General features: G+C 39.0%; 54 protein-coding genes and 1 tRNA gene (1 of these 55 only partly in view). 8 read left to right on the forward strand and 47 right to left on the reverse strand.

Translation table 11 applies throughout. The features are described from left to right. The 6 genes in view from gcvT to lpdA are tightly spaced (at most 33 nt apart) and all read left to right on the forward strand, a layout consistent with a single transcriptional unit that may run on beyond the window. A protein-coding gene (gcvT, locus tag H8Z82_RS04365; protein ID WP_186994383.1) for a glycine cleavage system aminomethyltransferase GcvT crosses the window boundary here: on the forward strand, positions 1–918 show its 3' portion. It extends 177 nt beyond the left edge of the window; 918 of the gene's 1,095 nt are visible here — the last part of the coding sequence; its start codon lies off the left edge, out of view; its stop codon occupies positions 916–918. Positions 919–946: 28 nt separating this feature from the next. Beyond that, entirely contained in the window at positions 947–1,330 is a 384-nt protein-coding gene (gene gcvH / locus H8Z82_RS04370; RefSeq protein WP_019163291.1) for a glycine cleavage system protein GcvH, read from the forward strand. Between the two features lie 33 nt (positions 1,331–1,363). Further along, positions 1,364–2,680, forward strand: a complete 1,317-nt coding sequence (gcvPA, locus tag H8Z82_RS04375; RefSeq protein ID WP_186994384.1) for an aminomethyl-transferring glycine dehydrogenase subunit GcvPA — start codon at positions 1,364–1,366, stop codon at positions 2,678–2,680. Continuing rightward, positions 2,677–4,116 carry an aminomethyl-transferring glycine dehydrogenase subunit GcvPB gene (gene gcvPB / locus H8Z82_RS04380; protein WP_186994385.1) on the forward strand — a complete coding sequence of 480 codons (1,440 nt, stop codon included), beginning with the start codon at positions 2,677–2,679 and terminating at the stop codon, positions 4,114–4,116. The genes gcvPA and gcvPB overlap by 4 nt, the downstream gene beginning before the upstream one ends. Positions 4,117–4,139: 23 nt before the next feature. Further along, positions 4,140–5,135 (forward strand): lipoate--protein ligase, encoded by a 996-nt coding sequence (locus H8Z82_RS04385; protein WP_186994386.1) that lies wholly within the window; start codon positions 4,140–4,142, stop codon positions 5,133–5,135. 21 nt (positions 5,136–5,156) lie between these two features. Continuing rightward, positions 5,157–6,605, forward strand: a complete 1,449-nt coding sequence (lpdA, locus tag H8Z82_RS04390) for a dihydrolipoyl dehydrogenase (RefSeq protein ID WP_186994387.1) — start codon at positions 5,157–5,159, stop codon at positions 6,603–6,605. 178 nt (positions 6,606–6,783) lie between these two features. On the opposite strand, the gene H8Z82_RS04395 is transcribed toward lpdA, so the two are convergent. From H8Z82_RS04395 to H8Z82_RS04500, 22 genes are all read right to left on the reverse strand, one after another. Then, positions 6,784–7,491, reverse strand: coding sequence for a gamma-glutamyl-gamma-aminobutyrate hydrolase family protein (locus H8Z82_RS04395; RefSeq protein ID WP_186994388.1), 708 nt, complete (start codon positions 7,489–7,491; stop codon positions 6,784–6,786). Between the two features lie 32 nt (positions 7,492–7,523). Continuing rightward, positions 7,524–7,706: a hypothetical protein gene (locus tag H8Z82_RS04400; protein ID WP_243176390.1), complete on the reverse strand. Its 183-nt coding sequence runs from the start codon at positions 7,704–7,706 to the stop codon at positions 7,524–7,526. 5 nt (positions 7,707–7,711) lie between these two features. Beyond that, positions 7,712–8,170: a DUF4869 domain-containing protein gene (locus tag H8Z82_RS04405; RefSeq protein ID WP_186994389.1), complete on the reverse strand. Its 459-nt coding sequence runs from the start codon at positions 8,168–8,170 to the stop codon at positions 7,712–7,714. Between the two features lie 90 nt (positions 8,171–8,260). Further along, positions 8,261–8,674 (reverse strand): hypothetical protein, encoded by a 414-nt coding sequence (locus tag H8Z82_RS04410; protein ID WP_186994390.1) that lies wholly within the window; start codon positions 8,672–8,674, stop codon positions 8,261–8,263. A gap of 15 nt (positions 8,675–8,689) precedes the next feature. Next, on the reverse strand, positions 8,690–10,216 hold the full coding sequence (locus H8Z82_RS04415) for a Y-family DNA polymerase (RefSeq protein WP_186994417.1): 1,527 nt from the start codon (positions 10,214–10,216) through the stop codon (positions 8,690–8,692). Positions 10,217–10,258: 42 nt separating this feature from the next. Then, on the reverse strand, positions 10,259–11,272 hold the full coding sequence (locus H8Z82_RS04420; protein WP_186994391.1) for a DHH family phosphoesterase: 1,014 nt from the start codon (positions 11,270–11,272) through the stop codon (positions 10,259–10,261). 62 nt (positions 11,273–11,334) lie between these two features. Further along, positions 11,335–11,676, reverse strand: a complete 342-nt coding sequence (locus H8Z82_RS04425) for an arsenate reductase family protein (RefSeq protein WP_186994392.1) — start codon at positions 11,674–11,676, stop codon at positions 11,335–11,337. A 12-nt stretch (positions 11,677–11,688) separates the two neighbouring features. Beyond that, the gene (locus H8Z82_RS04430) at positions 11,689–12,057 is read right to left on the reverse strand and encodes a VOC family protein (RefSeq protein ID WP_186994393.1); all 369 of its coding nucleotides are present in this window, start codon (positions 12,055–12,057) and stop codon (positions 11,689–11,691) included. A gap of 27 nt (positions 12,058–12,084) precedes the next feature. Beyond that, positions 12,085–12,495: a peptide deformylase gene (locus H8Z82_RS04435; RefSeq protein ID WP_186994394.1), complete on the reverse strand. Its 411-nt coding sequence runs from the start codon at positions 12,493–12,495 to the stop codon at positions 12,085–12,087. A gap of 56 nt (positions 12,496–12,551) precedes the next feature. Then, complete coding sequence (locus tag H8Z82_RS04440) at positions 12,552–12,866, reverse strand: multidrug transporter (protein WP_186994418.1); 315 nt, start codon at positions 12,864–12,866, stop codon at positions 12,552–12,554. 1,174 nt (positions 12,867–14,040) lie between these two features. Then, positions 14,041–14,580, reverse strand: coding sequence for a hypothetical protein (locus H8Z82_RS04445; RefSeq protein WP_186994395.1), 540 nt, complete (start codon positions 14,578–14,580; stop codon positions 14,041–14,043). A gap of 107 nt (positions 14,581–14,687) precedes the next feature. After that, complete coding sequence (locus tag H8Z82_RS04450) at positions 14,688–14,885, reverse strand: helix-turn-helix domain-containing protein (RefSeq protein WP_173683690.1); 198 nt, start codon at positions 14,883–14,885, stop codon at positions 14,688–14,690. 37 nt (positions 14,886–14,922) lie between these two features. Continuing rightward, a complete protein-coding gene (locus H8Z82_RS04455) occupies positions 14,923–15,198 on the reverse strand; it encodes a DUF1016 N-terminal domain-containing protein (RefSeq protein ID WP_243176391.1) in 276 nt (91 codons plus the stop codon). A 15-nt stretch (positions 15,199–15,213) separates the two neighbouring features. Further along, positions 15,214–15,438 carry a hypothetical protein gene (locus H8Z82_RS04460; RefSeq protein WP_019163306.1) on the reverse strand — a complete coding sequence of 75 codons (225 nt, stop codon included), beginning with the start codon at positions 15,436–15,438 and terminating at the stop codon, positions 15,214–15,216. Positions 15,439–15,467: 29 nt separating this feature from the next. Continuing rightward, positions 15,468–15,872, reverse strand: coding sequence for a (deoxy)nucleoside triphosphate pyrophosphohydrolase (locus H8Z82_RS04465; protein ID WP_019163307.1), 405 nt, complete (start codon positions 15,870–15,872; stop codon positions 15,468–15,470). 21 nt (positions 15,873–15,893) lie between these two features. Then, entirely contained in the window at positions 15,894–16,196 is a 303-nt protein-coding gene (locus tag H8Z82_RS17700) for a DEAD/DEAH box helicase family protein (protein WP_330607852.1), read from the reverse strand. A gap of 26 nt (positions 16,197–16,222) precedes the next feature. Then, a complete protein-coding gene (locus H8Z82_RS04475; RefSeq protein WP_334298249.1) occupies positions 16,223–19,357 on the reverse strand; it encodes a DEAD/DEAH box helicase in 3,135 nt (1,044 codons plus the stop codon). A gap of 491 nt (positions 19,358–19,848) precedes the next feature. Then, complete coding sequence (locus tag H8Z82_RS04480) at positions 19,849–20,211, reverse strand: YccF domain-containing protein (RefSeq protein ID WP_008704887.1); 363 nt, start codon at positions 20,209–20,211, stop codon at positions 19,849–19,851. A gap of 69 nt (positions 20,212–20,280) precedes the next feature. Then, positions 20,281–20,637, reverse strand: coding sequence for a VOC family protein (locus tag H8Z82_RS04485; RefSeq protein WP_019163310.1), 357 nt, complete (start codon positions 20,635–20,637; stop codon positions 20,281–20,283). Next, positions 20,634–21,320 carry an MBL fold metallo-hydrolase gene (locus H8Z82_RS04490; RefSeq protein WP_186994396.1) on the reverse strand — a complete coding sequence of 229 codons (687 nt, stop codon included), beginning with the start codon at positions 21,318–21,320 and terminating at the stop codon, positions 20,634–20,636. Before H8Z82_RS04490 ends, H8Z82_RS04485 begins: the two co-directional genes overlap by 4 nt. Positions 21,321–21,490: 170 nt before the next feature. Further along, positions 21,491–22,198: an SDR family oxidoreductase gene (locus H8Z82_RS04495; RefSeq protein ID WP_186994397.1), complete on the reverse strand. Its 708-nt coding sequence runs from the start codon at positions 22,196–22,198 to the stop codon at positions 21,491–21,493. A gap of 28 nt (positions 22,199–22,226) precedes the next feature. Beyond that, entirely contained in the window at positions 22,227–22,652 is a 426-nt protein-coding gene (locus H8Z82_RS04500) for a GNAT family N-acetyltransferase (protein WP_186994398.1), read from the reverse strand. Positions 22,653–22,905: 253 nt separating this feature from the next. On the opposite strand from H8Z82_RS04500, the gene H8Z82_RS04505 reads away from it, so the two are divergent. Next, positions 22,906–23,421, forward strand: coding sequence for a helix-turn-helix domain-containing protein (locus H8Z82_RS04505; RefSeq protein ID WP_186994399.1), 516 nt, complete (start codon positions 22,906–22,908; stop codon positions 23,419–23,421). Positions 23,422–23,575: 154 nt separating this feature from the next. Here the strand turns inward: H8Z82_RS04505 and H8Z82_RS04510 are convergent, their stop codons facing one another. The 13 genes from H8Z82_RS04510 to H8Z82_RS04565 form a co-directional block, all read right to left on the reverse strand. Further along, the gene (locus H8Z82_RS04510) at positions 23,576–23,791 is read right to left on the reverse strand and encodes a hypothetical protein (protein ID WP_019163315.1); all 216 of its coding nucleotides are present in this window, start codon (positions 23,789–23,791) and stop codon (positions 23,576–23,578) included. A gap of 81 nt (positions 23,792–23,872) precedes the next feature. Beyond that, positions 23,873–24,343: an LURP-one-related/scramblase family protein gene (locus H8Z82_RS04515; protein ID WP_186994400.1), complete on the reverse strand. Its 471-nt coding sequence runs from the start codon at positions 24,341–24,343 to the stop codon at positions 23,873–23,875. Positions 24,344–24,708: 365 nt separating this feature from the next. Continuing rightward, on the reverse strand, positions 24,709–25,788 hold the full coding sequence (locus tag H8Z82_RS04520; RefSeq protein WP_186994401.1) for a HigA family addiction module antitoxin: 1,080 nt from the start codon (positions 25,786–25,788) through the stop codon (positions 24,709–24,711). Further along, positions 25,781–25,927 carry a hypothetical protein gene (locus tag H8Z82_RS04525; protein WP_186994402.1) on the reverse strand — a complete coding sequence of 49 codons (147 nt, stop codon included), beginning with the start codon at positions 25,925–25,927 and terminating at the stop codon, positions 25,781–25,783. The genes H8Z82_RS04520 and H8Z82_RS04525 overlap by 8 nt, the downstream gene beginning before the upstream one ends. 158 nt (positions 25,928–26,085) lie before the next feature. Then, positions 26,086–26,712 (reverse strand): sugar O-acetyltransferase, encoded by a 627-nt coding sequence (locus H8Z82_RS04530; RefSeq protein WP_186994403.1) that lies wholly within the window; start codon positions 26,710–26,712, stop codon positions 26,086–26,088. A gap of 20 nt (positions 26,713–26,732) precedes the next feature. Continuing rightward, positions 26,733–26,900 (reverse strand): DUF6040 family protein, encoded by a 168-nt coding sequence (locus H8Z82_RS17075; protein WP_207724622.1) that lies wholly within the window; start codon positions 26,898–26,900, stop codon positions 26,733–26,735. Positions 26,901–26,922: 22 nt separating this feature from the next. Continuing rightward, positions 26,923–27,108 (reverse strand): DUF6440 family protein, encoded by a 186-nt coding sequence (locus H8Z82_RS04535; protein WP_019161960.1) that lies wholly within the window; start codon positions 27,106–27,108, stop codon positions 26,923–26,925. Between the two features lie 269 nt (positions 27,109–27,377). Further along, a tRNA-Arg gene (locus H8Z82_RS04540) sits at positions 27,378–27,451 on the reverse strand. A gap of 170 nt (positions 27,452–27,621) precedes the next feature. Further along, entirely contained in the window at positions 27,622–28,497 is an 876-nt protein-coding gene (locus tag H8Z82_RS04545) for a DUF3881 family protein (protein WP_019163326.1), read from the reverse strand. A gap of 30 nt (positions 28,498–28,527) precedes the next feature. Next, entirely contained in the window at positions 28,528–29,823 is a 1,296-nt protein-coding gene (gene serS / locus H8Z82_RS04550) for a serine--tRNA ligase (RefSeq protein ID WP_019163327.1), read from the reverse strand. Positions 29,824–29,893: 70 nt separating this feature from the next. Continuing rightward, on the reverse strand, positions 29,894–30,415 hold the full coding sequence (locus H8Z82_RS04555) for a DUF4446 family protein (RefSeq protein ID WP_186994404.1): 522 nt from the start codon (positions 30,413–30,415) through the stop codon (positions 29,894–29,896). 14 nt (positions 30,416–30,429) lie between these two features. Further along, positions 30,430–31,380, reverse strand: coding sequence for a ParB/RepB/Spo0J family partition protein (locus H8Z82_RS04560; protein ID WP_186994405.1), 951 nt, complete (start codon positions 31,378–31,380; stop codon positions 30,430–30,432). Further along, positions 31,380–32,147 carry a ParA family protein gene (locus H8Z82_RS04565; protein WP_186994406.1) on the reverse strand — a complete coding sequence of 256 codons (768 nt, stop codon included), beginning with the start codon at positions 32,145–32,147 and terminating at the stop codon, positions 31,380–31,382. The genes H8Z82_RS04560 and H8Z82_RS04565 overlap by 1 nt, the downstream gene beginning before the upstream one ends. A gap of 260 nt (positions 32,148–32,407) precedes the next feature. Here H8Z82_RS04565 and H8Z82_RS04570 point away from each other — a divergent pair, with 260 nt between their 5' ends. Beyond that, a complete protein-coding gene (locus H8Z82_RS04570) occupies positions 32,408–33,361 on the forward strand; it encodes an alpha/beta fold hydrolase (RefSeq protein WP_019163331.1) in 954 nt (317 codons plus the stop codon). Between the two features lie 40 nt (positions 33,362–33,401). Here H8Z82_RS04570 and H8Z82_RS04575 read toward each other — a convergent pair whose 3' ends face one another. The 12 genes from H8Z82_RS04575 to rpmH form a co-directional block, all read right to left on the reverse strand. Further along, positions 33,402–34,964 (reverse strand): DUF4340 domain-containing protein, encoded by a 1,563-nt coding sequence (locus H8Z82_RS04575; protein WP_186994407.1) that lies wholly within the window; start codon positions 34,962–34,964, stop codon positions 33,402–33,404. Further along, positions 34,965–36,449: a GldG family protein gene (locus H8Z82_RS04580; RefSeq protein WP_186994408.1), complete on the reverse strand. Its 1,485-nt coding sequence runs from the start codon at positions 36,447–36,449 to the stop codon at positions 34,965–34,967. Between the two features lie 12 nt (positions 36,450–36,461). Continuing rightward, on the reverse strand, positions 36,462–37,325 hold the full coding sequence (locus H8Z82_RS04585; protein ID WP_186994409.1) for an ABC transporter permease subunit: 864 nt from the start codon (positions 37,323–37,325) through the stop codon (positions 36,462–36,464). Beyond that, positions 37,322–38,383 (reverse strand): ABC transporter ATP-binding protein, encoded by a 1,062-nt coding sequence (locus H8Z82_RS04590; protein WP_173743887.1) that lies wholly within the window; start codon positions 38,381–38,383, stop codon positions 37,322–37,324. The genes H8Z82_RS04585 and H8Z82_RS04590 overlap by 4 nt, the downstream gene beginning before the upstream one ends. A 201-nt stretch (positions 38,384–38,584) precedes the next feature. Then, on the reverse strand, positions 38,585–39,307 hold the full coding sequence (gene rsmG / locus H8Z82_RS04595; RefSeq protein WP_186994410.1) for a 16S rRNA (guanine(527)-N(7))-methyltransferase RsmG: 723 nt from the start codon (positions 39,305–39,307) through the stop codon (positions 38,585–38,587). 50 nt (positions 39,308–39,357) lie between these two features. Then, positions 39,358–41,229, reverse strand: a complete 1,872-nt coding sequence (gene mnmG / locus H8Z82_RS04600; protein WP_186994411.1) for a tRNA uridine-5-carboxymethylaminomethyl(34) synthesis enzyme MnmG — start codon at positions 41,227–41,229, stop codon at positions 39,358–39,360. A 30-nt stretch (positions 41,230–41,259) separates the two neighbouring features. After that, positions 41,260–42,633, reverse strand: coding sequence for a tRNA uridine-5-carboxymethylaminomethyl(34) synthesis GTPase MnmE (mnmE, locus tag H8Z82_RS04605; protein WP_186994412.1), 1,374 nt, complete (start codon positions 42,631–42,633; stop codon positions 41,260–41,262). Positions 42,634–42,795: 162 nt separating this feature from the next. Further along, a complete protein-coding gene (gene jag, locus H8Z82_RS04610) occupies positions 42,796–43,761 on the reverse strand; it encodes an RNA-binding cell elongation regulator Jag/EloR (RefSeq protein WP_186994413.1) in 966 nt (321 codons plus the stop codon). Between the two features lie 20 nt (positions 43,762–43,781). Beyond that, the gene (gene yidC, locus H8Z82_RS04615; RefSeq protein WP_044997353.1) at positions 43,782–45,074 is read right to left on the reverse strand and encodes a membrane protein insertase YidC; all 1,293 of its coding nucleotides are present in this window, start codon (positions 45,072–45,074) and stop codon (positions 43,782–43,784) included. 50 nt (positions 45,075–45,124) lie between these two features. Then, positions 45,125–45,334, reverse strand: a complete 210-nt coding sequence (yidD, locus tag H8Z82_RS04620; protein WP_081584418.1) for a membrane protein insertion efficiency factor YidD — start codon at positions 45,332–45,334, stop codon at positions 45,125–45,127. Then, positions 45,306–45,677 carry a ribonuclease P protein component gene (gene rnpA, locus H8Z82_RS04625; RefSeq protein ID WP_186994414.1) on the reverse strand — a complete coding sequence of 124 codons (372 nt, stop codon included), beginning with the start codon at positions 45,675–45,677 and terminating at the stop codon, positions 45,306–45,308. Before rnpA ends, yidD begins: the two co-directional genes overlap by 29 nt. Before the next feature lie 53 nt (positions 45,678–45,730). Further along, positions 45,731–45,865 carry a 50S ribosomal protein L34 gene (gene rpmH / locus H8Z82_RS04630; RefSeq protein WP_008708004.1) on the reverse strand — a complete coding sequence of 45 codons (135 nt, stop codon included), beginning with the start codon at positions 45,863–45,865 and terminating at the stop codon, positions 45,731–45,733. Positions 45,866–46,048: the final 183 nt, after the last annotated feature.

Raw genomic sequence — 46,048 nt, forward strand, 5'->3', positions numbered from 1 at the left:
GGCCCCGGAGCATTGAAGCTGCTCAACCATCTGCTGACCAATGATTTCACAAATATGTATGACGGTCAGGCAAGATACAGCCTCATGTGCTATGAAAACGGCTGCTGCGTAGATGACCTGATCGTTTATAAGGTCCGGGATGAGCATTATTTTATCGTAGTGAACGCAGCCAACAGGGATAAAGATTTTGCATGGATGAAAACCCATGAGCAGGATGTGGAAGGAGCCACACTCACAGACATTTCCGATTCTGTTGCCCAGATTGCCGTACAAGGACCAAAAGCCCATGAGATCCTGGCAAAACTTCTTCCGGAAGACGAATTCCCGGTAAAATACTACAGCGCCTGTTTTGATCGCACTATCGGTGGTATGCACTGCATAGTCTCCAAAACCGGCTATACCGGATCTGCAGGATATGAACTTTATCTTGATGCCAAAGATGCAGCCAACATGTGGGAGCTTCTGCTGGAAACAGGAAAAGACGAAGGTCTGATCTGCTGTGGACTGGGAGCCAGAGACACACTTCGACTGGAAGCCGGCATGCCTCTGTATGGACATGAAATGGATGAGACAGTCACACCTCTGGAAAGCGGACTTGGCTTCTGCGTGAAATTTTCCAAAGAAGAGTTTATTGGAAAAGAAGCTCTGGAATCAAGCGAACCCACACGTATACGCGTAGGGCTGAAAATCACCGGACGCGGCATTGTAAGAGAACACATGCCAGTCTTCTCCGGCGATACCCAGGTGGGCATGACTACTTCCGGCACCCACGCACCTTACCTTGGATATCCTATTGCCATGGCACTGGTAGACAAAACATATGCCGCAGTCGGCACCAGACTTACCGCGGACGTACGCGGCCGGAAAGTAGAGATGGAAGTTGTCTCTCTTCCCTTCTATTCAAAAACCAAAAAATAATTTCAAATAAAATTACGGAGGATCTATTATGAATTATCCAGAAACATTACGTTATTCCAAATCACATGAATGGGTTAAAAACGAAGGAGAAATCACTGTGATCGGTCTTACCGACTTCGCGCAGAGTGAGCTTGGCGACCTGGTATTTGTTAATCTGCCGGAAGTTGATGATACGGTTACTGCCGGAGAAGCACTTGGCGATGTAGAATCTGTCAAAGCTGTATCAGACATTTTCTCCCCTGTATCCGGAACTGTCTGCGAGATCAATGAAGAGCTTCTGGACCACCCGGAACTGATCAACGAAGCACCTTATGACGCATGGCTCATCAAAGTAAAAGATGTCACTGATGAAGAAGAGCTGATCGGAGCTGCTGAATATGAAGCTCACTGTCAGGCTGAAAGCAACGGCTGATCTGTCAGATTTTAACTACAGGAGGTAACTGCCATGGGTTCTTACATACCAAGTACCAGAGAAGAACGTCTCTCTATGCTGGAATCCATCGGAATGCATTCTTTTGATGAATTGTATGCCGATATTCCCGAGGACCTTCGCTTAAAAGACGGACTGTCTTTACCATCCGGACTTTCCGAACTGGAAGTAGCCCGCAAGATTGAGGAAATCTCCGGGAAAAACACCCGTTTTCCTCATATTTTCAGAGGTGCCGGATCCTATCACCACTATATTCCGGCTATTGTAAAGCAAGTCACTTCAAAAGAAGAATTTGTCACTGCATACACTCCTTATCAGGCAGAGATCAGCCAGGGACTTCTACAGTCGATCTTTGAATATCAGACCATGATCTGTGAGCTGACAGGAATGGACGTTTCCAATGCATCTGTTTATGACGGTGCAACTGCTGCCGCAGAGGCTGCTGCCATGTGTCGTGACCGGAAACGGGGAACCATCTGTGTCAGTGCTTCTGTGGACCCCAGAACACTCTCTGTGATCCGTACCTACTGCTTTGGTTCCGGAGCACCACTTGTGATTCTTCCTGAAAAAGATGGTCTCACAGATATAGATAGTTGGAATGCTATGGATACTTCCTCCATCGCCTGTCTGATCATTCAGACCCCAAACTACCACGGATTGATCGAAGATGGCGCTTCTATTGCAAATGCTGTACACAATTCCGGTGCCAGGCTGATCGCCAGCTGCAATCCCATTGCTCTTAGTCTTCTGGAAACTCCGGGAGAATTTGGTGCTGATGTAGCTGTTGGTGAAGGCCAGCCTCTGGGACTTCCTATGGGATTTGGCGGACCTTATCTTGGATTCATGGCTTCTACCAAAGACATGATGAGAAAGCTTCCCGGCCGAATCGTAGGCCAGACTACCGATGTGGACGGAAAACGTGCCTATGTCCTTACTCTCCAGGCTCGTGAACAGCATATCCGCCGGGAGAAAGCAAGCTCCAACATCTGTTCCAACGAGGCACTTTGCGCTATGACTGCCGCAGTCTATCTGTCAGCTATGGGCAGTGCCGGACTTGAAAAAGTGGCTGCTTCCTGTATGGCAAATGCCCGCTATCTGCTGGAACAGTTGACTGCTCTGGGATTTACCAGGAAATATACAGGAGAATTTTTCCATGAATTTGTAACCATCTGTCCCTGTGATGCAGCTGTCCTCTCTGAAAAACTGGCTGCACACGGATATTTGTCAGGCCTTGTGACCGGACAGTCAGAAATGCTCTGGTGCACAACTGAAATGAATACAAAATCTGAGATTGATGGTCTTATTGCTGTGATAAAGGAGGTGCTTGCATGAAACTTATATTTGAAATGGGGGCACCAGGAAGAGGCTGCGACCTGATTCCGCCCTGCACTACCCCTGAAGTAACTGTCAATGTACCGATGCGTAAAAAAGCACTGCATCTCCCAGAGGTATCCGAAACAGAGCTTAGCCGTCACTATACTGATCTGGCAAAGCAGACCCATGGAGTCAACGATGGTTTCTATCCTTTAGGCTCCTGTACCATGAAATACAATCCGAAGATCAACGATGCTGCTTCTCTTCTCCCCGGATTTACCAACATTCATCCTCTGCAGGATACCAGGGATGTTCAGGGATGTCTGGAAGTACTCTCTTCCATTGAAAAAGCATTGTGCGAGATCACCGGAATGCAGGCATGTACTCTTCAGCCGGCAGCCGGTGCTCACGGTGAATTTACCGGTCTTCTTCTGATCAAGGCATGGCACGAAAGCCGCGGTGACAGCAAACGTACAAAGATCATTGTTCCGGATTCTGCCCACGGTACCAATCCCGCCAGTGCAGCTATGGCCAACTTCGATGTGGTTAATATCGCTTCTGATGAGCATGGCTGTGTCGATCTGGAGGCATTAAAAGCCGCTGTAGGCGATGACACTGCCGGACTGATGCTCACAAACCCCAACACAGTTGGTCTGTTTGATCCAAATATTGCAGAGATCACACGGATCGTTCATGAAGCCGGCGGCTTATGCTATTACGATGGAGCAAACTTAAACGCAGTTATGGGAGTTACACGCCCGGGCGACATGGGCTTTGATGTGATGCATCTGAATCTGCATAAGACATTCTCCACTCCTCACGGTGGAGGCGGACCGGGAAGCGGACCTGTTGCCTGCAAAGATTTCCTGGCACAATTCCTTCCGGGACTTCGTATTAACGAACAGGCAGACGGCTCTTTTACGGAAGAAACCGCTGCTTATACCATTGGAAATGTCCGCAGCTTCTCTTCCAATTTCCTGGTTGTTGTCCGTGCCTTCTGTTACATTCTGACTCTTGGCAGAGAGGGAATTCCGGAAGCAGCCACCACAGCAGTGCTGAATGCCAACTATATGATGCACAAGCTGGCCGGACATTATAAAATGGCCTATGATCACACCTGTATGCATGAATTTGTCATGACACTGGAACAGGAAAAGCATCAGCGAAATGTCTCTGCTCTTGATATTGCCAAGGAATTACTGGATCACGGTATCCATCCGCCTACCATGTACTTCCCGCTGATCGTCCATGAAGCATTGATGATCGAGCCTACCGAAACAGAGAGCCGGGAAACACTGGATGAAGCGGTACAGATCTTCCTGGATGTACTTGCAGAATCTGAAGCTCATCCGGAAAAGATGCACGAATATCCATTTAAAACACCGGTCCGCAGATTAGACGAAGTAGGTGCTGCACGAAAACCAGTAGTGCGTTATCTTTATAGTAACGAATAAATCAATAACAGGAGGAATCCACAATGATACAGACTCTGACCACATACGAAAGCACAACTACCGATCCTTATACAAATCTTGCTGTAGAAGAATATCTTACTCTTCACGCAGAACCAGGAGAATGTATTTTATACTTATGGCAAAATGCACATACGGTTGTGATCGGGCGAAATCAGAATTGTTGGAAAGAGTGCCGTGTATCAGAACTGGAAGCAGACGGCGGACATCTGGTCCGCCGCCTCTCCGGCGGGGGAGCTGTCTACCACGACCTTGGAAATCTGAACTTTACCTTCTGTATGAGAAAAGAAGACGCGGATGTAGACCGCCAGCTTCAGGTGATTATAGAAGCTGTAGCTTCCTTTGGACTGACTGCTGAGAAAACCGGTCGAAATGATGTGACAATCAACGGACAGAAATTTTCCGGAAATGCATTTTTTGATTCCAAGGGATATTATTACCATCATGGAACACTATTGCTGAATGTAGATACTGCTTCCATGTCCCGTTTTTTGAATCCTTCCAAAGCAAAACTACAGTCAAAAGGAGTAGACTCCGTCCGCTCCAGAGTGGTAAATTTGTCTTCCCTCTGTCCCGACATCACTGTTGACACCATAAAGCAGGCCATGTTTACCGCATTTTCCAAAGTATACGGATTGCCTGCCGTGCCTCTGTGTGCCAAACGTCTGGAACAGACTGCCATTCAAAAAGGCAGAGAGCGTTTTTCCTCTGACCGTTGGAAATACGGACCAAAGATTCCATTTACCAATCGGCTGGAACAGCGTTTTTCATGGGGTGAGGTCAGTCTTGACCTTCATGTAAACGAAGGAATGATCACCGAAGCACTGCTTTCTTCCGATTCTATGGAAGCAGACTGGTTTTCTGATATTGGTGCGGAATTTCAGGGTCTCCCTTATCGTACCGATATTCTTTGCAAAACATTAAACCAATCCCTGGAACAACATCTGGTTCCGGAAAATGTCCGCACTGATCTGTGTGGAATGGTACAAGAACAAATCTAACGAAAAGGAGAGAACTGATCCATGGCAGAAATGACAACAACTATCTATGACCTGACTGTCATCGGTGCCGGCCCGGGCGGATATGAAGCAGCTCTGGAAGCAGCAAAGCTTGGTCTTCGCACCGCTCTGATCGAAAAGGATTCTCTGGGAGGAACCTGCCTGAACCGGGGATGTATCCCTACCAAAACATTGCTCCACTCTTCCGAACTCTATAAGGAAATCTGTGATGCAGAGCGTTTTGGTATTTCTGCAGAAAATGTCCGGGCCGATCTGAACGACATTCAGCAACACAAACAGACAACTATCACCACTTTACAAAAAGGCATTGCAGCTCTTTTAAAAGCTGCTAAGGTTACTGTTTATCAGGGACTGGGAACTGTTATTGATACCGGCAATGATGATACCGGCAATGAAGGGATCAAGCAGGTACGGATCACATCCAGTGAAGTTGAGCCTGTTACCATTAAAACAAGACAGATTCTCCTGGCATCCGGCAGTGTCCCTTCTGTCCCACCTATTCCCGGACATGATCTGCCCGGTGTAATGACCAGTGATGAGTTGCTCTCCTGGGATCAGGAACCGTTTTCTTCCCTGCTGATCATCGGCGGAGGTGTAATCGGTGTAGAATTTACCGGAATCTGGCAGGCACTTGGAACAAAAGTCACAATCCTGGAGGCACTTCCCTCTTTAATCGCCAACATGGACAAAGAACTGGGCCAAAGTCTGAAGCAATCCCTGAAGAAAAAAGGTGCCGATATCCATACCGGAGCCATGGTACAGTCTCTGGAATCTACTAATGAGGGCATCTTATGCACTTACACTGAAAAAGACACAATCTGCACCTGTACCGCACAGGCGGTTCTGATTGCTACTGGCCGAAGGCCTTATACAGATGGTCTGTTTGCTGACGGTCTTACTCCTTCCATGGAACGGGGCCGTATCCTGACAGATGAACATTTTCAGACTAGCCTTCCCGGTATCTATGCTATCGGCGATGTAAATGGAAAACTACAGCTGGCACATGCTGCCACTGCCCAGGGACTTCATGCTGTCCATCAGATAGCTGCCGCATTATCAGAGGATACAGTCAACAGTGCTCTTCCACATAGGAACAGCCCAGTCCTTGATCTTGTTCCATCCTGCATCTATGCCTCCCCTGAAATTGCCTCTGTGGGACTGACACTGGATCAGGCAAAAGAACAGGGACTTGCAGCCAAAAGCCACAAAATCCTCAGCTCTGCCAATGGAAAATCCGTATTATCCCTGCAGGAGCGCGGATTTATGAAAGTGATCTATCTGGAAGAAACCCATGTGATCATCGGAGCACAGCTTCTCTGCGCAAGAGCCACTGATATGATCAGTGAATTTGCGGTTGCCATTGCCCAGAAACTCACACTGGAAGAAATGGCTTCTGTGATCCGCCCCCATCCTTCTTTTAGCGAAATGATCACCCAGGCCACAACTCTGTAACTGATATCAAAATGCATTTTTAAAAGCCCCCATAAGCAGGGGGCTTTCTTTTCTAATGCTTTCAGTGTCATTCGACAACGATAAACGCTTCCATCAAACATATAAATGGTACAATGATCATCTGACATGATTACATAAAGAGTATGGCACCATCTCCTATTCACAATTTTACAAAAGATCAACAACCTTGAATGGAATCGACAAAAGAATGTACAAGGTTTCTGCTGTTTTCATCAAGCTGATAGGAATATTCAGGATGCCACTGAACCCCCACCACATATTTACAAGCCGGCATATAAATGCTCTCGATCAAACCGTCTTCTGAAATCGCCATTTGTTTAAACTGAGGTGATAATGTTTTAATTGCCTGATGATGATAGCTGTTCACCCTAATGTGTTCTTTGCCTAAAACATCATAAAGCGGAGTATCCTTTTGTATTGTATTCATATGTACGGTTTTATCGTATGAAGGTTCTATACGATGATTGATACAGGTGCCATATTCCGTCTTCAGATCTTGATATAAGGTTCCATCATAGCAGACATTCATCAGCTGAATACCACGGCAAATACCAAGAACAGAACGATCTGCTTCCACAGCTTTCTTTAAAATATATTGCTCCATTTCATCTCGTGCCTCACAGCAGGGCCCGCACCAGGGCTTCCGTTCCTCCCTGTAAACAGCCGGAGACACATCATGCCCTCCACTTAACAAGAAACCACCGCATATTTCAATAAAATAGTCTAACTCATAATGATTCGTTGTTAAAGGAAGCACCAGGGGTATTGCATTTTCTGCTTCGAGCATCTGCAGATAACGCGGCTGTATCCAGTAGCTTTTCTTTTCACCATCATATAGCGGCATAACACCGATTACTTTTCTCATCTCTGTTTCTCCTTACAAATAATTACCATTATTTAAAAGACCCATGTTTTCTTCTGAATTTTTTTTTGAACAGATTCCATCATACTGTATATAAGATCAATTAAAACAGTCTTACCTGATCCACTGTCACCAGTAATGATTGTAATATTCCTATGAATTACAAAATCATATTTCACTTTTCTGGATTCTACAATGATTTTATGTGAACCTTTCATAATCACTACTCCTGTTTCATTTCATTTAAATACTTATTTGCTATAGGAACAAGTTCCTTCATTGAATGGACCGTTTCTCCTCCATTTTGGACTTTTATCTCAAATTTTGTGTCTTTTCCAAAACTCATCATATGTCTGAGATTAATGGTAACATCTTTAATCCTGCCTATTTCCAATATCCATTTTGCACAGTTATCACCACAGGTCGAGGCATTGAAAATCCGATCCGGTTCATTTAAAATCAGCAACAACGTTTTCACTCCTCCTGACAGTCTTTCAAGAGGAATCTGTCCTAACACCGGACTGTTAATGCATTCACCACTTAATACTTCTGAATCATCAATATCTTTAATCATCTTTTTTGCCAGTTCTGTATCAAGCCATTCTGGTTCATAACTGTTTTTAAAATAAACATTTGTATTATAAATACTGTTTTTCACATCTCCATAAATAATGTTCAGCATTTATAAGGACCTCCTCTCAAAATACAATTCTTCTTATGATTTTCGCTATACTAATGAAACATTCTATATTCTTTGTATCTGTTTTTACATTTACCACTCTTCACATTTAATATCGCTTATCTGTTCAATTGGAATGACCGTTTGATCTATCATGATCATGGTATGCTCATATTCATCTATCTTTTTTACAATACCAGAGTACGTAACATAGGATCCGCCAGTTTTTTTTGCATCGGGAATAAAATAAGTTATCGATACTTTCTGTTCTATACCGATATTATTTCTGATTATATTAATTTTTTCGTTCAGCTGAGCAATCGCTTCCTCACTCAGCTCCAATCGTTCATCTGTTAATCTTGCTGTTTCTTTTATCGCAGCATCATGCCCAGTCAAGGCCGCAAAAGGAGCAAATTGTGCTGCCCGATCCCGAAGTGGCATTTGCGGATGATTCTTAGAGACCGGATGTGGCAAATTGATGATATCTTCATAAGAATTATTTTTCATCCTCTTCCAACTCCTTTACGCCTTATGTCCGCCAATTTGTTCATTTCTGTCCTTGGCGGTTGCACCTTCTTGAAGATTCATTCCCTTCAGTACAGCGTTTTTTCCAAATTTCTTCTTGATACTGAGCATTGCCTCCTGCATACGTTTCTCACGATCCAGCGTAGCCTCTTCCTCTTCCTGCCTTTTCCTTTGCGCCTCATAATCCGTAAAAAAATCCAACTGCTCATACACTTCTTCTCTCTCTACAGAGCTTTCATCCACAAGCCTGTTCGCTGTGATATTGATTCTTCTGATAAGCAGGTTTCTGTCAACGATCCTGTCATATAGCTCTATTACTGCATCCGTTATCATTTTTGTTGAGGAAGTCTGCCGTTTCAGATTGGTCGTTCCATGTGCGTGTTTCGGGATTCTTCTTCCATAACGGTCGATCGTAACCTCACCATGATATTGCTTTCTCCTACCGGTGTTGCTCAGATTCTCAATATCATAACCAATTGTCAATACAATCTGGTCCGTCACAAGCTTCTTATCCACCAAATCCAAAACCATCTGATCCGTCATCTCTTTTACAACCAGTTTTGCTTTTTCAAAATCATAAGGACAATGAAGTACCTGTCCGGAACAAACACTGTTCGTTTCCGGTTTGTAGGCCTTGACCATTTCCATGGTACAAGGTTCATAACCCCAGGCATGGTCAATCAGCAGCTCTGCATTAACACCAAATAAATTGTATAACAGATCTTCATTGTATAACTCATTTTCCTTTCCAATGGAGCACCTTGCAATATCACCCATTGTATAAAGCCCGTATTCTTCCAGCTTCTTTGCATATCCTTTTCCTACTCTCCAGAAATCAGTAAGTGGTCTGTGACCCCAGAGTTTCCTTCGGTAGGACATTTCATCCAATTCTGCAATTCGTACGCCATCTTTATCTGCTTTCATATGCTTCGCCACGATATCCATCGCAATCTTACACAGATACATATTTGTTCCGATTCCGGCAGTTGCTGTTATACCTGTCGTTTTCAGCACATCCTGTATCATGGTCATTGCAAGTTCTCTTGCTGTCATATTATAAGTATGCAGATAATCCGTTACATCCATAAATACTTCGTCAATCGAATAAGGGAAAATATCTTCCGGCGCAATATATTTCAGATAAATGCTGTAAATTCTGGTGCTGTATTCCAGATAGAAAGCCATCCGGGGAGGAGCAACAATATAATCGATTTCCAATGCAGGATTGCTATTTAATTCTGTGCTGTCATCAGAAGCTCCGATAAAAGTTCTGTTCGGCGCTTTCCACCTGCGGGCGCTGTTGGCTTCTTTTACTTTTTGAACAACCTCAAATAAACGAGCCCTTCCGGGTATCCCATAACACTTTAAAGCTGGCGATACCGCAAGACAGATTGTTTTTTCTGTTCTGCTTTTATCCGCAACCACAAGATTAGTCGTCAAAGGATCTCGATTTCGTTCTTTACATTCCACAGACGCATAGAATGACTTAAGATCAATTGCAATATAGATTCTTTCCTTTTCCATCATTCTACGCCTCCTGATCCTCCTGTGTTCCGTTTCTAATTCTTATTTATCTTGACCGGAAATCTTTCTCATCATAACAATCCGCTCAAGTATTTCCTGCCTGAATTTTTCTACATCATTCGTCCGCTTGCGCACACCTGCTGCTGCAGCATGTCCACCTCCGCCAAATGCCTGCAGAAGTTCATTTACATTGATCCATTTTCCATCAGACCGGAAGGAACAACGCCAGCGATTTTCTTCTTCCTCATACATGGTAAAACCAAGCTGAATGTCCTCGCAGTCTCTAAGGAATCCACTGATTGGATGGATATCCTCATAACTGATTCCCTCTGCCTCGCTCTCTGCACGATTGATGCATACACAGGCAACATTTCCATCCAGCAGACGTTCTGCTCGTTTTAACAGCTCTGATCTCTTCTGCAGACTTCCCAGCGTATCATTATGCATAGTCTGCATTACATAACTATGATCTACTCCCATCTTAAGTAATTCAGTTACGGCCTGCATGGTGCTCACCTTCGCTCTGGTAAAACAGCCCGTATCATGCAGGATACCCATATAGATATAGTCTGCTGCAGTTGGTTTTGCTTCGCAATCGACTGTACGCTTCAACTTTACCAGATTCAAAATGTAATAAACATTCTCTGCACAGGCTTCCGAGATTTTTGTATAGTTTATATCTCCGTAACCTTCATTAGAAGCATGGTGATCAATTACTATACTTGCTTCTGCACCCTCGTAGTATTCCCTGCCGATCATTCTTGCTAAAACTGCAGTATCACATACGATAACAGCATATTTTTCTTTTACATCCGGTTTCTCAAACGGATTGAATACTTTATCCAGTTTTACCTGCTTCTTCGGTCCTTTGTCCAACGTATCTGCCAGATATGGCATCACTTTGTACTGCGGATAGTTTACCTTTATATAATGTGCAAGTCCCATCACCGATCCGGCAGCATCGCCATCCGGATTCAAGTGTCCTAGAAGAATCACGGTATTTAAATCATGCACTTGCATCATAGATTGAAATTCTCTGTCAAAATTGAATGTCATTTAATTGCCTTTCCGTTGAATCATTTGCTTTATTTATCTAGGCCAGAAGTCTACCGTCACTCTTACTTCCACGTTTTCCAGATATCCGGCTGATATCCAAGAGTGGATTGTTTTCCATTACGGACCACCGGTGTCTTAATCACCTGTGGGTTTTCCAGTACCTTCTCAAGTTTATCTTCCTCTGCAATATACTTAATAAGTGCAAGCAGATCCTTATCCCTGCCTTCCCAGTTAATCATATTTTCCAGTCCACCATTTGCCTGAGCAACAGAATTGAATTCACCCTTGCTCATGCCCTTTTCTTTCATATCAATAAACTGAAACTTGATCCCACGTTCCTTAAAGAAACGTTCTGCTTTCTTTGTATCATTGCACTTCTTTGTTCCAAAAATCTGTACGTTCAAATTAATTCTCCTTTAATTACACATAAATGGCGTACGAACCTCGATGAGATTACCACTCGGATCATACAGCCTTACAAGTTTCTGGCCACCTGCAAGTTCTGTTAGCTCAGTGGCATATCGGAGGAAATACTTACCGGATTCGTACTTTGCAAGCAATCCATCTATATCAAATTCCTCAAAATACAGTTCCATCCTGTTATTAAATAGAGTAGAAATCTCATCCAGCGCCTTTCCCCATAAACCGGCGTCCTGCAAAACAAGACCCTCCGATAAAATTACATTCCCTTCATTCTGAAGAATCACTTGCAATCCAAATAAATCCCTATAAAACTCTATGGATTTTTCTATATCATCTACCACGATCAGTACATTCTTTAACATGCCAGTCACCTCGCAATCCGCATTCGATTATATAATCTTCCCAGACAAATGATCAATTTCATGCTGACAGATCTGTGCCGTCCATCCAGACAGCTTCTGTCGCTGTTTCTTCCAGTTAAAGTCATAATACTCCACTTCAATTTCCTGGTATCTGGTTGTCTTGCGAACACCATCCAGAGATAGACAACCTTCTTCTGTCTCATACATGTCACGTTTTGAAACAATCACCGGATTGAACATCACAACATCTATGAATCCCATATTTACAATGATGATATTCTTCTTTACCCCAATCATGTTCGCTGCCATACCAACGCACTGCTCTCGGTTCGCCTGCAGCGTATCCTGCAGATCCTTTCCAACCTGTATATCTGCTTTTGTGGCTGGCTCGGATGGCTGACCTAAAAAGAAAATGTCTCTTACTATTTGCTTTACCATTTATTTTCTCCTGTATTTTATTTCTAATTCTTATTTATCCTGACCGAAAATCTTTCTCATCGACTCAAAATTAATTTTACAGCATTAATCAAGTCCTCACTAAATCCTTCAAGCTCATTCATCGTTATTACCTTATCTCTGACAAAATACGCAATATCCCATAATGCTGTCGACTTACGAAGTTCGATCAAAACACCTGAATGTTTCTTATCCTGTTTTATTCGCTTTTCAAGTTCCCAAAAATGATCCGAAGCATTTCCCGGGGATGTAAGCAATTCGACATATTCCATGGTGAGCTGCTCCATATAATGTTCCTGCCAGTCTGAAACACGCTCACGATATAACTTCCAATCAGCTTTTGATATTTCCATAATTTTCATAGTCCTCCTCAAGTGTCAACCTTTAAGAATTATTCATATTGTTATGTAGCTTTTGGTAAGTTTTTCACTTTCAATATCACCTCAAGTATAACATAGATATAACCCCTGTAGTGCATCTTTCCTGTAAAACATCCTTATCATTCTGCACAATCACCTGTCCCTGCAAAAATATTTGTTCTTTTCCCATTTTATCCCTCGCTTTTGATTACTGTTTCTGATTTCTACGGTCTATTATCTCTAACGCTATACTCATAATTTTTAATTATGCTCAGTGCATATCTGATATCTGTATCTGTGCACATAGGACTCTGAATATGAAATCCCTGAGTAAACTCTCGTATTCCTTTTTTCTCACAGCATAATTATTGTGATAAAGTTGCACATGCCCTTTCTTTGGAAGATTTTTTATTCTCCACGTATCTTCTTTATGCCACACTGTCATTGTGTCTATAGATATCCTGATTTTCATTCCATTCTCAACATAGGCATTTCTGATCTATTTTCATTTTGGTTTTCTCAAAAAAGCCAAGATATGTCCCCATCTCCTTTGGATCTTTTGCCCCGGATCTGTTCCTGTTTTCTGGAAGTGCTGACACGCTTCGATAAATCTCTGCATACATATCATTAACCAGATTTTTTAATGCAATCTCCAATTCTTTATTACCGTTGTGATTTTCATTCGTATCAAAATGATCATTTACCGATATAAATCGAACTCCTACAACTGCCGATACTACCGGATCCGATGTTGTAAAAAATACTTTGGATCAGGCAATCATTTTGAAGGATCTACTGAAGAAGCCCAAGTTTCCATATTCCTGAAACAATTAGGAATTAAATATAGCAAAATCACCAAAGATGAATTTGTCACTTTGATAGGCATTCTTCGTAACTCCGATATTCTGAAATCCCCCGGAAGTAAGCGTGACAAAGGCAGTCGAAAGAAACGATAGCAACAAAAAACAGGTCCGGACGCACTAAGAGTAATCAGTGTATCTGAACCTGGCTTTTCTATGGTCTTTCCGATGAATAACTGGGCTGGCTTTTCATTGGAATGCCTTATTTAATTGTGAAATGATTTCCAAAATATTCCAAAATATATTCGTTTCTTTTTATTGACTTTTTGCTACTATGGGGGTACAATCATAACTAAGAAATGGGTTTTTTACTGAGTAATGTCTTCGGACTGGAAAAGGGTGCTCGTTTCTTTTTTTATGTTCATTATATCATATAGATACATTTTACCATCTTTTGCATGTCGAATGACCATTATTACATTAAAAACATTATATCTTTCAATTTCCCCAACTTCATTAAACACTGGCAAAGCAAATCTTGACTCGTAACGATACCAGCCATACATTGCATCTATAGTATGTTTTTCTTTATAATTTTCAGTAAATTTCTTTCCAGCTGCAATTTCAATCAATTCTGGTAATCCCTGTGCGGCATTAGCTTTTGCCTTCGCATTTGCTCCTTTTAAAATATGTGTATAATTTGAACGAGTATACTCATCCGGTAAATCTGTTCCAATATAAACTGCATCATTGCTATCATCAATTGTGTAGATGTCTCCTACATATTGTTTTAGATATTTTTCAACATCCTCCCATTTTACAGATCTTTTCCCTTTAAATATGATGTCCTGAATAAATACCGTTTTCTTTCCATCTATATCCTCGATTACATTTACTTTTCTTTCCACGTTTACCTCCTTCTGCTTTATTTAAATATACGCATTGCGTTATGTCAGAAACAAAAAATAAAACATTACATCGTAACTGGTAATAAAAAGTCATTAGTTAAATTATTCTATTTACCTGCTCTTTCGATTCGACATTCTATTTCTGCTCTATACTTTAATAAACGTAACAGATAATCTGGAAGTTCTCTTTTTTCTGCTTCCCAATCTTGAACGGTACGATACGGAATACCATAATAGTCACTAAATTCACGTCTGTTCATTCCCATTTTTTCTCTTAATTCTTTTACTTCTTTTCCTCTACTCATGATAAAACTCTCCCGCTAAATTAACGCATTGCGTTATTTAATAGTACCAGATATATGCTATGTTGTCAATCTGTCGTGCCAGCTCTTTTGCCTTATATTTCTCCTTAGAAGTCAGTTTTAGATAGAATTCTTTTTCTTCATAGCTTTTAGTTTTTAAAATAATATGCATATTATTTGACCATGTATTTTCTCTCAACAGCGTTGAGAGCTCTGGCCTGTCCTTATATGTTTCATAAAACGGTTTCCTTCTCCAGATATTCAGCTTTCTGCATTGCAGAAACAGCTTTCCAAAAACAACGATAATCAATAACATTTAACGGCACTCCCATCAATTCGGAAGTACCACTTTTTCCAACTTATTATTCACATCAAAGCAAACCTTGTCCCCTTCATTGATGTTACATTCATAGAGCATGGCATCCTCTGCTTTTATCTTTATTTCTTCTCCTGAAGAATTCATAAGCGTCACTATTGCCATGACTGGCATGCCTTTCGGTCGCTCTTCACAACCGAAGTCCAGGTCTTCATCAATTCGTTTTACTGTGTATATCATAGCAATTCCTCTGAAAATAATATTAGAAATCAGTTCTCCATGTTCCTTCGAATTTTCTCTATCAAAGTGACATCTGCTGGTAACCAGGCAACGCTGTCCAGTTGATCCTTCGTAAGCCATTTTGCAGCTTCCGCTTCTTTCAGTTCCAGGTGACCGGCTGTGACCTCTGCCCAGAAGCAGTCCATGGAAAGGTGAAAAGTGGGATAGTCATACTCTATAGTGTCAATCAAATCCCCTACCTTAATTTCTGTATCCAGTTCTTCCATGATTTCTCGCTTTAATGCTTCCTGAGGTGTTTCACCTGCTTCAATTTTTCCTCCAGGAAACTCCCAGCCGCCTTTCAGCTCACCGTAACCACGAGCCGTTGCAAAAATTTTATTCTTTTCTTTCATATTGTCACAGATAACTGCTGCAACTACTTTTATCGTCTTCATCTTTTTCGTACCTCAAATCATTTATGCTGTAATATTTGACTGTAAATACCGTAATAAATCTTCTCTCACTGAATGCTGCATTTTCATCGTTACTTTCGTGATCGGTTGCATACGTCCGCGATTATCTTCTTTCCGGGCATTTCTGGCTTCCACCAATCCCATTGTCACTTTCTTATCAAAAACTTTTTCAAAAGATTTTTTAGCCTGCTTCGCAAGTGTCACACGATGAACCAGAAACAACACTCTTTTGAAACCAAGCTCACGCATAGCAAGTGCGGATGCATATATCTTTCCTGTTCCCGAATTTGTCAAGAGAGTACGCACATCTTTTTATTTCTAATCACATAGAATTACAAAGCAATGCTCTTGTTTGCCTTTGGCAGCATATCCGCAGGAATCGAATTATGCAGCTTCCATACGAAACTGACAGGCCTCTCTCCTTCATGCTTCACATAATCTGCATTTCCTAAAAAAGTATATGGTGCTGTATATGAACCAAGCCTTTTAAATTCACGAACAAATAATGATATGATATCACCTGTATTCTTGTGATTAATATATCTCTGTATTTTTGCACTCGCTTGCCTATCCTGACTTTGGCTTTGCCAATGAAAGAGCTTATCGTTAATTGCATAATCCTCATACATAGTAGATGGAGAGAAATCCTTCTCTGATTTGTTCAGATTAATAAAAAAGATATCTGTTTTTTTGTCTTCAAAACGTTTTACACCTTCTCTGAATTCCGGTGATTCTGTCTCTGTAAATAATCCAAATGCAGCCATAATCTGATTTGTGTTATAACGGCAGTGTAAATCCAGAGGACAAAGATAAGAGTATTCATTTCTCCCAGCAACAAAACTGATATGCTTACGATTGTATTTCAAAATCTGCAGAACTTCATCTCTTACAAAAGTTTCCTTTAGGACTGACTCAATTCCTTCATCGATACTTTGGAAACCGCATTTAGCCGGATTTTTTTTATAAAATGTGTAATAAAGCATATTTCGCATAATGCGTTCTTCTTCGCTATTTGCAACTTTATTACCGTCAATATATCTAATCCAATAATCCAGTAGTCTGGCTGAGTTCACATGGAAAAATCCGGTCATCATACTGTAAATTTTATCATCTACATCTCTGTCATCTTCAATAATGCCGGCCCACTTTTTTAAGCGGAACAAAGATCTGGCACCTGTATTCTGATAGAAATCATACAGAGACATATTATATTCCAGCAAAAAGTTTTCCAGATTAAGCGGTAATCCGGTATCTTCTTCAAAGGTTCTCACCATTTCAATCAGTGCTCTTTTGTTATTATCTGTCTGCTTCAGGTTCTCCAGAATATATTCTTTTGCATACTTTTCAAGTTCGATATAGCAGCCTCTTGGCAGATTGCTGAATCCATCCTCCACCTGTTTGCGAATGGATTTTCGGCCTTTCCCTACAATTGCCTCAAATTTCATTGCAAAATTATACTTTTTGTTTGCCTGTCCAATAAAATCAAGAACCGTAAGGCAATCTTTCCCTGGACTTAAACGTAACCCTCGTCCTAGCTGCTGTAAAAATACAGTCGCACTTTCTGTTGGCCTCAAGAATAAGACGGTGTCTATAGCCGGTATATCCACGCCCTCATTATACAAATCCACAACGAAAATAAAGTTTATCTTTCCACTTAACAAATCTGTTTTTGCATCATTTCGAATATCGTCTGCACTTTTCGAAGATAATGCAATGGACGGGATTCCTTTATCATTAAAATATTTCGCCATGTAATTTGCGTGAGCAACACTGACACAAAATCCAAGACCTTTCACAGACGAAATATCTGTCACATATTTTTTTACACTGTTTAAAATCAAAGCGCAACGTCTTGTATCTGCCGTATATACTTTTTCCAGCTCTGACACATCATATTTACCACGCGTCCATTTGAAATTCCTATAATCTGTGTCATCTGTTACACCAAAATACTGAAAAGAACTTAACAGATTTCGATCAATCGCTTCACCCAACAGTAATTTTGATGCAATACGTCCATCAAAATACTTCAGGATATCCTTACCATCCATTCGGTCAGGAGTAGCAGTCAATCCTAATAGAATCTTCGGCTCATAGTATGCCAGTAATTCCTGATAAGAATCAGCTGCTGCATGGTGGAATTCATCCACTATGATAAAGTCATAATAGTCCTTGCTTGTCCACTGAGAAAGCTTTGCAGAATTGAATGACTGGATACTGATAAACAGATGCTCAATATCCGTTGGTTTATAACCATCTACGTACAACTCACCAAAATTAAAGTCATTCAAAACTTCCTGGAATTTCTGAATGCTCTGTTCGAGAATCTCCTTTCTGTGAGCCACAAATAACAAGCGTGCTCTTGGGTTCTTCTCCTTAAAAGCTTTATAATCAAATGCCGCAATAATTGTTTTTCCAACACCTGTCGCTGCAGAAACCAGATTACGATAATGTCCGTATACTTCTCGTTCTGCAGCAAGATTATCCAAAATTTCCTGCTGATATGCATATGGTCGAATCGAAACCTGAAGACTACGTTTTGACTTTCTATCAAATGTAGCCCTCGTTAATTCTTTTTTCAGCTTTTCATGACAGTCTGGGTTTTCAGGGTCAAAGGTTTCAAAAGAGGCATCATTCCAGTAGCTCTCAAAGGAAACCGAAAACTTTTTCACAATATCAAATGACTCTTTCTCAGTCACCTTCACATTCCACTCCAATCCCCCAGTCAAAGCTGGATTTGAAAGATTTGATGAGCCAATATATGCAGTTGAAAATCCAGTGTCTCTTTTAAACAAATAAGATTTTGCATGCATACGTGCATGATTCGTTTCATAATTAATCTTCACTTCCGTATTTGGAAGCTCTGCAAGAGCAACAATCGCTTTATAATCTGTAGCCTGTGTATAAGTCGTTGCAATCACACGTAAACGAACACCCTCTCGTTTCGTGAATGCAGTCAATTCCACAAGAAGTGGGCGTATTGCACTCCACTTAATAAATGAAACCAAAAGATCAATAGAATCAGAGGACAAGATTTCTTTCTTCAATTCCGAAAGCATACTTGGCTCATTTTTAGATCCTGTAAACAAGGTATTCTCTACAATTGACGTTTCCGGATGCACAGCTTTGATTGTATTAATGCTTCTTGCTGAATTCATTTTTTCATATAATGAGGTTAATACTTCTCCTTTTTCAAGAATGATATTATCCTCAAATTCAGGTTCATTCGTATGCTCTGCTATTTCCTGAACGATTTCATTACATAAGCGAATTTGTGCCAGTAACGATTCATTTTCTTTAGATGACGGGAAACTGTCTCTTAAGTATTGCAAAGCCTGATTTATGACATATGATATGTATATGGTAAGAATACGTCTTGCATCCTCTCCATCAAGCTTTTCTAATTCTATATCATATTTTTCATGATCAAACTGCTGCAGTTCTTTATTTATTCTCGTATTAACAATCTATTCGTATATCCCATTTTTTAACATTAAACCCATCTCCTTGTTATGTATCATTCCTATTTACAACAATGTAAGTCAGAATATACTGTTATTATTAATTATACTACACAGACTCATAATTCGGTGGGAAAACTTTCCGGAAGCAATTCTTCGAAATACATATAATTATAAGGAAAATTCATAATGCTTTCTTCCACTCTTCTGTTCGTGGCTCTGCTGTTTTCTTGTTCCTACTTCAATCTGCTTTGCAGCAAGTGCTTATAATACACTTGTCATAAATAAGATTCTGGAATTTCAGCTTGTTCTAACAATTTTTCGCTTTGATAGGCATTCTTCGTAAATCCAATATGTTAAATAAAAACGCCAGTAGAATACTCCACTGACGCCTTACAAATACTATTGTTTTTTCTTATTATGTATTAATAACTTTACTTATGATTCCCAATAGCATTTGAATCATTCTCTCAAATGACTCCTTAAATTTTTGTATTCTACCCTATCACACTGGCACCAAATGGCATGAAAGAAAGTCTTGCCATCTTGAAAAACTGCTTTCCAAACGGAATTCCAACTATCGTAATACACCATATACAACCAACTATCAGATTTCCAAGCGCCATTTCCCAACCAAAAAATACAATCCATATGAGATTTACCAAGAATGAAAACATACCATTTCCATACACGATTTCTTTTCCAAACGGCCAGAATGCCAAAGTTGCAAATTTAAAGCATTGCAGGCCTACCGGAATTCCAATAATTGTAATACACCATATGCATCCTGCAAAAACCCATGCCAGTCCACCCAGCAATCCTCCAAATATAAACCAAAGGATATTACCTATAGTTCTCATGATAACACATCCCCCTTAAAGTCCTCTGAACATCTGATCAACATGATTTCTACGATTTCTCAACCAACTTTACGGCAGAATCTCAAGCCAGTATCCATCTGGATCTACAATGAAATAGATTCCCATCTCTTCATTTTCGAAGCAAATGCACCCCATCTCTTCGTGCTTCTTGTGCGCTGCCTCATAATCCTCTGCCTTGAATGCCAAGTGGAATTCGCATTCACCCAGATTATACGGCTGTGGATGATCTTTAAGCCAGGTAAGTTCCAACTCAAAATCACTTACATCGTTGCTCAGATACACAATAATAAAATCATCTGTAGTCTTTCTTCTCACTTCGTGCAGATCAAGGGCCTCGTTGTAAAATTTAATAGATCGGTCCAGGTCTGATACATTGTAGTTTTCGTGAATCATCTTAAATTTCATAGTTCTTCTCCTTTTGTATATTCTGTGTTTCTAATACGTGATTTATATTGCGGATACTCAGTAATAAACCGCTTAATTACATTGGCATCATTCCAGTAATGCATTGGAAAAATGACATTGCAATCTACATTTTTAAGGAAATACAGGATCCCGTTGGCATAGTGATCTCCCTGTCTCGGATCTAAGGGAACAAATGCAGCGTCAAAATGCATACCCTTAATTTTCCTGATCTCCGCACGATATGCTGAAGTAAGTCTCTGGTTGTCAGCTTTCGGCTCACCATCCCAATACCAGTCATTTAAGTCACCGGCATGATAAATGGTACCTTCCTTTGTTTTGATAATAAATGCGACACCACTATCGTTAGACAGCAATGTATCGACTCTGGTATCATGATCCAGATTATAAGTTTGATCATGATAAACATATGTGATCTTCATATCCGATAAATGATTTCTTTTTCGTATATCATTGGCCAAGACTGCCTGATAAGTCATCCCCATATCATCAAGAAGCCCAAAGATTTGTGGGTTAAAATGGTCCTCATGGAAGTGACTGCAAAAAACAATTACTTCTTTTTCCTTGTCAAGGTGCGGTAATTCACCCTTGTAATAATCAAAAATATAGTAGCATTCTCTACTCTCAACTAAAAATCCACTATGGTTAATGTAAGTAATTTTCATGATATCTCCTGTATAAATTGCTGGTGCTGAATAGCAAAATCCTATACCGGCTTTATTTCCGTTCATCTGCACATTTTTTAGTAATGATATTCTATCCCAAGACTGAGGCATTGTATATATAAATTTTACGTCAATGGAATTATTCTTTTATCTTTAGTGGTTATTCCCTGTTAGATGTCAAATCTCCACCCACAATCACCATGATAAATCATTTGTTTTGTCATACCACCGTCAATACAGATGTTTTCACCTGTGATAAAACCTGCTTTTTCAGAGCAAAGAAACAGTACCATATTGGCAATATCCATGGGATTTCCCACACGATGAACCGGCTGCTGCACTGCATCTGCTCCTGTATATTCGGTAAAGTCAGTATCTATCCATCCCGGAGAGATTGAATTGACTCGTACTCTTCCTGCAAGGCTGACTGCCAACGCATGAGTTAATGCTGAAATTCCGCCTTTTGCTGCGGTGTAACTTTCTGTTTGCGGTTGACTCATGCGGTCACGGGAAGATGAAATATTGACAATGGCAGCTCCTTCAGAAAAATATGGCTGAAATAGTTTGGCCAGATAAAACGGTGCCGTAACACCTACTTTTAATGCATAATTGAATTCTTCATAAGAGCAGTTGTCAATTCCTTTCATCAACGGTAATGCGTTGTTGATAAGATAATCCACATGACCATATTCAGTAATCACCTTTTGAACAAATTTCTCTAATGTATCCTGCTGTGCAAGATCACCGGTAAAGTAAACTCCGGGCTGCTTATCAATGCTGCAGATAAGAGCCCCCTGCTTCTGAAATTCCTCTGCAATAGTCTTTCCAATGCCCTGCGCGCCTCCCGTCACAATCACTACTTTATTTTTAAACTCCATATAAAACTCTCCCCAAAAAATCCGATTTTTATTTCTGCTGCCACAACATTGTATATTCTTTTTCGCCAGTAGCACCATCGAATCCTTCGCATTGGATATCGAACCCTTCTCTTTGGTAAAAAGAAAGAGCTCTGGTATTCTTCTGGTATACATTTAATCGTAATCTGACTTTTTTATTCTTGGTATAATCTAACAAAAGCTTACCTATACCACATGACTGCATTTCATCAGAAACAAAAATACCTTCAATATATTCGTTACTTAGTCCTACAAATCCTTGAATCATTTTATCATCTTCATACACATAGACTTCCGCTTGTAACAACATTTCCTTCACTAATTCATAATTACTTGTCCAGTATTGCTCAGGAATAAAATAATGTGCTTTCAGATTGGTCTTTAGCCATATGTCAGCAACTCTATTAATATCTATGTTCTGCATCTTTCTGATCATAACAAATATTCTCCATCCACGCCTGATTTCCGGGTATCATTTTTAATACTGATTTTACCGTACTTTTTGATCTCAGTCCATCCTTTATACCCAGGCGATAGAAAAACCTGAAATGATAATTTTACAAAGTCTATTACTTGTTGTTAGTTCATAATTTATGTATAATAAAATTCATATAAGAAATACACGCTCAGCATGTGGCTTGGAAGATAGATAATCCTCATGTTTGGCGATATACGGGGAGGAAATTCTCATGGGTAAACAATCCACCAGGGAAAACAAAACAATTTACCAGCTTTGCCGAGAAGCGGCAGGACTTACAAGAGCAGAGGCCAGTGAAAAAATGAATGCTGTATCTGATTCAAAAATTGAAAAATTTGAATATGAAACACAAGAACCTACGCCTTATGATATCCTCCAGATGGCAGATGCCTATAAAAGACCAGATCTTTGCAATTATTATTGCTCGCACAAATGCGAAATCGGTCATCGTTATGTTCCAGAAGTAGAAGTGACCGATCTGTCAAATATCATTTTGGAGACAATTGCCAGTCTGAATGAAATCAATCCTCTTACCGGTCGTCTGATCCAGATTGCCCGTGACGGTAAGATCAGCGATGATGAAATAAAAGATTTTGCTTATATCAGTAAAAAACTTGATGAAATTTCTTTAGCCATAGACTCTTTGAATCTTTGGGTAGATAAGACAGCCGGAGAACAGGGGCTTAATCTTGAGCTCTTAAATGCCGAGAAAGAAAAATTAAAATAATCCATAACGCCAAGAAAGGCAATGAACCATTTCTGACTCATTGCCTTTTACTTTACATACACTGTAATTGATTTACGATACTTTCTGTTCTTCGAATTGCTTCTCTCTTTTCTTTTTCAATATCATATCCCATTCGTTTTCTCCTCCTGATCCATTATGAATGTGACGTCACCAATGCTATAATGCCACCGACAATCAACAATGGAAAAGCAATATACATCAGTCCACCTACAACCATACCAATCAATATCACCGGTAAGAAAATAACTGTGCAAAGTAGTTTCATAATTCCCCAGGATGCTCTTAACCCAAAAACAAAAAATTTTCCAACAAACCAAATCATACAAATTACAAATAATAATGATAACATTTTTACTCCTCCTGAAACTCATTCTAATATATATCTTTCATTTATATTCTCCCCTATCACACGGGCACCAAGATCAACTATTTAATTCCTGGAACATTTTTCTGCATCAATCGCAAGTACAAACATCAGAGCATCCAACGCATTTCCTGGATCCTGCACATCAATAACATAAGTGTCTGTCATGTGAAACAGTTCTTTACTAACCCGTACAATTGAATAACCGTTTCTATCAAGAATGCTATAATCCCATTCCATAATGGTTCCATCAATATGCCATCCATTATAATCAATATTATAATGTGGTGTCAGGAATGAGAATTCTTTGCTCAGACATCCGATGTAACTGCCGTTTTTGTAAATTTCAAATTTAGGAAGGAAGGTAAGAATTTTCTGAACAACCATTCCTACTTCATTTCCATAAGCATCATAAATTGCAAGTTTATGTCCCCAGGACAACTGGCCCTTTACTACATAAGCAGTGTTGCCTGCTTCATCATGGATATCATAGCTGTCAAACCATGAAAACAGCCTTTGTTTAAATAATAACTTCATAACTTTTCACCGCTCTCTCCAACAGACATAATAGGTTCTTTATAAGTACCATAATACCATGCCAGAACACCTTAAAAAATATGTAAATCGAAGAATTAACCCATCTTATTTCACAGATTATGATAAAACATATATGTCCAACTATACATTTCTACTTGTTCCCAAAAAGATATAAAAAAGACCATTTACTGTTTTACGGTAAATAGCCTTTTCATTTCCATATTCAATTTATATCATAATGAACCGCTTATCATCCCTGTAAATTCCAGTTTACACATCAAATCGTTTTCTTTATTCTATCACAGCATCTATTATTCCGCCATCTATCGTGGATAACGGTAGACGACCTCAAGTTATATACTTCTTTATGATGTTATTACTTTGTATTTGTGTTTTAATGCTTTTGACAGTGCAACATTTGTAAATGGAACAATCTGATCATTTTGCAAGCGGCCAAGGACAATACCTGGATCTCTGTCAATTCTTTCAGCAAATCTGCGGATAGCATTTTCGCTAAACTCATTCATTTTAACAAAAGCCTCATATTCTCCTGGAGGAATCAATTTATCTTCCGCATATTTATCTGCTGCATCCTCCTGTCCAGCATACTCATTTTCAAACGTAATTCCATAATCGCCATTAATAATATGGCCAATCTCATGGAACAAAGTAAACCAAAATGTATCTGAATAGAAACGTCTGTCATTCACCATCAGCATTACATTCTGCCCAATTTTCTTGGTTGCACCATTTATTCCTGAACCTGGAAGATTTGGAAGCATTACGAATATTACTCCCGCATCTTCAAAGGCCTTCCTAATCAATGGGTAAAAATCACCATGCTGTGTTGTTAATGTCAATGCATAATCAACAGCTTTTTCAAACTTCTTTTTGTCAAACTTAGGTGCTTCTATCTTCAGTGCCTGATTAATTGCAATCTGAACCATCGCATTTGCTCTGGCAATATTAGCCTCTTTCATATCCTCAGATGCACTTCGGAAACTAACTGCCATATTTTGCTTTGTGAAAACAGATAATGATGCAACATTTAAAAATTCACGTAGGCACTTAATCTGCTCATTTGTTTTTCTCGGAAGATCAGGCAGTCCAAAATTCTCTCTGAAATATGTGTACTGAAAGTACTTGAATATTCTTCTTTCCTGTTCTAATTCCTTAGATAATTCAAACTCAGCAATCAAAGTGTCATAGCTCTTCTGAAGATTCAGCCAGTATTCAACACTAGTCCCTAACATTCGAGATAATTTCATGGCTATATCGATTGATAAGCTTTGCTCCCCACGTACCAGAATACTTAAATTCTTCGGCGTGGTATCTAATCGTTTTGCAAAATCTTTCTGAGAAAGTCCACTTTCTTCAATAATTTCTTTGATATAGTATCCAGGATGAAAAGCAATCTTATCATTATATTCAATATAATTACTCATAATGGTTACTTACCTCCTTTACTTCAACAATTCTAACCACACCAGCAATTTCATCAATATTACAAGGATCATAAGGTTCTTCATTCTCATCTAATGGCTGAATAATAATACGCCATGGATCTCTCCTTTCTGGCTTCAACCTCCCCCGGCTTAGTAGTCATGAGTGAGTAAAGCTTTAATGTCTTATCGAACTTATCCTTGAACGGAATGATAGTACTTCCATAGAACAGAAGTCCTTCACCTTCACAATAATCTGTAAATAATTATCCGGCTGCAATCCGTTTTCTCATGATCATATTACTTTTCCTGTGCACATATCATATCCCATGCTTCATCATCAATTTCTTCATTGTGAAACAATTTTTTCTTGTCCGCATCTGTTATTTTTCTGATCACACGACATGGGTTTCCCGCTGCAATAGACCAATCCGGGATATCTTTTGTTATAACACTGCCTGCACCAATTACTACATTGTCTCCAATATGTACCCCAGGACACACTACTGTATTTCCTCCAAGCCATACATTATCGCCGATGGTAACCTCTTTGCCATATTCAAAAGCAGAATTGCGCGTATCCGGGTAAATTGGATGTCCTGCCGTATAAATAGATACATTGGGCGCCATCTGACAGTTATCACCGATTTTTACCTTTGCCACATCTATAATTGTACAGTTATAATTTGCAAAGAAATTTTTACCTACTTCTATATGCGAACCATAATCGCAGTAAAAAGGCGGATTAATAAATGCACCTTCAGATTTTCCCAAAAGTTCTTTCACTATTTCTGCAATCCCGTCAAAATCCGACCGATCTGCAAAATTAAGTTTTTGCAGGATTTTTCTACACTTCACCTGTTCTTCCATAACTGCTTCATCTGAAACGTAAGCAAGCTGCATATCTCTTCTTTTTTTCATGTCCATAATTTAATTCTCCATTTCTGTTAGATTTTTAATACAAAGGCCGCTATAATTCCCATTCCTTTTCCTAACGCACCGAAAAAGGTGATACAGTCGTTAAGGAAAACTGGCGAAAGAATAGCAATAAGCAGTGTTGTTGTTACGCTGTACCATGCCAGCAGGAACAGGATACTTTCATAACCAACCGTCATAGCTGGGCGCACAACTGGAATTTTACTTTGTAATTATGACTTTTCCTTCAGAATCCAGAAGAGGTGTAATACCAGCCCCGTATCCAGATTTCCAACAAAGATAATTAACTCCAGTCTCCTTATCTACAAGAATTTGGCGAATCCCTTCATCTTTAAGCGAACTTCCATCTCTAAATATAACTTCAAATCTTTCTTCTTTCTTTGCCATGTTTATTCCTCCTCGTTAAGCGCTAAATACCGATTTACACATCAAATCGTTTTCTTTATTCTATCACAGCATCTATTGTTCCGCCATCATTCCTTCAAACCTGGTTTCTGAAACGATTCCTGCTTTACGACATTTTCATTTACATCTATAACGCTGCACTTGAAATGAATTTTTTTATGGAAAATCATTTCACAAACGTGATCAGAAAACAATAAAAGCGTTCAAAAATGTCAGCTAAACCAGCTAACACTTTCGAACGCTTTGAAGCCCGTCGCCAAGAGGATTTGAACCTCCGACCCCTCGCTTAGGAGGCGAGTGCTCTATCCAGCTGAGCTATGACGACACATACTATAAACTCTTGTGTTCATTTATCTAAAGAACACATAAAATATATTACTATATTTTTTTATAAATTACAAGTATATTTTATAAGATGTTTCACGTGAAACATATCCAGGTGAATTGTTTCACGTGAAACATTTATGTTTTCATTTAATCATTACAGATACTTTTTCAGAAATGTAATTCTCCCTGCAGCCATATAACGCCCTTAAACCTCCGGCCGATCTGTGGTTCTCCCAACAGATCTTCTTTGTTAATGCAGACATCAAATTGCATATCATTACAATCCAAAGTCAGCTGATATATTTCTTCTCCTGTAATAATATTTTTAAATGGCATATAATCCAGGATTTCACCCATTACACTATACTGATCACATACCATGCCATAAGGCATAAAATAAGAATCCACTATCGTAAAAATATCATCTGTGACTATTCTCTGCGAAATCATAGAATATGTATCCATATCCTCCATTGTGAGACTTTCCATAGCCTCCTCATCGCCATTTCTGGCTGCTGCAATGAGATGATTTCTGTTTTTGGTCAATTCCCGTTCTATTTTTACTGCTTCTTTATCTTTTTCCACAGGTAACAGAATTTTTCCTTCCCTCGCCAGCCCGGAAAGGGTTAAAGGCTGGCTGTTGGGAAGCATACTGCCTTCATATTGCCACTGCATATATTCGGCAGCATTCTGAAGATAAAAAATTAATGTGACTCCTATTCTCAGATCATCACAGGCAGCTGCAAAAGATTCTTTATCTGCATGTTTTTCAACAGATACGCTTTCCTGTGTAGTAATACCTGATCCTCTGAAATAAGGAAAATAATAATCCACGTGGAACACATCATCCTCATCATACTGTCCACAGACTGTAATTCCACAATCACATCCATAATTTTTTTTAAATTCGGCAAATATACCATCCGTATAATTTTCTACTACTTTTTTCTCATCGTAGTTTTCTACTACATCCATGATAATCTGCCTGATACTGCTTCTTTTGGTGATCTTAGAAAAGCCGATTGCTCTCAGGTAACTGTGCATAAGAACACCTCCTCAAAAGGCTCCTTCTTATTAGGCACGAGTCTTTTTCTCAATTTTTGTCATTCCGCCCATGTATGGCTGAAGTGCCTTAGGAATATTTACAGAACCATCTGCATTCAGATTGTTTTCCAGGAAAGCGATCAGCATTCTTGGCGGTGCTACAACTGTATTATTTAATGTGTGAGCAAGATATTTCTTGCCATCTTTTCCATTTACACGGATTTTCAGACGGCGAGCCTGTGCATCACCCAGGTTAGAACAGCTTCCTACCTCAAAATACTTCTTCTGACGTGGGGACCATGCTTCTACATCCAGAGATTTTACTTTAAGATCTGCCAGGTCACCGGAGCAGCATTCCAGTGTACGTACCGGAATGTCCAGAGAACGGAACAGATCAACTGTATTCTGCCATAATTTATCAAACCACATTGGGCTCTCCTCTGGTCTGCAGACTACGATCATTTCCTGTTTTTCAAACTGGTGAATACGGTAAACACCTCTTTCCTCCAGTCCATGAGCGCCTTTTTCCTTACGGAAGCAAGGGGAATAGCTGGTCAGAGTCTTTGGAAGTTCTTCCTCAGGAATAATCTGGTCAATAAATTTACCGATCATAGAATGTTCACTAGTACCGATCAGATATAAATCCTCTCCCTCAATTTTATACATCATAGCATCCATCTCTGCAAAGCTCATAACACCTGTTACAACATTGCTTCGGATCATAAATGGTGGTACACAGTAAGTAAATCCTCTGTTGATCATGAAATCACGGGCATAAGAGATAACAGCAGAATGAAGTCTTGCAATATCTCCCATTAAGTAATAGAATCCATTACCAGCCACACGTCTTGCGCTATCCAGATCAATACCATCAAAGTTTTCCATAATTTCTGTATGATACGGAACTTCAAAATCCGGAACTACCGGCTCTCCAAATTTCTCGACTTCTACATTTTCACTGTCATCCTTACCAATCGGTACAGATGGATCAATGATATTCGGGATTACCATCATATTCTTCAGGAGTTCTTCTTCTACTTCCTTCTCTCTGGCAGAAAGCTCTTCAATACGGCTTCCGGAAGCAGCTACCTGCCTTTTTACTTCTTCAGCTTCTTCTTTCTTTCCCTGTGCCATTAATGCACCAATCTGTTTGGAAGTTTTATTTCTCTCTGCGCGAAGTGCCTCTACTTCCTGTTTAATCTCTCTGTTTTCTTTATCCAGTTCCAGAACCTTATCTACCAGCTCCAGCTTGTTATCCTGGAATTTATTACGGATATTCTGTTTTACAATCTCCGGATTTTCTCTCACAAATTTGATGTCTAACATTTTGTTCCTCCTGTAAATATGTAACTATCCATATTTATTATTTCTTTTTTTCTTATTTTTAAACAATATATCAATTCTCTTCCATGTCTCCCAGGCCAAAGTTTACAGCTTTTCTAAGTGCCTCTACCTCTTCCTGGCTTAACATAACATAAGACTCACCTTTTACAATTTCCTTCAGATAAAGGAAACAGTTATCACGGCTGTGGACTGCATTCAAAATCAATCCAGTATTATCCTTATCCAATAATGCAAGAGCAAAGCTTAGTTTTCCCCCTACATCATCAAAGGCATCATATTTTTCCACACCATATTTACTGAACATTTTCTCCAGATTTTTCTTGATAAAAAGGATATCATGTTCATGATCTTCCTTTGCCTCATAGAGCTTATCAATCTGGGCAAATTTTCTCACAAATATTTTTTCCAGGGATTGTGCGTCACTGCCCTTCATAAACGTTTTATATTTTCGTTCCAGGCGGCTTAGCCTCATACTGCTGCTTACACTTTTTATCAGCAGAAAAACAGTAAAAACCAGCAGTATGATAATAATAATTCCAGGATCAATCCCCAGATTGTCAAAAATACTACTCATATCACTGACTCTCCTTAATTTATAGACTCAAACAGATCTATAATTCTTTCCAGTTCATCCTTGGAATAATATTCAATCTCAATTTTGCCTTTATCATTTTTCTTTCTGTGAATCAGCACTCTGGTTCCCATGATTCCCTTCATTTTTTCTTCCAGGCTTTCATAGATTGCATCTTCAGCAGTAGTTGTTTTCTGTTTCTTTTCTTTTTGAGGATTTAAAATACGTTTTACCAATGATTCTGTTTCACGTACACTTAATTTTTCATCAAACACCCTCATTGCTACTGTTTCCTGCTTTTCTTTATCAGAAATAGCCAATATTGCCCTGGCATGTCCGGCAGTGATCATTTCATCTATCAGCATCTGCTGAACTTTTGCACTAAGTTTCAAGAGACGCATGGAATTCGTAACCGCTGTACGGCTCTTTCCTACTCTGTCAGCAATTTCATCCTGTTTCAAATGAAATTCATCCATCAGCCTTTTATATGCCATTGCCTCTTCAACAGGATTCAGATCCTCTCTCTGGATATTTTCAATCAGAGAAATTTCAACCAGTTCCTGAGCAGAAAATTCTTTTACTATAACCGGTACTTCTTTCAAGCCGGCAAGTTTTGCAGCTCTCCACCGTCTTTCGCCTGCAATAATTTCATAATAGTCTTTTTTATCGGACACTAATAGCGGTTGAAGTATTCCATACTGTTTAACGGACTCTGAAAGTTCTAACAATGCATCTTCATCAAACTGTTTCCGTGGTTGATCCCTGTTTGGTTCCACATTTGATATCTTTACCATCATTGCTGTTTTTTTCTGATTTGATGATTCGTTTTTCTGGTCCGCTTTTACAGATATTTCTGTTTTTTTAGTGGGTTTAGTGACTGGTTTCCTTACATTTTCTCTGCTGACAGGTGTTTTTTCCGGAAATAATGCATCCAAGCCTCTGCCAAGTCCATTTTTTCTACCTGCCATTAATCGTCCTCCCTGTTGATAACTTCTTCTGCCAGGAGGCGATAACTTTCTGCTCCTGATGATCTGGGATCATAAATTGTTATAGGCTGTCCATAACTGGGAGCTTCCGCCAGTCTGACATTTCTAGGAATAATTGTTTTGTAAATATTCTGATTCAGATTTTCTTTCACATTCTCAACAACCTGAAGTGACAGATTTGTACGGGCATCATACATGGTAAATACAACACCTTCCATTTTCAAGCGCTTATTCAATCTTTCCTTCACTAAATCAATGGTATGAATAAGCTGTGAAAGTCCCTCTAATGCATAATATTCACACTGAATAGGTACTAACACAGAAGTAGCTGCTGTAAGAGCATTGATTGTCAACATATTCAAGGATGGCGGGCAATCTAAAATAATATAATCATATTTACGTCTTAGCTTATCCGTAATTCCCTTTAATATGTACTCTTTGTTATCAATGCCTACCAATTCGATTTCTGCACCGGAAAGATTAACATTAGACGGAATCAGATCTACATTTTCTACAACATCTTTAATAATTGTATTCTTTGCTTCTGCTTCTCCCAGTAAAAGTTCATACAATGTATTCTCTGGGGCATTTTTATCCACACCCAATCCACTGGTAGTGTTCCCCTGAGGATCTATATCAATTGTAAGTACCTTTTTCCCTTTTTCCGCGAGGCAGGCTGAAAGATTAATTGCAGTTGTAGATTTTCCCACTCCGCCTTTCTGATTGGCAACTGCTATAATTCTTCCCAATTGTATTCCTCCTTTATGAGGTTATTGTTATAACATACTTTTGTACATTACGCAGATTCATTATAACACTTTTACTATGATCATGCCACATAATGTTTCACGTGAAACATAAAAAATATAGTTTTATTTTTATATTTGTAACACTTTTTCATCACATAGTATCTTATATTAACTTGTAAATTCTTTGTTTTTGGCGTATAATATATTTATATTTTTATATTTGTCACACAAAGCAAATGCCCATATAAAGGAGGCAGACTATGAATAAAAACAAGCACAAAATTATAACATTTGCTGCTCTTATGACTGTTGCCACTGTTGTGATTCATTTTATAAACCGTACAATTGCAGCTGCGGCACAATTAAAACAATTGCTTGGAATTACCAACAGTAAATATTTTGAATGGCGTTTTGGAAATATTTATTATACAAAAAAAGGTAATGGTAAACCAATTCTGTTAATTCATGATACATTACCTGGTGCCTCCGGTTACGAATGGTCTGAAATCGAAGAAAAACTGGCTAAAGATCATACTGTATACACCGTTGATCTCTTAGGTTGCGGACGTTCTGATAAACCGGGAATTACTTATACTAATTTTGTATATGTGCAGATGATCTGTGACTTTATCAGAAAGATAATCGGACAGAAAACCGATATTATTGCCAGCGGTTTTTCAAGTTCCTTTGTTATTATGGCCTGTCACAACGAAAAAGAATTATTTAACAAAATCATGCTTGTAAATCCGCCAAGCCCTGACTGCCTGAGACAGATGCCAACAAGAAAAGATCATTTATTAAAACTAGCTCTTGAGATTCCTGTTTTTGGAACTTTAATCTACCATATGATTGTCTCAAAGGAAAATGTAGCCAATTTATTTGTTGAAAAGATGTACTATAATCCATTTCATGTAAATACCCAGATGGAAGATGCTTATTATGAAGCATCTCACAGCGGTGGCTGTTATGCCAAATATTTTTATTCCAGTATGATTTCTAAATATATGAATATAAATATCAGTCATGCAGTGAAATCTCTGGATAACAGTATTTATATCGTGGAAGGTGAATCCGAACCAAACGGCAAATCAATTATGAATGAATATCTCACAGATAATCCTGCAATTGAGACTGCAATTATCAATGAATCCAAACATATTCCTCAGATTGAAAATCCCGAAGAATTTTGGGAACATATCCAGATTTTCTTTTAAAAAAAGATCCTCTGACTTATTTGTCAGGGGATCTTTTTTGCTAATTTTCTGTACCTGTCAGTGTTTCAAATGCTGTAAATAATTCTTTCACTGTCATCTTATTTACCAGATATATTTTACTGTCTACTTTTACTGCATAGTAATTCGTATCATAGCTATAATACTCTGCTTCCATTTTATTTCCGTCTTCTTTTATAAATGTAACTGTCATTTCCGGATCTGTTTCAGGCTTAAATTCGTCTGTAAGTCTCTTCTGTGCAGCCAGATTAATCAGCTTATTATAAAATGTTGTAAACTGCGTTTCATCCACTTCTGACCCATCCAGTTTATAAGTAACAGTCTCTTTTTCATTTCCATCATCATCTTCAGATGTTTCACGTGAAACATTTACATCATAATCACTGCCCTTATAATTTACCTTCACTTCTTTCAGGTCATTGGTTGAAACATAATTTACTGTCATATCCCAGAAGTCTTCCTCTGATTTATCTGTAAGTGCAGATAAAGTATCCTCAGACATAGTGTAAACCTGATCACTGTCATTTACCATTACATATCTGTTGCTGTCATCCAACTCTTTGCCCACTGTGATCACCAGTTGCTTATTCTCTACGGTTTTTTCTGAATCTTCTAAATCCGATACCTCTGTATCCTCTGATGTATCTTTACTTTCTGCAGCCTCACTCTGAGTCTCATCTGTTGTTTCATCTTCAGTCGAACTATCCTCTGATGTATCAGAAGAATCTGTATCCTTCTGATCTTCCGTATAATCAACTGTGATAACCGCATATGGCTTATCCAATCCATAAGTGCTCTTATCTTTACACTTGTAATCTACGAAAGAATTATATGCCATACTTCCAAAAGAGGTTGTCAAAGAACTAACAGTGGCTGTATCTGCTTTTTCCTCATCACCATCCCCTTTAACTGTCCACAGATTTGTATCCGTATTTTTAGAAAGTTCATAGGACTTGTCACCTTTTACAGTGATTTTATTTATATTATCTGTATCAGATATCACCGGAAAATCTTCCATCTGTGCATAATCATATAATGTTTTTGTAAAAGGCTCTATACAGGAGGATTCCACCATATAAACTGTACTCTTGTCATCATCCTTATATACATAATATTGACTTGTGGATGAATTTTCATCACCTACATATAATGTAGTTGTCTTTTCCTCAGTTTCTTTATCCTCTGATTTTTCTGATTCACAGGTAATCTTTATGGTATTGGAGGGTGAATCCAGACCATATTCTGCCAGATCATCCACATCACCGAGCACTCTATCTGATTCTACCGATGTCAATGCAGAAGCTGCATCTGACAAAGTAGTCTGGTTTACAGGAAAATCCTCTTCATCCTTTTTAACCCATTTGTCATCCCTTTTTTCAAAAGTAGTTTCTTTCTCATCTACTAAGAAATCCAAAGATTTAATATCATCTGCTGATGCTGTAAAAACACTTGTTTTCTCGCTTTCCTCTTCTGATTCTTCTTTTGCCTCCTGTTTGGCTACGAAGGTTTTAACACCTGCGTAGCCGCCACAGCAGACAGCAAGAACAGCAACTGCAATGATCATTTTAACAGTTTTATTCTTCATTTAAGCCTTTCTCCTCTTTATCCAAACAACAAATCCAATAACAAGGAAGATTCCCGGAATTAATGCAATGGTGCAAATCTTCCAGAATGCTGCATCATAATCAGTAATTGTCAGATAAGATACTTCCAGACTCTTGGAAGGAATTGATACACTGGCGCTTTCCTCTGTATCTGTCATCCATTTCAAAGACTCCATGATCAGTTTCTCATTTCCGCCGGATACCATCTGATTTGTCTGTGAATCCATCAGATTAGAGGTAGAATAGTAGACGATCTGTGTCTCTTTGTCATCATCCAGACTTTCTGTAATACTAACCCCCAGATCAAAGGGACCTTCTACATCTCCATCCTCTTTTTCAATGGTATTACTGTTAAGGTCAGTTTTTGAATATGCCTGATCAGAGGTTGTCAGTATACTTTCAATTTTTACTGTATCACGTACATCCTCCAGTTGTTTAATGCCCTGCGCATATGGCACAAGTACATAGTAACCGGCAGAAGCAGTCTCAGAGCTTGCATCTGTACTGTTAATAGTCGGAACCAGATAGTATGGCATCTGCATTGCATAATGCTGATTGTCTCCCTCAAATACCACACCATCTACTCTCTGTACACCATAATTTTCCAGGATTGCATCAAAATTTGGCATATCTTCTGTTGTATAATCGGAGAAAATCATTGCTTTTCCGCCGTTTTCAAGATATTCAATAATCGCATCCTTCTCGTCAGAGGAAAAATCTGTAGAAGGTGAGTCAATAAAAAGACAGTCTGCATCATCCGGAACAGTTCCCTCTGTAAGCAGATTTAAGGATTTAATATCCATATTTGCCTTCTCAATATCCTCTTTTACAGAAGAATCCATATCTTTCTCACCATGGCCTTCTACTGTATATAAAACCGGCAGATTTTCTGAGGTTACATATCCTATTGCACTTGTGATCTGACCTTCACCATCAAAGCCTGTAGTCTGGGAACTATAAGTCTGATAATCCATAGATGTCTCATACATATTGTTATAATCAATTACCTTATTTCTATCTCCACAGACAACAATAAGACTGTTAGCAGAAAGATCATCGCTGGTATACTGTGAAACAAATTTAGGATTTACAACCGGATCCTTCTGTTCTACCTTAATATGCTTGGATTCATCTTCATATTTTTTCAGCAAATTGACGATATTTTCATCTTCAGATCCGCTCTGTGCAATCTGATAAATCGTTACGTCTTTCTCCAGGTCCTTCAGCATTTTCTTGGTCTCATCACCGATACTGTACAGTTTCTGGCTGCTGATATCAATTTCTGAATATTTAGATGGAATCGTGCTTACGATCATGTTTATAACAATAACAACTGCAATAAAAATCACAGACATAACCATAGTATACGAACCATTTTTTATATGCTTTTTACTGATCGTTCCTATTAGTTTCTTCTTATCAAATTTGTTATGATTTTTGTTTTTCATTTTTTCTTTCAGTTTCATTCCTGTCACCTCCTAATTCCAACGTCTCTTTGATATAGACTGCATTGTAAGGAATAAGCAGACTGCAATCACTGAAAGGAAATATACAATACCTTTAATATCAAAAATATTACTTGTGAAATTATCAAAGTGTCCACTCAGGTTAAATACATTTAATACTTTCTGGATTCCACCCTCGAACACGCTTGATTTAACTACATATATAACAACAAGAATTACTTCTCCTATTACAGCTGCAATTGCTGAAATCAGTGCATTTTTGATCATCGTATAAAGAATGATCGCTGCTGCCAGAATCAGCAATCCAAAAGTAACGCAGGTAGACATAGATGTTTTGGAGAAAAAGGAAGAAATACCATTCATCATATAAAAAGCAAACAAAAGTACAAATGTAAGTACTGCTGCAATGACCTGGCTTTCTGTCAGAGCTGACATAAATACACCAATCGCAATATTCGCACATCCCAGAAGGAAAAATCCAAGGATTGCCGTATAAGCAGATTCAAAAGCTACTGTGCCAAATTTTGACATAATTAACGGATAAGTACACATTACAAGGATGGGAATTGCATAGACCGTTACCAACGCCAAATACTTGCCAATTACAATATTACCTACAGAAACAGGAGCTGTAAGAAGCAACTGATCTGTTTTCTGTTTTCTTTCCTCAGCAAGTACACGCATAGTCAGGATCGGTACTCCGATCAAAAATACAAATGTAACCGCACTTAATGTATATTCAAATTTAGGATATGCAGCAGAAAGCTGATATGCTGAAAAATAAATTCCCGTCAACACCAGGATAAAAAAGATAAACAGATATCCAACCATTGATGTCAGGTAACTTTTCAGCTCTCTTTTATAAATTGCTGTCATGATTCTTTTCCCCCTTCATCTTTTTTCTGTGTATCTTTTTCCACAGCTTCTGTCTTTATTTTGTCATCATCCCCTGAATTATGAATCTCCTCTTCTGCACTTTCAGACACCTCAGATACCGGTTTATCAGATGCTGTAAGCTCAAGGAAAATTTCCTCGAGAGATACTTTCTTTGACTTCATTTCATAAATAGGACAATTCAGCTGTGCCATCTTATAGAAGACGCTTTCTCTCACATCATTCTGCTCTTCTGTAGAAATATTTACATTCCAGAGATTTTGTTTATCATCATGCTTCAGAGATACTGTATCAATTCCTTCTATCTCCTTTAAGCCCTGCTCAATAGCGGTTTTATCACCTTTAATGAGCATATCAAGGGTATTGGAACCTTCTGCAAGCTTGCCAAGATTCTCAGGTGTATCACTTGCCACAAGCTTTCCATGGGAAATGATTAATACATAATCGCATACTGCACTTACCTCTGAAAGTATATGTGAACTAAGAATCACAGTATGTTTTTTCTTCAAATTTTTAATCAATGTTCTTATTTCTATGATCTGCTTAGGATCAAGACCTACTGTGGGTTCATCCAGAATAATCACCTCTGGATATCCCATAATAGCCTCTGCCAGCCCCACTCTCTGGCGGTAACCCTTGGACAGGTTTTTGATCAGACGATTTCTCATGTCAGATATTTTTACCATATCCATTACTTCTTCTATCATAGATGCTTTTTTATCTTTGGGAATTTTCTTAAGATCTGCCACAAATTTCATATATTCTAGAACGGTCATATCGAAATAGAGAGGTGGCTGTTCCGGCAGGTAACCAATACATTTTTTTGCCTCTTCAGGCTCATCCAGGATATCATGTCCATCAATCGTAACCGTACCTTCTGTAGATGCAATGTATCCTGTTATCATATTCATTGTGGTTGATTTTCCTGCACCGTTAGGGCCCAGAAATCCGTAGATTTTGCCTTTCTCTATTTTAAAAGAAAGGTGGTCAACTGCCGTATGGTCGCCATATTTTTTGACCAGATTGTTTACTTCAATCAAATTACTCTCCTCCTTATTATTCAATAAATAGAGAATGTCCTCAGGTGAAACAGAGAATGGGGGAACCCGAGGACATCTCTATGGAGAATAGTTTATGACGAAGTTGTGATGAAAATAGGTTGAAAATGTGTTTATTTTGTGATGTTTATGTGGATAACTTTATTCAACTATCCTATATTTTTATTTCTTTTCTGAATTTTTTTATGAAAGCGGTGTTTTTAGTGGTGTACCCGCTTTGCGCGGATAAGCCTTTGGAGTTGATTTTATTTTTTTGACAGGAATCAAGGATCGAGATATTTCCGTATCAGGAAGATTAAAATAAGTGATTTCCTGCAAATCCCCACCAAGTATTTTTATAGCCTTTTCCGCCTGTCTGGTCTCTTCCTGAACTGTTCCGGACTTATAGGAAATAAAACTTCCTCCTTTTTTTACATAGGGGAGACAATATTCAGACAACGTAGCCAGATTAGAAACAGCTCTGGATACACAAAGATCATATTGCTCGCGATATTCTTTATTTCTGGCATATTCTTCAGCTCTTCCATGAATTGCTTTAATATCTGTGAGTCCCAAAAGTTGGAAACTCTCTTCCAGAAAATTCACACGCTTTTTCAAAGAGTCCAATAAACAGACCTGCAAATGTGGAAATGCGATTTTTAACGGGACTCCCGGAAATCCAGCTCCAGTTCCTATATCTATCATTGTTTTTACCTTTGTCATATCTATGGTTTTAACACAGGAGAGGCTGTCCAGAAAATGTTTGGTAAGCACTTCCTCAAAATCCGTAATTCCTGTCAGATTCATAACTTTATTTTTTTCAATCAGATATTCATAAAATTTAATAAACTGTTCTTTTTGCTGTCCGTTTAATTGGATTCCTAATTCCTGACATCCATTTTCCAGGATTGTGAGATCGTATGACATACTTTTCTTCTCCTCTGTTTTTTATATTAAAAATTTTTGCATTTCCTATCTTATTTACTTGATAAATATACCAGTAATACAGATATATCTGCCGGGGATACTCCTGAAATCCGTGATGCCTGACCGATTGAAATAGGACGATAGGCTTCCAGTTTCTGTCTGGCTTCAATACGCAGGCTGCCTATCTGTTCATAGTCAAGATCTTCCGGTATTTTCCTGGCTTCCAGCTTTTTAAACTGCTCTACCTGCTTTAACTGTCTGCGGATGTAGCCATCGTATTTAATGTTAATATCCACCTGTTCCTTTACATCCCATGGTAATTCCTGGCGTTCTTTATCAAGAGACGCTATCGCTTCATAGGAAAGTTCCGGACGCCGGATCAGCTCAGCCAATGTGGTCCCTGACTTCAACGGTGTACTTTTATATTGTTCCAGAAGTTTCTGCACAGGTTCTGTATTTCCAATGTTCGTATGCTCCAGACGTTCAATTTCTGCTTTAATCTCTCTCTCTTTTGTCAGAAGCTTCTGATAATCTTCTTCACTGACCAGACCCACCTGATAGCCTTTTTTCCGCAATCTCAGATCTGCATTATCCTGACGGAGAAGAAGTCTGTACTCCGCGCGGCTGGTCATCATTCTGTATGGTTCATGGTTTTCCTTTGTAACAAGATCATCTATCAGCACCCCGATGTATGCCTCTGAACGATCCAGGATCAGCTGTTCCTGTCCTTTTATCTCCAAAGCTGCATTAATTCCTGCAATCAGCCCCTGTGCCGCTGCTTCCTCATATCCTGAGCTTCCATTAAACTGACCGCCACTGAACAATCCCTTGATTTTCTTAAATTCAAGAGTAGGATAAAGCTGCCGCGGATTAATGCAATCATATTCGATTGCATAAGCATTTTTTACGATTTTTGCATTCTCCAGTCCAGGTACGGAATGATACATTTCTTCCTGTACATCTTCAGGCAGAGAGCTGGACATTCCTCCAATATACATTTCATTTGTGTAAAGTCCTTCAGGTTCAATAAATACCTGATGGCGGTTTTTATCTGCAAAACGAACCACCTTATCTTCAATAGATGGGCAGTATCTAGGTCCTGTTCCTTCAATCATACCGGAATAAAGAGGCGATCTGTCCAGATTTGCCCTAATAATCTCATGAGTTTTTTCATTGGTATAAGTCAGCCAGCAGGATTTCTGCTCAATCTGTACATCCTCCGGATCTGTGGAAAAAGAAAACGGCACTACTCTCTCATCACCAAACTGCTCTTCCATTTTACTGTAATCAATGGTATTTCCGGCAATTCGTGCCGGAGTTCCTGTTTTAAAACGGAACATTTCAATCCCCAGTTCTTTCAGAGAATCTGTGAGGTAATTTGCTGCCTGAAGTCCGTCAGGACCTGTATAATTACTTACATCTCCATAAATACATCTTGCCTTTAAGTAGGTTCCTGTACAAAGAACTACTGCTTTACAATTATATGTGGCACCTGAATAAGTTTTTACACCTGTTATATGTCCATCTTCTACCAGAAGCTTTGTTACTTCTCCCTGTTTAATAGTCAGGTTTTCTGTATTCTCCAGAGTTTTCCGCATGGCATTACTGTATGCCCGCTTATCTGCCTGTGCACGAAGGGAATGAACTGCAGGACCTTTTGAACAATTCAACATCTTTGACTGGATAAAGGTCTTATCAATATTTTTCCCCATTTCTCCGCCAAGTGCATCCAGCTCTCTTACCAAATGACCTTTAGAGCTTCCACCTACATTTGGATTACAGGGCATCAATGCGATACTTTCCACACTGACTGTAAACATAATGGTTTTCAGTCCCAGACGGGCACCTGCAAGGGCAGCCTCACATCCCGCATGACCTGCTCCAACTACAACAATGTCATAATCCTTCACTAAATTCTTCATTGGATCTCCTTTTTATATATAAATAAGCTGTTATTTACCAGTACAGAATTTGCTGAATATTTCATTCACCAGATCCTCTCCTACAGATTCTCCCAGGATCTTACCCAGATTTTCATAAGCGTTCATCAAATCTATGGAAAAGAAGTCCTCCGGCAATCCTCCCAGAATACTGTTTCTCACCAGATCCAGGCTTTTATCAGCTTCCTCCAGCGCAGCCTTATGTCGTGCATTCGTAATATAGACCTCATCATTAAAGGAAAGTTCTCCGCCAAAAAACATATCTTTTATTTTTTCCTCAAGCTCTGTAATTCCAGTCTCTTCTTTGGCTGAAATGGGAATTACCGGGTGTCCCGTTTTTTCTCTTAACCTATCTATTTCAATTGCGGCTTTCAGATCAGTTTTATTATACAGGATAATTGCCTTCTTTCCATTGAGCATGGACATAATTTCTTCATCATTACTATCCAACGGAACTGATGAATCCACAACATAGAGGATCAAATCTGCTTTCTGTGCCATTTCTCTTGCTCTGTCCACACCTATTTTCTCTACAATATCCTCTGTTTCACGGATACCTGCTGTATCCACAATTTTTAAGGTAATCCCATGAAGGGTGATATATTCTTCCAATATGTCCCTGGTAGTTCCTGCTATATCGGTAACAATCGCACGATTTTCTCCCAAAAGCAGATTTAACAGAGAAGATTTTCCGGCATTGGGCTTTCCAAGGATAACCGTCTGTATTCCTTCCTGTATCATTTTTCCATCAGAGGAACTTTTCAACAATTTCTTTATTTCCAGCTGCTCTTTATCCACAACTTCCAGCAGCTCCTGAGGATAACCTTCCAGACTGATATGTTCCGGATCATCTAGCGCAGACTCTATATATGCAATATGGTAAATGATTTTTTCCCTTATATCACAGATTGCTTTCTGTACCGATCCCTTTAACTGATCTATGGAGCTTCGAAGTGCATATTCATTTTTGGCCTGTATCACATCCATAACTGCTTCTGCCTGGGACAAATCCATTCTTCCATTAAGAAAGGCTCTTTTGGTAAACTCACCGGGACCGGCAATCTCTGCACCATTTTTCAGCACAGTCTCCAGCACTCTCTTCATGGCAAAAACACCGCCATGACAGTCAATCTCTACTGTATCCTCCCCTGTAAAGGTTCGAGGTGCACGCATGATCATCACCAGAACTTCATCGATCAATTCCTCTCCGTCATAAATATATCCATAATGTATGGTATGGCTTGGAACTTCTTTAATCCTTTTTTTTCCGCCCTTGGATCTATAGATACGGGAAATTACCTCCATGGCATCTTCTCCGCTGATACGGACAATTCCGATTCCAGATGCGCTCATTGCCGTGGAAATCGCCGCAATTGTTGTTTCCATCTGATTTCCTCCAATAATTTAAAATTCCTTATAAAAAAAATGTTACTCTGGAAAAAGCATATACGTACCTTACGTATTATTCACGCTTTCACCTAGAATAACATTTTTTTATAATAATATAAAGTTTTTATTTCATGATTAAACCTGTATAAATACAGTCTATCAGTTTCTCTTTAACTTAACCACTACGTGACGATAAGGTTCTTCTCCTTCGCTGACAGTCTCTACAAACTTATTTCCCTGAAGAGCAGAATGAATGATTCTTCTCTCATAAGGATTCATCGGCTCAAGCACAACTGTCTTTCTGGTTTTCTTAACCTTATAGGCAATCCCTCTGGCAAGATTCTCCAGTGTTTCTTTACGGCGTTTACGGTAATCTTCAGTATCAAGCTTTACACGAATATAATTTGCTTTTCCTTTATTTACCACAAGGCTGGTAAGATACTGGAGGGAATCAAGAGTCTGTCCTCTTTTACCAATGAGGATTCCCATATCTTCACCTTCAAAATCTACTTCCAGACTTCCATCTGCAGTATTATATTGCGAAGTGATTTCTACTTCACCCAGATTCATAGAAGCAAAAACATCATGCAGGAAAACCCTTGCTCTATCTTCAACTTCTTTGATTTCTTCAGGATCTGTAATGATCTCAACAGGCTTTCCTGTTTTTACAGCTTTTTCTTTTGCCGGCTTTTCTACTGTTTCCTTTGGTTCTTTTGAGACTTTTTCTTTTCTCTCTTTTACAGGCTTTGGCTGTCTTGGTTTATCCTGCTTTGGAGCTGCAGCCTTAGGCTCTTTTACTTCTTTTTTAGCATCTTTCGGAGCTTTCTTTACCTGTTCTGGTTTCTTTTCTTCTTTTACGGAAATTTCTTCTTTAAAGGCTTTTTCCTCTTTAAGAGAATCAATCTTTACTGTTTCTACAATTTCCTTAATTTCCTCTTCTTCAGAAACAGGTTCGGCTTTTCTTACTTTAATGATAGCCGGTTTGCTTCCAATTCCGAATAAACCACTTTTTCCTTCACTTACTACCTGAATTTCAAGCTGGTCACTGGATACGCCAAGCTCGATACATGCTTTTGTAATTGCTTCACTTTTTGTTTTCGCTGAAAACTGGATAAAATCCTCCATGCCAACCCCTCCGTTCTTTGCTACTTCTTCTTATTTCTCTCATCAAATGCTTTTACCATATTTGCCTTGGCTGTAATACTGTCTGCTTTTGCATTTGAAGCTTTCTGGTAAGCTTCTTCTACTTTCTTGGCTCTGGACTGAACATCTGTATTGCTGCTGCCTTTTTCAATCTTGTTGATATTTTTTACACTCTGATGAGCCTGATTCGTAATCTTCTGAGGTGGAAGTCCTGCTTTTTCACGCTTCTTTTCCATCTTTTTCATATTTTCATTGATCAGAACCTGAATATCAATTTTGTCCATTTTTTTGTTAATGACAAACTGCTGTACACTTCTCACTGCTGCACTGGCTACCCAGTAAATACCAAGACCTACAGGGAAAGTAAAACAAAATACTGCAGACATCAGAGGCATTACCATATTCATGGTCTTCATAGAGTTCATCATTGCATCCTGCTGTGAATCTCCATTTCCCTGCTGCGCTGCCTGAGGCATCAGCTTGATGTTAAGCATCTGTGTGGCCCATGCAAGAATCGGAATCAGAATCGCAACAATAGCAAGAATAATAGATCCGCCTACAAATGCTGCCTTTATATAAGTAAGAGGCTGATCCGCAATATTAAGTCCAAGAAAATCCTGCACATGTGAAATCTCTTTTGCTGTGCTGTTCAGTGTATCAGAAAAACCTGAAAACTGACTTGTCTCAGCAAGGCTCTTCCACTGGGAAGGAGACAGCGCATACAAAAAGTCTGTCACAGAATTGCTGGTAGCCTTACTTCCATCCATAATAAGCTGGACTCTGGTCATCTTATTATCTTTAATAAAATTCTGTAAAATATCTGTATATCCGCTTACAGCTGTAATATTGGTAACTGCAGCTGAGAGAATATTTTTTACACTTCCTACATATGCCGGAATTTTATAAATAACCTGATACAATGCCATCAGGATCGGAAACTGAATTGCCAGCTGTACGCAGCTTCCGGTAGGAGAAACACCATATTTCTGATATACAGCCTGTGTTTCCTCCTGCATTTTCTGCATTGCAGCCTGATCTGAGTTCTTTCCTTTATATTTCTTCTGAATCTTCTGAAGTTCCGGCTGCATAACAGCACTTAATTTAGAAAATTTCTGCTGTTTGATCTGCAGCGGAGTCATAAGAGCATAAATAAGGATACTGAAGATAATAATACAAAGGCCAATGTTCTGAATTCCAAATATATTCAGAAGTTTGTAAATACCATCCATAATCCATCCCATGACGGTCGCAAGCTGACCGATAATAGGAGTACCGCTCTTTGTCGCTAAAATCATTTCCAAGTTTCTTTCCTCCTAGAATCCATAGGTGACAGGTTTACCCTGCCTTATGGTACAGGGTCATAGCCTCCATGAGAAAAAGGATTACATCTCAGAATCCTCCAAACCGCAAGGAGGCCCCCTTTTAACGCACCATATTTTTCAATTGCTTCTAAACCATATTGAGAACATGTGGGAATATAAGGACATTTTGTTCTCTTCATCGGTGACAAATATTTTTGATAGAGCCTAATTATCCTGATCAGAAATTTTTTCATCATTGTTCTTACCTGTTATGTGATGCTTTTCTGCCAAATGCATAAGGGCACTCTCTATCTCCTGATAGCTTCTGTCCTTAGCCTGAGGCCTGGCCACCACTACAATATCCAAACTGTTGTCGAATTTCATTTCATTTAATCTATAACTTTCTCTTATCAACCTGGTGAGTCTGTGGCGAACCACACTATTCCCTACTTTTTTACTTACTGATATTCCCAGACGATTCTTCATGTACCGATTCTTCAGTACGTACATCACCAGATACCGATTACCTTTTGATGTTCCATTTCGATATACTTTTTGAAAATCTTGATTCTTTTTTAAGGACTCTGAGTTTTTCATAGAATCCTCCCGTTTTTATAGAAGAAAAGACCACAATAACTGCGGTCTTATTCTTAAGCTGATAAATGCTTTCTTCCTTTTAATCTTCTTGCAGCTAAAACTTTGCGTCCACCCTTTGTACTCATACGAGCTCTAAAACCATGGACTTTCGCTCTGGATCTTTTTTTCGGCTGAAATGTCATTTTCATAGGTAAAGCACCTCCTTTATCTATTTTCCATATTAATTTTACTTATTAGAACATCATTTCAATTATATTCATAAAGCACCAATTCGTCAAGTACTAATTCTATAAAGATTTTTAAGGTTTTTCAGTAAATTGTGGATTATTAAATTGGTTTACGTAATATTATCCACATTTTGTGGATAACTT

The organism is Blautia difficilis, from assembly GCF_014297245.1.
Taxonomy (GTDB): domain Bacteria; phylum Bacillota; class Clostridia; order Lachnospirales; family Lachnospiraceae; genus Blautia_A; species Blautia_A difficilis.

Excerpts from the sequence above, each read along its gene's own strand:
- gcvH (WP_019163291.1), top strand. The coding sequence starts at position 947 with ATGAATTATCCAGAAACATTACGTTATTCCAAATCACATGAATGGGTT.
- gcvPA (WP_186994384.1), top strand. The coding sequence starts at position 1,364 with ATGGGTTCTTACATACCAAGTACCAGAGAAGAACGTCTCTCTATGCTG.
- gcvPB (WP_186994385.1), top strand. The coding sequence starts at position 2,677 with ATGAAACTTATATTTGAAATGGGGGCACCAGGAAGAGGCTGCGACCTG.
- H8Z82_RS04385 (WP_186994386.1), top strand. The coding sequence starts at position 4,140 with ATGATACAGACTCTGACCACATACGAAAGCACAACTACCGATCCTTAT.
- lpdA (WP_186994387.1), top strand. The coding sequence starts at position 5,157 with ATGGCAGAAATGACAACAACTATCTATGACCTGACTGTCATCGGTGCC.
- H8Z82_RS04395 (WP_186994388.1), bottom strand. The coding sequence starts at position 7,491 with ATGAGAAAAGTAATCGGTGTTATGCCGCTATATGATGGTGAAAAGAAA.
- H8Z82_RS04400 (WP_243176390.1), bottom strand. The coding sequence starts at position 7,706 with ATGAAAGGTTCACATAAAATCATTGTAGAATCCAGAAAAGTGAAATAT.
- H8Z82_RS04405 (WP_186994389.1), bottom strand. The coding sequence starts at position 8,170 with ATGCTGAACATTATTTATGGAGATGTGAAAAACAGTATTTATAATACA.
- H8Z82_RS04410 (WP_186994390.1), bottom strand. The coding sequence starts at position 8,674 with ATGAAAAATAATTCTTATGAAGATATCATCAATTTGCCACATCCGGTC.
- H8Z82_RS04415 (WP_186994417.1), bottom strand. The coding sequence starts at position 10,216 with ATGGAAAAGGAAAGAATCTATATTGCAATTGATCTTAAGTCATTCTAT.
- H8Z82_RS04420 (WP_186994391.1), bottom strand. The coding sequence starts at position 11,272 with ATGACATTCAATTTTGACAGAGAATTTCAATCTATGATGCAAGTGCAT.
- H8Z82_RS04430 (WP_186994393.1), bottom strand. The coding sequence starts at position 12,057 with ATGTTAAAGAATGTACTGATCGTGGTAGATGATATAGAAAAATCCATA.
- H8Z82_RS04435 (WP_186994394.1), bottom strand. The coding sequence starts at position 12,495 with ATGGTAAAGCAAATAGTAAGAGACATTTTCTTTTTAGGTCAGCCATCC.
- H8Z82_RS04440 (WP_186994418.1), bottom strand. The coding sequence starts at position 12,866 with ATGGAAATATCAAAAGCTGATTGGAAGTTATATCGTGAGCGTGTTTCA.
- H8Z82_RS04450 (WP_173683690.1), bottom strand. The coding sequence starts at position 14,885 with ATGAGTAGAGGAAAAGAAGTAAAAGAATTAAGAGAAAAAATGGGAATG.
- H8Z82_RS04455 (WP_243176391.1), bottom strand. The coding sequence starts at position 15,198 with ATGTTATTGATTATCGTTGTTTTTGGAAAGCTGTTTCTGCAATGCAGA.
- H8Z82_RS04460 (WP_019163306.1), bottom strand. The coding sequence starts at position 15,438 with ATGATATACACAGTAAAACGAATTGATGAAGACCTGGACTTCGGTTGT.
- H8Z82_RS04465 (WP_019163307.1), bottom strand. The coding sequence starts at position 15,872 with ATGAAGACGATAAAAGTAGTTGCAGCAGTTATCTGTGACAATATGAAA.
- H8Z82_RS04480 (WP_008704887.1), bottom strand. The coding sequence starts at position 20,211 with ATGAGAACTATAGGTAATATCCTTTGGTTTATATTTGGAGGATTGCTG.
- H8Z82_RS04485 (WP_019163310.1), bottom strand. The coding sequence starts at position 20,637 with ATGAAATTTAAGATGATTCACGAAAACTACAATGTATCAGACCTGGAC.
- H8Z82_RS04490 (WP_186994396.1), bottom strand. The coding sequence starts at position 21,320 with ATGAAAATTACTTACATTAACCATAGTGGATTTTTAGTTGAGAGTAGA.
- H8Z82_RS04495 (WP_186994397.1), bottom strand. The coding sequence starts at position 22,198 with ATGGAGTTTAAAAATAAAGTAGTGATTGTGACGGGAGGCGCGCAGGGC.
- H8Z82_RS04500 (WP_186994398.1), bottom strand. The coding sequence starts at position 22,652 with ATGATCAGAAAGATGCAGAACATAGATATTAATAGAGTTGCTGACATA.
- H8Z82_RS04505 (WP_186994399.1), top strand. The coding sequence starts at position 22,906 with ATGGGTAAACAATCCACCAGGGAAAACAAAACAATTTACCAGCTTTGC.
- H8Z82_RS04510 (WP_019163315.1), bottom strand. The coding sequence starts at position 23,791 with ATGTTATCATTATTATTTGTAATTTGTATGATTTGGTTTGTTGGAAAA.
- H8Z82_RS04515 (WP_186994400.1), bottom strand. The coding sequence starts at position 24,343 with ATGAAGTTATTATTTAAACAAAGGCTGTTTTCATGGTTTGACAGCTAT.
- H8Z82_RS04520 (WP_186994401.1), bottom strand. The coding sequence starts at position 25,788 with ATGAGTAATTATATTGAATATAATGATAAGATTGCTTTTCATCCTGGA.
- H8Z82_RS04530 (WP_186994403.1), bottom strand. The coding sequence starts at position 26,712 with ATGGACATGAAAAAAAGAAGAGATATGCAGCTTGCTTACGTTTCAGAT.
- H8Z82_RS17075 (WP_207724622.1), bottom strand. The coding sequence starts at position 26,900 with ATGACGGTTGGTTATGAAAGTATCCTGTTCCTGCTGGCATGGTACAGC.
- H8Z82_RS04535 (WP_019161960.1), bottom strand. The coding sequence starts at position 27,108 with ATGGCAAAGAAAGAAGAAAGATTTGAAGTTATATTTAGAGATGGAAGT.
- H8Z82_RS04545 (WP_019163326.1), bottom strand. The coding sequence starts at position 28,497 with ATGCACAGTTACCTGAGAGCAATCGGCTTTTCTAAGATCACCAAAAGA.
- serS (WP_019163327.1), bottom strand. The coding sequence starts at position 29,823 with ATGTTAGACATCAAATTTGTGAGAGAAAATCCGGAGATTGTAAAACAG.
- H8Z82_RS04555 (WP_186994404.1), bottom strand. The coding sequence starts at position 30,415 with ATGAGTAGTATTTTTGACAATCTGGGGATTGATCCTGGAATTATTATT.
- H8Z82_RS04560 (WP_186994405.1), bottom strand. The coding sequence starts at position 31,380 with ATGGCAGGTAGAAAAAATGGACTTGGCAGAGGCTTGGATGCATTATTT.
- H8Z82_RS04570 (WP_019163331.1), top strand. The coding sequence starts at position 32,408 with ATGAATAAAAACAAGCACAAAATTATAACATTTGCTGCTCTTATGACT.
- H8Z82_RS04575 (WP_186994407.1), bottom strand. The coding sequence starts at position 34,964 with ATGAAGAATAAAACTGTTAAAATGATCATTGCAGTTGCTGTTCTTGCT.
- H8Z82_RS04580 (WP_186994408.1), bottom strand. The coding sequence starts at position 36,449 with ATGAAACTGAAAGAAAAAATGAAAAACAAAAATCATAACAAATTTGAT.
- H8Z82_RS04585 (WP_186994409.1), bottom strand. The coding sequence starts at position 37,325 with ATGACAGCAATTTATAAAAGAGAGCTGAAAAGTTACCTGACATCAATG.
- rsmG (WP_186994410.1), bottom strand. The coding sequence starts at position 39,307 with ATGTCATACGATCTCACAATCCTGGAAAATGGATGTCAGGAATTAGGA.
- mnmG (WP_186994411.1), bottom strand. The coding sequence starts at position 41,229 with ATGAAGAATTTAGTGAAGGATTATGACATTGTTGTAGTTGGAGCAGGT.
- mnmE (WP_186994412.1), bottom strand. The coding sequence starts at position 42,633 with ATGGAAACAACAATTGCGGCGATTTCCACGGCAATGAGCGCATCTGGA.
- jag (WP_186994413.1), bottom strand. The coding sequence starts at position 43,761 with ATGGAGGATTTTATCCAGTTTTCAGCGAAAACAAAAAGTGAAGCAATT.
- yidC (WP_044997353.1), bottom strand. The coding sequence starts at position 45,074 with ATGATTTTAGCGACAAAGAGCGGTACTCCTATTATCGGTCAGCTTGCG.
- yidD (WP_081584418.1), bottom strand. The coding sequence starts at position 45,334 with ATGAAAAAATTTCTGATCAGGATAATTAGGCTCTATCAAAAATATTTG.
- rnpA (WP_186994414.1), bottom strand. The coding sequence starts at position 45,677 with ATGAAAAACTCAGAGTCCTTAAAAAAGAATCAAGATTTTCAAAAAGTA.
- rpmH (WP_008708004.1), bottom strand. The coding sequence starts at position 45,865 with ATGAAAATGACATTTCAGCCGAAAAAAAGATCCAGAGCGAAAGTCCAT.